The organism is Bacteroides sp. Marseille-P3684, from assembly GCF_900291465.1.
In the GTDB taxonomy this organism is placed as follows: Bacteria; Bacteroidota; Bacteroidia; order Bacteroidales; family Bacteroidaceae; genus Phocaeicola_A.
In genome coordinates, this window is the sequence record NZ_LT985808.1 from 1,025,024 (window position 1) to 1,082,694 (window position 57,671).

Annotated in this window: 42 protein-coding genes, 1 tRNA gene and 4 pseudogenes (2 of these 47 running past the window's edge); 20 read left to right on the forward strand and 27 right to left on the reverse strand. The window is 49.1% G+C overall.

Going from position 1 to position 57,671, the window contains the following annotated elements; translation table 11 throughout:
- From C8275_RS03880 to C8275_RS03940, 13 genes are all read right to left on the reverse strand, one after another.
- Positions 1-1,114: the beginning of a hypothetical protein gene (locus C8275_RS03880; protein ID WP_157948156.1), read on the reverse strand. 2,189 nt of this gene lie to the left of the window's left edge; 1,114 of the gene's 3,303 nt are visible here — the first part of the coding sequence; its start codon is at positions 1,112-1,114; its stop codon lies off the left edge, out of view.
- A gap of 60 nt (positions 1,115-1,174) precedes the next feature.
- Entirely contained in the window at positions 1,175-1,423 is a 249-nt protein-coding gene (locus tag C8275_RS03885; protein ID WP_234395698.1) for an AraC family transcriptional regulator, read from the reverse strand.
- Positions 1,424-2,408: 985 nt separating this feature from the next.
- Positions 2,409-3,551, reverse strand: a complete 1,143-nt coding sequence (locus C8275_RS03890) for a 6-bladed beta-propeller (protein ID WP_157948157.1) — start codon at positions 3,549-3,551, stop codon at positions 2,409-2,411.
- A gap of 29 nt (positions 3,552-3,580) precedes the next feature.
- On the reverse strand, positions 3,581-4,363 hold the full coding sequence (locus C8275_RS03895; RefSeq protein ID WP_106484175.1) for a 4Fe-4S binding protein: 783 nt from the start codon (positions 4,361-4,363) through the stop codon (positions 3,581-3,583).
- 69 nt (positions 4,364-4,432) lie between these two features.
- Complete coding sequence (locus C8275_RS03900) at positions 4,433-4,813, reverse strand: DUF488 domain-containing protein (RefSeq protein WP_106484176.1); 381 nt, start codon at positions 4,811-4,813, stop codon at positions 4,433-4,435.
- A 121-nt stretch (positions 4,814-4,934) separates the two neighbouring features.
- On the reverse strand, positions 4,935-5,855 hold the full coding sequence (gene kduI, locus C8275_RS03905; RefSeq protein WP_106484177.1) for a 5-dehydro-4-deoxy-D-glucuronate isomerase: 921 nt from the start codon (positions 5,853-5,855) through the stop codon (positions 4,935-4,937).
- Between the two features lie 21 nt (positions 5,856-5,876).
- Entirely contained in the window at positions 5,877-7,271 is a 1,395-nt protein-coding gene (locus tag C8275_RS03910; protein ID WP_106484178.1) for a PTS galactitol transporter subunit IIC, read from the reverse strand.
- A gap of 135 nt (positions 7,272-7,406) precedes the next feature.
- Positions 7,407-8,126 (reverse strand): TIGR02757 family protein, encoded by a 720-nt coding sequence (locus C8275_RS03915; protein WP_106484179.1) that lies wholly within the window; start codon positions 8,124-8,126, stop codon positions 7,407-7,409.
- Between the two features lie 4 nt (positions 8,127-8,130).
- Positions 8,131-9,429, reverse strand: coding sequence for a hemolysin family protein (locus C8275_RS03920; protein WP_106484180.1), 1,299 nt, complete (start codon positions 9,427-9,429; stop codon positions 8,131-8,133).
- Between the two features lie 277 nt (positions 9,430-9,706).
- The gene (locus tag C8275_RS03925; protein WP_106484181.1) at positions 9,707-9,883 is read right to left on the reverse strand and encodes a DUF4250 domain-containing protein; all 177 of its coding nucleotides are present in this window, start codon (positions 9,881-9,883) and stop codon (positions 9,707-9,709) included.
- 90 nt (positions 9,884-9,973) lie between these two features.
- Positions 9,974-11,059, reverse strand: coding sequence for a linear amide C-N hydrolase (locus C8275_RS03930; protein ID WP_106484182.1), 1,086 nt, complete (start codon positions 11,057-11,059; stop codon positions 9,974-9,976).
- A gap of 141 nt (positions 11,060-11,200) precedes the next feature.
- The gene (locus C8275_RS03935; RefSeq protein WP_022383874.1) at positions 11,201-12,163 is read right to left on the reverse strand and encodes a YitT family protein; all 963 of its coding nucleotides are present in this window, start codon (positions 12,161-12,163) and stop codon (positions 11,201-11,203) included.
- Positions 12,164-12,423: 260 nt separating this feature from the next.
- Entirely contained in the window at positions 12,424-13,863 is a 1,440-nt protein-coding gene (locus C8275_RS03940) for a CCA tRNA nucleotidyltransferase (protein ID WP_022383873.1), read from the reverse strand.
- A 119-nt stretch (positions 13,864-13,982) separates the two neighbouring features.
- Between C8275_RS03940 and C8275_RS03945 the strand changes: the two genes are divergently transcribed.
- On the forward strand, positions 13,983-14,801 hold the full coding sequence (locus C8275_RS03945; protein WP_022383872.1) for a hypothetical protein: 819 nt from the start codon (positions 13,983-13,985) through the stop codon (positions 14,799-14,801).
- 9 nt (positions 14,802-14,810) lie between these two features.
- Here C8275_RS03945 and C8275_RS03950 read toward each other — a convergent pair whose 3' ends face one another.
- The 4 genes from C8275_RS03950 to C8275_RS03965 form a co-directional block, all read right to left on the reverse strand.
- Complete coding sequence (locus C8275_RS03950) at positions 14,811-15,668, reverse strand: glycine betaine ABC transporter substrate-binding protein (protein ID WP_106484183.1); 858 nt, start codon at positions 15,666-15,668, stop codon at positions 14,811-14,813.
- A 105-nt stretch (positions 15,669-15,773) separates the two neighbouring features.
- A complete protein-coding gene (locus C8275_RS03955; protein WP_022383870.1) occupies positions 15,774-16,589 on the reverse strand; it encodes a proline/glycine betaine ABC transporter permease in 816 nt (271 codons plus the stop codon).
- Positions 16,586-17,818, reverse strand: coding sequence for a glycine betaine/L-proline ABC transporter ATP-binding protein (locus C8275_RS03960; RefSeq protein WP_106484184.1), 1,233 nt, complete (start codon positions 17,816-17,818; stop codon positions 16,586-16,588). The genes C8275_RS03955 and C8275_RS03960 overlap by 4 nt, the downstream gene beginning before the upstream one ends.
- Before the next feature lie 62 nt (positions 17,819-17,880).
- Positions 17,881-19,014, reverse strand: coding sequence for a porin (locus C8275_RS03965; protein ID WP_106484185.1), 1,134 nt, complete (start codon positions 19,012-19,014; stop codon positions 17,881-17,883).
- A gap of 558 nt (positions 19,015-19,572) precedes the next feature.
- Between C8275_RS03965 and C8275_RS03970 the strand changes: the two genes are divergently transcribed.
- From C8275_RS03970 to C8275_RS04005, 9 genes and pseudogenes are all read left to right on the forward strand, one after another.
- The gene (locus tag C8275_RS03970) at positions 19,573-20,781 is read left to right on the forward strand and encodes a site-specific integrase (RefSeq protein WP_106484186.1); all 1,209 of its coding nucleotides are present in this window, start codon (positions 19,573-19,575) and stop codon (positions 20,779-20,781) included.
- A gap of 387 nt (positions 20,782-21,168) precedes the next feature.
- On the forward strand, positions 21,169-25,173 hold the full coding sequence (locus C8275_RS03975; protein WP_106484187.1) for a hybrid sensor histidine kinase/response regulator transcription factor: 4,005 nt from the start codon (positions 21,169-21,171) through the stop codon (positions 25,171-25,173).
- A 136-nt stretch (positions 25,174-25,309) separates the two neighbouring features.
- Positions 25,310-26,416, forward strand: a complete 1,107-nt coding sequence (locus tag C8275_RS03980) for a glycoside hydrolase family 105 protein (protein WP_106484188.1) — start codon at positions 25,310-25,312, stop codon at positions 26,414-26,416.
- A 106-nt stretch (positions 26,417-26,522) separates the two neighbouring features.
- Positions 26,523-29,441: a glycosyl hydrolase 115 family protein gene (locus tag C8275_RS03985; RefSeq protein WP_106625718.1), complete on the forward strand. Its 2,919-nt coding sequence runs from the start codon at positions 26,523-26,525 to the stop codon at positions 29,439-29,441.
- A 209-nt stretch (positions 29,442-29,650) separates the two neighbouring features.
- Positions 29,651-32,773, forward strand: coding sequence for a TonB-dependent receptor (locus C8275_RS03990; RefSeq protein WP_106625719.1), 3,123 nt, complete (start codon positions 29,651-29,653; stop codon positions 32,771-32,773).
- A gap of 38 nt (positions 32,774-32,811) precedes the next feature.
- Positions 32,812-34,641: a RagB/SusD family nutrient uptake outer membrane protein gene (locus C8275_RS03995; protein WP_106484189.1), complete on the forward strand. Its 1,830-nt coding sequence runs from the start codon at positions 32,812-32,814 to the stop codon at positions 34,639-34,641.
- A gap of 9 nt (positions 34,642-34,650) precedes the next feature.
- Complete coding sequence (locus C8275_RS04000) at positions 34,651-35,691, forward strand: family 43 glycosylhydrolase (protein WP_106625720.1); 1,041 nt, start codon at positions 34,651-34,653, stop codon at positions 35,689-35,691.
- Positions 35,692-35,759: 68 nt separating this feature from the next.
- A pseudogene (locus tag C8275_RS14795) lies at positions 35,760-36,623 on the forward strand (family 43 glycosylhydrolase); the annotation flags it as partial.
- Between the two features lie 69 nt (positions 36,624-36,692).
- Positions 36,693-38,648 (forward strand): hypothetical protein, encoded by a 1,956-nt coding sequence (locus C8275_RS04005; RefSeq protein ID WP_234395796.1) that lies wholly within the window; start codon positions 36,693-36,695, stop codon positions 38,646-38,648.
- A gap of 280 nt (positions 38,649-38,928) precedes the next feature.
- Here C8275_RS04005 and C8275_RS14945 read toward each other — a convergent pair.
- Positions 38,929-39,105: pseudogene (locus C8275_RS14945) on the reverse strand (IS1182 family transposase); the annotation flags it as partial.
- Between the two features lie 309 nt (positions 39,106-39,414).
- On the opposite strand from C8275_RS14945, the gene C8275_RS04010 reads away from it, so the two are divergent.
- Positions 39,415-41,109 (forward strand): IS1634 family transposase, encoded by a 1,695-nt coding sequence (locus C8275_RS04010; RefSeq protein WP_369860932.1) that lies wholly within the window; start codon positions 39,415-39,417, stop codon positions 41,107-41,109.
- A gap of 136 nt (positions 41,110-41,245) precedes the next feature.
- On the opposite strand, the pseudogene C8275_RS04015 reads toward C8275_RS04010, so the two are convergent.
- Both C8275_RS04015 and C8275_RS04020 read right to left on the reverse strand, forming a co-directional pair.
- Positions 41,246-41,518: pseudogene (locus C8275_RS04015) on the reverse strand (transcriptional regulator); the annotation flags it as partial.
- A gap of 129 nt (positions 41,519-41,647) precedes the next feature.
- A pseudogene (locus C8275_RS04020) lies at positions 41,648-41,867 on the reverse strand (conjugal transfer protein TraG); the annotation flags it as partial.
- A 922-nt stretch (positions 41,868-42,789) separates the two neighbouring features.
- Here C8275_RS04020 and C8275_RS04025 point away from each other — a divergent pair.
- Positions 42,790-43,548 (forward strand): Fic family protein, encoded by a 759-nt coding sequence (locus tag C8275_RS04025; protein ID WP_106484191.1) that lies wholly within the window; start codon positions 42,790-42,792, stop codon positions 43,546-43,548.
- Positions 43,549-43,670: 122 nt separating this feature from the next.
- Complete coding sequence (locus C8275_RS04030) at positions 43,671-45,416, forward strand: hypothetical protein (RefSeq protein ID WP_157948159.1); 1,746 nt, start codon at positions 43,671-43,673, stop codon at positions 45,414-45,416.
- Positions 45,417-45,446: 30 nt separating this feature from the next.
- Here the strand turns inward: C8275_RS04030 and C8275_RS04035 are convergent, their stop codons facing one another.
- Positions 45,447-45,626 carry a hypothetical protein gene (locus C8275_RS04035; RefSeq protein ID WP_106484193.1) on the reverse strand — a complete coding sequence of 60 codons (180 nt, stop codon included), beginning with the start codon at positions 45,624-45,626 and terminating at the stop codon, positions 45,447-45,449.
- 166 nt (positions 45,627-45,792) lie between these two features.
- Between C8275_RS04035 and C8275_RS04040 the strand changes: the two genes are divergently transcribed.
- The gene (locus C8275_RS04040) at positions 45,793-47,046 is read left to right on the forward strand and encodes an outer membrane beta-barrel protein (protein ID WP_157948160.1); all 1,254 of its coding nucleotides are present in this window, start codon (positions 45,793-45,795) and stop codon (positions 47,044-47,046) included.
- A 458-nt stretch (positions 47,047-47,504) separates the two neighbouring features.
- Here the strand turns inward: C8275_RS04040 and C8275_RS04045 are convergent.
- A tRNA-Lys gene (locus C8275_RS04045) sits at positions 47,505-47,580 on the reverse strand.
- A gap of 253 nt (positions 47,581-47,833) precedes the next feature.
- Here C8275_RS04045 and rsmI point away from each other — a divergent pair.
- The 6 genes from rsmI (at position 47,834) to C8275_RS04075 (ending at position 55,296) form a co-directional block, all read left to right on the forward strand.
- Complete coding sequence (rsmI, locus tag C8275_RS04050) at positions 47,834-48,523, forward strand: 16S rRNA (cytidine(1402)-2'-O)-methyltransferase (protein ID WP_106484195.1); 690 nt, start codon at positions 47,834-47,836, stop codon at positions 48,521-48,523.
- 28 nt (positions 48,524-48,551) lie between these two features.
- Positions 48,552-49,409 carry a hypothetical protein gene (locus C8275_RS04055; protein WP_022385615.1) on the forward strand — a complete coding sequence of 286 codons (858 nt, stop codon included), beginning with the start codon at positions 48,552-48,554 and terminating at the stop codon, positions 49,407-49,409.
- 51 nt (positions 49,410-49,460) lie between these two features.
- Positions 49,461-50,159, forward strand: a complete 699-nt coding sequence (locus C8275_RS04060; protein ID WP_106484196.1) for a YjjG family noncanonical pyrimidine nucleotidase — start codon at positions 49,461-49,463, stop codon at positions 50,157-50,159.
- Between the two features lie 274 nt (positions 50,160-50,433).
- Positions 50,434-51,699: a GTPase HflX gene (gene hflX / locus C8275_RS04065; protein ID WP_022385613.1), complete on the forward strand. Its 1,266-nt coding sequence runs from the start codon at positions 50,434-50,436 to the stop codon at positions 51,697-51,699.
- 10 nt (positions 51,700-51,709) lie between these two features.
- Positions 51,710-53,587: a DUF4954 family protein gene (locus C8275_RS04070; RefSeq protein WP_106484197.1), complete on the forward strand. Its 1,878-nt coding sequence runs from the start codon at positions 51,710-51,712 to the stop codon at positions 53,585-53,587.
- A gap of 62 nt (positions 53,588-53,649) precedes the next feature.
- Positions 53,650-55,296 carry a fumarate hydratase gene (locus C8275_RS04075; RefSeq protein WP_022385611.1) on the forward strand — a complete coding sequence of 549 codons (1,647 nt, stop codon included), beginning with the start codon at positions 53,650-53,652 and terminating at the stop codon, positions 55,294-55,296.
- Positions 55,297-55,595: 299 nt separating this feature from the next.
- Here C8275_RS04075 and C8275_RS04080 read toward each other — a convergent pair whose 3' ends face one another.
- The 5 genes in view from C8275_RS04080 to C8275_RS04100 are tightly spaced (at most 16 nt apart) and all read right to left on the reverse strand, a layout consistent with a single transcriptional unit that may run on beyond the window.
- Positions 55,596-55,823, reverse strand: a complete 228-nt coding sequence (locus C8275_RS04080; RefSeq protein ID WP_106484198.1) for an immunity 17 family protein — start codon at positions 55,821-55,823, stop codon at positions 55,596-55,598.
- A 12-nt stretch (positions 55,824-55,835) separates the two neighbouring features.
- Entirely contained in the window at positions 55,836-56,252 is a 417-nt protein-coding gene (gene tsaE, locus C8275_RS04085) for a tRNA (adenosine(37)-N6)-threonylcarbamoyltransferase complex ATPase subunit type 1 TsaE (RefSeq protein ID WP_022385610.1), read from the reverse strand.
- Between the two features lie 16 nt (positions 56,253-56,268).
- Positions 56,269-57,087: a metal ABC transporter permease gene (locus tag C8275_RS04090; RefSeq protein WP_106484199.1), complete on the reverse strand. Its 819-nt coding sequence runs from the start codon at positions 57,085-57,087 to the stop codon at positions 56,269-56,271.
- Positions 57,088-57,099: 12 nt separating this feature from the next.
- Positions 57,100-57,531, reverse strand: a complete 432-nt coding sequence (locus C8275_RS04095) for a hypothetical protein (RefSeq protein ID WP_022385608.1) — start codon at positions 57,529-57,531, stop codon at positions 57,100-57,102.
- Positions 57,528-57,671, reverse strand: partial view of a 3-phosphoshikimate 1-carboxyvinyltransferase gene (locus C8275_RS04100; RefSeq protein WP_106484200.1) — the end only. It continues 1,089 nt past the right edge of the window; the window shows 144 of its 1,233 coding nt (coding positions 1,090-1,233); its start codon lies beyond the right edge, outside the window; its stop codon occupies positions 57,528-57,530. The genes C8275_RS04095 and C8275_RS04100 overlap by 4 nt, the downstream gene beginning before the upstream one ends.

Consider the following 57,671-nt stretch of genomic DNA (forward strand, 5'->3'; position numbering starts at 1 on the left):
TCGTGTCAACAAGGCTGATTTCTTCTGCGCTCAATGAAGCGTCTGCAGGAGTTACCCGAACCAACAACGTTTCAGACAGTCTGCGTCTTTCACCTTCTACGAAGGATTGAGCATTTTCCATTTCAGCTTTCGGGTTCAGCTCGTTGTGCTTTTCACCCTTTGTACCGAATGTATATGTATACTTGGCTACGTCTGAAAGCAATACAAGGTCTGACTCGGCATATTTCTTTCCGGTTTCACCCTTTTGCAGGCCGTAAACCATTTCAATGTGAGTGATGCCCTTATAGATAGCCGTATAGAGAACTGCGAGATTTTCATTGACAGTAGCAATGCGGCTGTTCAATGTAGCGATGTCTTGTTGTGCTTGTTCGATTTCGCCACCCATAGCCTCCAGTTCGGTAGGATCAAGGCCTTTCCACTTGTCAACCTGAGCTGCAAGAGCGCTCAAGTCTGTTTGAATGTCGTCGATAGCTGCATTGTTGGTCTGCTTGTAGGTATTCAAAGCTGTTTCCTGAGCAACGATTGCCGTTTCAGCCTTACCAATGCGGTTCAACAGGTCTTCAACCTTTGCGGAGATACCCTTAACTGTAGTGTTCAACTCTTGGTAAGCCTTGTCCAATTCGGCAAGAGTTTCTTCAGTCTGTCCCTGGAAAGCCAGAAGAGCTTCTACATTACCCTGGCAGATGGTCAACGCAGCTTCCACTGCATCGATGTCTTCCTGCAATGCATTGTCACCTTGCTGGATCAGGCTGGTCAATTCTTCCTTGGCAGCTGTCAGGCTCTTTGCGGCTTCATCGATGGCAGCTTGTTGTCCTTCCAATGCAGCTTGCTTGGCTTCTGCAGCGGCGATGGCAGCTTCGTCAGCTGAAGCCTGAGCCTCCTGGACAGCTTTCTCGGCGGCTTCTATATCGCTCTGCAATCCGGTCTGTGCTGACTGTAAGCTGGAGATGGAGCTATTGACTGCCTCCAGCTGCTGAGTCAGGTCGGCTTTGTTCGCCTCGTCCTGATTGCGGAGCTCATCAATGTCGTCATCGTAATCCTTACATGACGTTACTACTCCTGCTGAGAGCAAGGCTGCACTGAACAGAAGCGCATTCATAAACTTTTTGTTCATAATACTAAAACTTTAAATTTAAAGATTAATAAAACTGGTTTTGTTGTTTTCATTCGGATGTCAATCACAGCTTTCCCTGCAAGTGCTCACGTAGTGGTTGGGCGTGATGCCTTCACAACGCTTGAACGAGGCGTAGAAAGTGCTCTTCGAGGCGAAGCCGCACACGAAGGGAATGTCTTTGAGCCTACAGATGCCCCGGCGCAATACGTCCTTGGCATACTGAACACGGTACCAATTGATTAAGGACTTCAAGTTGCAGCCGAACATCTCGTTGACCGTGTTCGACAGATAGGTAGTATTTGTACCCACTACTACTCTGTTTCCTGCAACCTGCAGCCTGACAGCCAGGAAGATGGAGGAAGGAAACCGACGGGTGACCAGGATGCGACCGGATTTGCCGCAGGATACGCGGACGGGAACAGAGAGGGAGCGAAGGACTTCCCGTCTGTAAAAAATACTGATAAACAGGAACGTTTGAAGGAACGGTTTCAGTTCGTGAACGGGGACTGGAGCGGCGAAAAGCGAGGTGACCAGCGGGTGACCGTCAGTGTGAGGGAAAGGTGCGAGGGAAGCGGGGAACAGGAATTTGGCATACTGACTTTTTGATGGGGAAAAGGGGTTGTCTGCTTTCCTTTTTTCAAAAATCAGGCTTTTCAGCTGACGCGTACTTTGTCGATTCCGAACAATCTGGCATGGAGATGCTAAGGACTGTGAATAGAAATGGTGAAAAAAGCGCCTGATTTTAGAAAACTATACATTTCATTTTCGGAAAACAGGCAAAACGTGCCCGGAACAATATTGTTTCGCGAGCCAAACAATATTGTTTGAGGCGTCAAACAATATAGTTTCACCTGCCAAACACTATTGTTTCGTGCTCGGAAGTCAAATCTTTGGAATGTGGAAGTAAAAAGAAGTGAGTTTCCTTTTCCAGAAGGAGTGCCGTGTCAATAAATCAGAAGGTATTAAAAAGTATGCTTGTCGAGGTGACGGGTGGCTGCATGTTGCGTTTCGTCCGTTGAACCTCTCTCTAGAAAAGCTGTGGAGAGGAAATGGTGTCAAACTGTATTTTGCGAATCGCCTGAGAATGCCACGAAATTCACCGATTCGTATTTTGGTGCGAGAAAATGCGTTGTGGAAGGCTTCGTTTGACACTTTGTCAGATGCCGCAGGTGGTGTGTGCCGGTTGGAAACAGAAAGGCACAGGGGAGACATCCTTTAAAAAGAAGCCCGCCATTGACGTTTGTTTTGTCAAAGACGGGCAACTTACCATGTTCTAATTTATATCGAACTCACGTTAATTTAAATCATAAAATACCAGCACCGGATTTCCTTCTTCATCCGCCTGATTCAAACAAGCCTTCAACTCAGGAGAGATAATCTCCTCTTCCATATCAAGCAACGAAAGGCTGCCTACCAGCAAATCCCCATCCGTGCCGACTGGCATTGGAAACAAACCGCCCAACCCCAAATCGTCCTGCACGTCAGCGGCTTTCACGTTGGCAACCCGACCCGAAGACTTGTTATAAACCGACAGATACAAGTCTTTTTGAACATAATACTTCACGGCTAAGGCAGCCCGGTTTTCATATACATACAGAAAACGGATATAATCGTCCGACAAGATCTCACGCATTACATCTCCCGAATCTTCCGCTTTTTCAAAGACAGCAGCTTCGGGGAAGGTTCGATCTCCCCACTTCATCTCCAGGCATACCTTCAATGAATCATTCGTCCATTCATAAATCCGGTTCGAAAAATAGGGGTAAACACGTATCTTTCCTTCATAACCATAAAACGGAGCCGTATGCCCATGCAATATCCTGCCGGAAGCCGGTGCATCATATGCAGTGGACAACACATTACCCTCCTTATCTGCCTCTACATATTGCTTTCCGCGGAAAGAATCATTCTGCCGTAAAGGGAAATAATATAGATAATCGCCCTCCGCAGGAACGCAGAAAGCTAACGGAGCCTGCCCGGGAAGTTTAATATCTTCTTCATATTCAAAGGTTGTCAGATCATACTTCAACAGTTTCGACATCATACGGTCCATCACATACAGTGAGCTGTCGGAGCGGTCAATCCAAAACGAATGCGGACTGAGGAATTCTCCCGGTCCGTTCCCCGTTCCCTCTATCTTATGAATAAACTTTCCGTCCGTTGCCGAAAATACCAGCACTGCATTGGTTTTATACGTATCAAGCAGATAAATCCTGTCTTTCCATACTTCAAGCTGATCTATAGTTCCAAACAACGAGCTATCGGATGTCTCCAAAGGAAGAAAGCGTTCAATCCTTATCAGATCCGAACTTTTGCAAGTTTGCACATTACCGAAATCTACAAGCTCCGCTACCGGCTGGCTTGCGCCTTTCCGGGAGGTGCAACCGACAAATAGAATCAATAAAGTTGTAATAAATAGAACGAATACTTTATGCATACCTGTCATATTACAAGTTTAACGTTAATTTAAAGGAACAGTTCCGGCTCGCGGCGTGCACTGCATTTGGCGTGGAGCATGGCGGTATAGGGCGTGTCGAACGTCAGTGCTCCGGTGGGGCAGGATTTCACGCAGGCGCAACACTTGATGCAGGTCGACGGTTCGGTCAGCACTTCGCCATCGTCGGTCATGCGGATGGACATGGTGGGGCAGGAATTGATGCAGGTGCCGCAGCCGGTGCAGTCGTCTTCCTGCCAGACAGGTGCCTGGGGAGTGGGTGTGCCGACGGTGCGGTAGGGGACATTGCCCTTGATAAAAAAAGGTGTCAGTGTTCCGACTGATTCACCTTTGCGGCGTGCCTCGCGTCCGAAAGCTTCCGCCTTTGCACAGTCTTCCGCGTCGGGACGTCCCTCGGCGATGGGCATGCCGGGACGACTGTAGGAATGTTCGCCGATGAAGGCTCCTGCTGCCAGAGGAAGGAAGCCCTGTGTTGTGAGCACGTCCCGCAGTTCGACGAGGGCGTCCTCATAGTCTCGGTTGCCGTAGGTGGCAATCAGGATGGCAGGCGTGGCATCGCCCAGCACGTTTTTCAGGCGTGTCAGTGCCAGGGGTGCGACACGTCCGGCATAGACAGGCACGGACACGATGGCGAGGCAGTCGTTTGCCAGGCGGATGGGAGATTTCAGCTGTCGACAGGTCAGGTCGAGTATGTCGTTCGGCAGGTCCTGCCAGGCACGTGCCACGGCAGTTGCCACCCGCAACGACGTATGGGTGGGGGAGAAGGTGATGACCCGGGTGTGTGTGATGTTCATAAATGGAAGATAAGTTCGTTGGTTAGTCGTTGCAAAGGTAAGAAATGCTTTTGAATTTCTACGACAAAGTCAGTCTCCGGATTGTGCTTCCGTCTGTCCCAGTATCCATTCGCGGAGGACCCGGGCATGGTTGCAGGTGGTGCTGCGTGCGCCGTAGATGAGGCTGACGTTGCCTTGTTGCAGGAGTTCGTGGCAGTGGCGTGCGAAGTCGGTGGCGGCAGGATTCTCGTCCAGCTCTTCCCGGTAGCGGTGTGCAAACTCCTCAAAATTTTCTTCTTTGTGTCCGAACCATTGGCGCAGGGCGGTCGAGGGGGTTACCTCTTTAGCCCATTCGTCGATGGCGGCAGCCTCTTTGGACAGTCCGCGGGGCCAGAGACGGTCGATCAGGATGCGGTGTCCGTCGGTTGGTTCGGCAGGCAGATAAGCCCGCTTGATGCGTAATTCGTACATGGTGGTTATTCTCCTTTCTTTTTTCGTTGACTTGAATGCAGCTTGCTCTGAAACAAAAACACTCCAACTGTCAACAGGGGTCGGCAGTTGGAGTGTGTATGTGCGGACGGGTTGTCCCGTCTTATCTCATTTCAAGATATTGAATCTTGTCCTGGTCTCCGTAGTCGAGGTTCTCTCCAGCCATACCCCAGATGAACATGTAGTTGCTCGTTCCGGCAGCGGCGTGGATGGACCATTCGGGCGACATGATAGCCTGTTCGTTGTGCAGCCATACGAGACGCTCCTCCTGCGGTTCGCCCATGAGGTGGCAGATGGCGTTGCCTTCCGGTACGTTGAAGTAGAAGTAGGCCTCAATGCGGCGGCTGTGTACGTGAGGCGGCATGGTGTTCCATACGCTGCCCGGCTTCAGTTCGGTCAGACCCATCTGGAGCTGGCAGGGACCTTCCTCGAGGACGTTGTTCACGATGAGCTGGTTGATGACACGGTCGTTGCTCTCCTCCAGCTTGCCGGCAGCCATGCTGTTTGCCTTGAGGGAGCCCTTGCGTCCGTCGATGGTAATCCACTGCGTCTTGTACTCCTTGTGTGCCGTGGCGGAGTTCAGGTAGAACTTGGCAGGGTTGGCAGCATCCTTGCTCTTGAAGGTCACCTGCTTGTTGCCGCGGCCCACGTAGAGAGCCTCCTTGAATTTCAGTTCATATTCCTTCCCGTCAACCGTCACGATGCCGTCTCCACCGACGTTGATGACGCCCAGTTCACGGTTGTAGAGGAAGTAGGGAGCCTTCAGCGGGTCGATGGTGTCCAGCGAAAGTTCTTTGGTGGCAGGTACGGCACCGCCGAAGATGAAGCGGTCGTACATGGAGTAAGTCACGTTAATCTGGTCGGGGACCATAACTTTTTCCATCGTGAAGGCGCTGCGCAGACGTTGCGTGTCGTAGTTCTTCACGTCCTGCGGGTTGCAGGCAGTCTGGATGGTGTAGTTCACTTGGGCAGAGGCGCTCAGTGCAGCCACGCCCATCATGATGGCAAGTGTCAATCGTTTCATAGTCATATAATTATGTGTTTCTTACTTGTTCTTGTTTCCGGATGCTTTGATGATGCGTACGCGGTTGAGGTACATCATGCCCATGGTGAAGAGCACGAGGATGCCGGCACCGATGTACTTGAAGCTGTATGTCAGGTGGAAGATGACCCACGAGAAGATGCTCGAAGCGAAGTCAAGCGCACCACCGCCTTGGAAGCCTTCGGGGATGCGTACGGCGGCATCCTGGGTCTTCACATAGACGTCGGTGGCTGCCTCGGTGAAGAAGGGGGCCAGGTTGGTCACGAAGTAGAGTCCAACGATGAGTGCTATCAGTCCGACGATGAAGGTCTTCAGCACGTTACCCTTGGTGATGGGGAGTACGGCAGGGAAGAGGTAGAACATGCCGGCGAGTGAGGCCAGCGGAAGGAACTGGTTGCCCGGCAGGATGACCGAGAGGAACAGCACGACGGGGATGAGCAGCAGCGAAACGACCAGGGTCGTGGGGTGACCGATGACCAATGCCGGGCTCATGCCGATGTTCAGACCGGCACTGTTCTTGAATTTGCGGGCGATGAGTTCGCGGGTGGCGTCGGAGATGGGTTTCAGTCCTTCGATGAAGAGGCTGGTGATGCGCGGAATCAGCTCCATGACGGCTCCCATCTGGATGCCCAGTTTGAGGATACCGGGGATGCCGGCAACGAGTTCCTGGCTGTCCTTGCAGGCAAGTGCGCCGATGGCACATCCCACGATGACACCGAGGAAGAGCGGTTCGCCCATGATGCCGAATTTCTTCTTCATGCCTTCGGCGTCGATGTTGAGCTTGTCGAAGCCGGGAATCTTGTCGAGCACCTTGTTGATGACTACGGCAAACGGCACGAATCCCTGGCAGAACGGTTGCGGGATGGAGATGCCGTCCATGCCGTCGTAGTATTTCTGGAACTTGTCGGCGGTCAGGTCTGCCATGATGAGGGTGATGATGTAGCAGATGATGGCGGCGAAGAAGCCCCACCAGATGTTGCCGCAGGCAAAGTAGACCACTGCCCCGATGAAGGCAAAGTGCCAGTAGTTCCACAGGTCGATGTTGACAGTCTTGGTTGTCTTGGTGAGGAGCATCACGATGTTCACCGCCAGGCAGACGGGAATGATGAATGCACCCACCGAGGTGTTGTATGCCACGGAAGCCGCGGCGGGCCATCCCATGTCGAAGATGTCCAGGCTCAGGCCATAGATTTCAGTGACCTTCTTGAGCGGTTCGCCCAGGCTGTCGGTGAGCAGTCTCGTGATGACCGAGAGTCCCACAAAACCCACGCCGACGAGCAATCCGCTCTTGAGCGCTTTTCCGAATTTGATACCGATACACACGCCGAGTATCGTAAAGATGATAGGCATCATGACGGGTGCCCCCAGACCGATAATGTAGCTGAATACTGCTTCCATGCTTTTGTTAGTAATTTTAGGGTATTAGTTTTTCAAGTATTTCGTTTGGCGCAAAATTAGTGTTTTTTTGTTAGATACGGTTCCTCTATTATGTAGATTATGTCGCACGGAGGTACCGGATTATATGTTTTTTTCTTAAACGGCTCCCTTTCCGGTGTGGCTCACTCCGTAGCCGAACAGGGCGAAGTCACCCAGGCAGGGGTCTCCGGGGAACACTTCCGCCAATGCCTCCGTGATGAGGCGGGCATTGCGCAGGGAGAAGGTGGGCTTCGGAATCAGACCCAGGTCGCAGGCGATGCGGCAGACATGGGTGTCGAGGGGGATGAGCAGTTCGGAGGGGGAGAAGGACTGCCAGATGCCGAAGTCGACGGGACCTTGCGGGCGGATCATCCAGCGCAGGAACATGTTGAGCTTCTTCTGCGGACTGGCGGACGACACGCCGAGGAAGGCGCAGAGGCGTTCCATCGGTGTCCCCGGACAGGCGAGGAGGGCTTCCTCCAGGCAGTTGTAGCGGGTATAGGCTGCATGCAGTCGTTCGAAATAAGTGCGGAAAGCGGCGTAGGACAGCATGCGGTAGAAGCTGTCGCGACGGGTCGACGGTAAGTCCGTGTCCCAACGTCGGGAGAGCACGTACTGCCACGGACTGTCGCCCATCAGACGGTCCAGCTCGTCCGCCTTCTTCAGAATCTGCGTCCGTGAACCGAAGCTGAGGATGGCCGTGAGCAGTCCGCTCACCTCGATGTCCTGCTTGCGCCGGTAGCGGTGGGGGAACTGCACGGGGTCGCCCGTGATGAAGCGTTCGTTGTGGTATTCCTCCGCCCATTGGCGGAGTCGGTCCCGGGTCAGTGCGTCCATGACGTCAGCCGATGTTGCCTTGCAGGATGTTCGGCTCCACGGTGACGAGCACCTTGTCGATGCGGGCGCCGTCCATGTCGACAATCTCGAAGTGGAATCCCTTCCAGTCGACTTTCTCACCCGACTGCGGGATGTGCTCCAACAGTTCGAGGATGAGTCCGCCCACGGTGTTGTAGGTGCTGTTGCTCTCGTAGAGGTCTTCCTGGTCGAAGTAGGAGAGGAAGTTGTAGAAGGTGCACTGTCCGTCGACCAGCCAGCTGTCGGAGTCGCTGCGCTTGATGATTTCCGGTTCGTTGTTGCTGCCTTCGATGGTGCCCACCAGTCCGCCGAGGATGTCCTTCAGCGTGATGATGCCCTGGAAACTTCCGAACTCGTCGCAGATGAAGGCCTGGCTCAACCGGTGTTCCTTCATCTGTTCCAGTGCCTTGTAGACACTCATGTTATCGTGGAAATAGGTGGCGGGGCGCACGGCGTCGGCGAGGGTGAACTCATCCTGGTCGAAGAGGAAGATGAGGTCCTTCAGGCCGATGATGCCCAGCATGTTGTCAAACGTACGGTCGACCACCGGATAGGTCTCGAAGAGGTTCTTCTCGAGGATGGCCTTAATCTCGTCCTTCGTGTAGTGGATGTCGAGCGCCACCGTGTCGGTGCGGTGGGTCATGAGCGAGCTGACCTTGAGGTCGCCCAGGAGGAACACCCGCTCCACGATGTCCTGCTCCACCTCCTGCACTTCGCCGTCTTCCTTTCCTTCCTGCACAATCGACTTGATTTCCTCTTCCGTCACTTTGCTCTCGGCTTCCTTGATGCCGAGCAGGTTGAACATCACCTCGGTGCTCTTCGCCAGAATCCACACGAAGGGTGCGGCGATGAGGGAGAGGAAATACATCGGACGTGCGACGGCCTTCGAGGCTTTCTCCGCGAGGCTCAGTCCGATGCGCTTCGGTACAAGTTCACCGAAGATGATGGTCAGGTAGGTCACGAGGATGATGATGATGGTCTGTGCCGTCAGTCGGGCATAGGCGGCAGGGAAGCCGGCATCCGTCAGCAACTCGGAGAAGTCGTCGGCAAGTGTGGCACCGGAGTAGATACCGGTCAGGATGCCGATGAGGGTGATGCCGATTTGTACGGTGGAGAGGAAGCGGTCGGGGTCGTTGGCAAGTTTCAGCGCCATCTTGGCAGACTTGCTTCCCTTCTTGAGGTCGGTCGAAAGACTCGACTTACGCGCGGAGATGACCGCTATTTCAGACATGGCAAAGACGCCGTTGAGGAGAATGAGGAGTATGATTATGACTATTTCGTCCATAAAGTTTGGGTATGTTGATAGATGTGGTTCTGCTGCTTGGCTCCCGCTGCGGGGAGACGTCGGTGGGGAGGGTAAGAAATATTTAGGCACGAAGCGGATAGACAATCACGGCTGCGGCGGTCCGCGTGCCATGAAGAGCTATGCACTTCGTGCCTAAAAGAAGATATGCGAGTGTGTTTCGTTTCATGTCGCGCAAATATAGAAAGGAAACCCATACTTCCGTAGACGGAACGAAAAACTTTTATATATTTTAAGTAAAATCATGGTGGACGGAGGCTTACCAGAACTTGTTGTGCTCGGCACTGTACTCAAATCCTGCCTGTGCAAGTGTGCGGATGAGGACCTGCTTGTCAAGGTGAAGGTCGTCACACAAGGCGTCGAGCGACGGGTAGCTGTCGCGCAGTTTCATGTTGATGAGGCTGTAGAGCATCATCGGGTCTTTGGGAAGTTCCATGTTGTCAGTAATGTTTAGTCGTATACCGTTTTCTTTTCCGGGTGCAAAGTTACGGCTTTCTTCCGCTGGTTGTATCTCCGGCGGGCAGGTTTATTGCACATCCACCGGCACAATGGGTTGTTCCCTCACTTCATCGAGCGGTACGGCACGGTAGGCTGTACGGCTGAAGTCTATCCGGGTGAGGTCGATGCTGCGGATGGCGCTGTTGCGCATCGTGCGGTAGTAGATGACACGGTGGGTCGGGTCGGTGGCAGAGGTCCATTGGGTGGCGCTGGGCAGGTCAGGCGCCTGTTCGCCTCGTGACACTTCGATGCCGATGGGGATGTCGAAGTTGTTCAGTATCTGGAAGCACTGACGGACGGCGCCTTCGGCTGACTTGGCACGGGGCGCAGTCGCCTGGTAGAAGGCGGCACGGACGAAGCGGGAAGGAGGGGTGACGTCACCGGGGATACCCAGGAAGCCGCTGCCGGCACCGAATTGTGACAGACGGATGCCGCCGAGCTGCTGTGCCGGGGCACTGCCGGGGAAGAGGTTGACATAGTTGTTCAGGTTGGTCAGCTGCCACTCGAAGCCGGGGGAGTTGGTGAGCACGCCCAAGGGATTCTCGTAGAAGTGCAGTTTGCCGCCGATGATTTCGAGCACGACCTGCCGTCCCGTGGGGTCGGCAAACCGCCAGTGGACGGTCGAGGCACGCGGGTCGATGGCGACGACGTGTACCCCTTCGAGGGCAGTCTTCACCTCATCGACCGTGGCGCAGCTGCCCAGAATCCAGCTCACCAGTTGCAGGTCGGCGATGCTCGTCTGCCGATGACGGGCGTCATACGTCTCATAAGCTCCGTAGCCCGGGAAGTAGAACAGCCCGGCAGAGAGTCCCTTCTCGTTCAGCCCTTCGGCAACGAACTCCTTTTGCTCCACGGCAAGCCCCACGTAACCGTAACGGGCACGGAAGGACATCCCGTCGGTCGTGCCGCCGGGGACGTAAGACTGCTGTGCATAGCCTCGTGGGACAATGACATACTGGCTGTTCAGGTCGCTTCCGCCCCATTCGATGGTACGTGCCAGGATAGGCAGGCTGTCGGCGGTGTGCAGTGTGATTCCGGTACAGGCGTGTGCCGGACGAGGCAGGAATACTCCGCACAGGAGTCCTGCCAACAGGAGATGGATGAGTCGCTTCATAGACAGAGTTTTCGCAATACTAGCCAACTTCCGTCGAACAAGCAACTTTCCGGCAGAGAATTACGCTATAATCACCTTTGTTAAGTTTAAATGTTGACAAACCCGCGTCCCGTTGTCCCTTGCCGTCGGTCAACGTCCGGGCTATTCCGGTTGCACGTCGTTGGGCGAGGGCAGCTCCTTCCAGCCGGCACCGAACGTGTCGTAGGCATCGGTCACGACTACGAAGGCGTCGGGGTCGACCTCCTTGATCTTCAGTTTGATGCCCGTGACCTCCTTGTAGCTCACCACGAGGAAGAGCATTTCCTTGTCCTCCTGTGTGTAGAGTCCGCTGCTCTTGATGTAGGTAGCCGTGCGGTCGAGGTCCTTGAGGATGTACTGTCGCAAGGCTTCCTGGTGCTTCTGGCTGATGACGAAGATGAGCTTGTCGTTCTTGGCGCCGTTTATCATGTAGGCGATGACGCGTGAGATGATGAAGATGGAGATGAGCGAGTAGAGCGAGAGGTGCCATGAGGGCTGGCTGACATCGTCCGCGCTGCCGATGCCGAAGCCGATGACCACCAGTCCGAAGCAGACCACTGTCCCGTCGACGAGCAGGATGGCATTGGAGAAGCGGATGTGGGCGTATTTCTGCAGGAGCATCCCGACGATGTCACTTCCGCCTGTCGTCGCCTGGTTGCGCACGACGATGCCCGTCCCGATACCGATGACGGCAGCGCCGATGACGGCGGTGAGCATCAGATGGTCGCTCATGTTGAGGCTGCCTCCCAGCAGCTGTGCCGGGTCAAGCTGTTCCAGTGCCTCCTGTGTGGGATAGACGAGGCGCGACATGATGTTCATGAGAAGCGGGGTGATGAGGGCGGCGGCGATGGTACGCGTGCCCAGCTTGGCACCCAGCAGGAGCACCGAGAGGATGAGCAGCGGAATGTCGAACATATAGCCGAAGGTACCCACCTGGATGGAGGGGAATAGGTTGTGGAGCACGATGCTGGCTCCATAGACACCGCCGGGGACGATGTTGTAGGGATTGATAAAGAAGACGAACCCGGCAGCGAGAATGGTACATCCCAACAGGATGTTGACCCATGCACGAACTGTTTTCTTCATATTGCTTATATTTATGCAGCAAATATACGAAAGATTCTTATCCGCGGATGGATTTGGCAGGAATTTATTGCCGATGGAGGGGATTCTTTCAGCCCGGGTTTTCCGTCGTGGCGTACGGATGGGTCGCCACGCTCGTACGGACGCGTCGGTACGACGGTGCGGACACGTCCGCACGACGCTACGGACAGGCCCGTACGAGGGTGCTCAAAAAGAGGTGGTTACAAAAGCTTTTTCCGGAAGTCGGGTTTTCTGCTATCGGCTTACTGTGCCTTCACGGGGGTCAGCCCCATCTTGGCAGCTTTCTCCAGCATGTAGGCATAGGCGGCATCGTGCTCGTTGGGGATGATGCCGTCGAGGATGGCGTCCTTGATGGAGCTTTTCAGCGAGCCGATTTCCCGGCAGGGCTGGAGGTTGAATACCTCCATGATTTCTTCGCCCGTCACGGGGGGCTGGAAGTTGCGGATGCGGTCGCGCTCCTCCAGGTCCTTCAGCTTTTGGCGGACGAGCTTGAAGTTGTCGAGGAAACGTTGCTTGCGTGTCTGGTTCTTCGAGGTGATGTCCGCCTCGCAGAGGGTCATCAGGTCGTCGATGTCGTCGCCCGCTTCGAACAGCAGACGGCGCACGGCAGAGTCGGTCACCTCGTCGTCCGCAATGACGATGGGGCGCATGTGGAGGCTCACGAGCTTCTGGACATACTTCATCTTCTCGTTCATGGGGAGCTTCATGCGGCGGAAGAGGTCGGGAATCATCCGTTCGCCGATATAATTATGGTTGTGGAACGTCCAGCCGATGCGGGGTTCCCAGCGTTTGGTGCGTGGCTTGGCGATGTCGTGGAGCAGTGCCGCCCAGCGCAGCCACAGGTTGTCCGTGACGCGGGAGATGTTGTCGAGTACCTCCAGCGTGTGGTAGAAGTTGTCCTTATGGGCGCGTCCGTTGACCGTCTCCACTCCCTGCAGGGCGACGAACTCGGGGAAGATGAGTTCCAGCAGTCCGCAGCGGTCCAGGTCGACGAAGCCTTTCGACGGGACGGGAGAGAGGATGATTTTGTTCAGCTCGTCGGCGATGCGCTCCCGGGAGATGATGTTGATGCGTTCGCGGTTGCGCGACAACGCCTCGAAGGTCTCGTCGTCGATGTGGAAGTTCAGCTGGGTGGCAAAGCGGACGCAGCGCATCATCCGCAGCGGGTCATCGCTGAAGGTGATGTCGGGGTCGAGCGGCGTCCGGATGAGCTTGTCGCGCAGGTCTTCCAGTCCGCCGAAGGGGTCCACCAGTTCGCCGTACCGCTGCCTGTTGAGACAGACTGCCAGGGCGTTGATGGTGAAGTCGCGGCGGTTCTGGTCGTCCTCCAGTGTCCCGTCCTCGACGACGGGTTTGCGGGAATCATGGGTGTAGGATTCGCGGCGTGCACCGACGAACTCCACTTCCGTACCGTGGTATTTCACCTGTGCCGTACCGAAGTTGCGGAACACGGACACGTGTGCCCCCTTGCCCAATTTCCGTCCCAGCGCTTCCGCCATGGCAATGCCGCTGCCCACGACCACCACGTCGATGTCCTTGGATGGACGCTCCAGAAAGAGGTCGCGCACGTAGCCGCCCACGGCATAACATTCTAGTCCCAGTTCGTCGGCTGTCTCTGATATTGTATGGAAGATAGGGGCCTTGAAGCGGTCTTTCAGGTCCTCTTGTGTCAGTTCAATCATCGTCTTTGCTTCTAGTGGTTTGGGTTTGGTGGCGCAAAAATACATCTTTTTGCCTGTATCGTAGGTAAGTGCCCTGAAGATTTTCTATTTTTGCCGCCGGAACCAATCAATCACAGCAGATGAAACATACCTTATTAATAAGCTGCATCGCCGTCCTCCTGATGGCATGCGGCAGCGACGACAAGAAGGCGCAGGTGTACCTGGAGCGCGCCGGGCAACTGTTCTCCCAGGGGGCATACAGCGAGGCAAAGTCACAAATCGACAGCATCCGCACGCTCTATCCCAAGGCGTTCGACACGCGCAAGGAGGCCATCAAGCTCATGCGTCAGATTGAGCTGGAGGAGCAGGGGCGGACACTTGCCTACCTGGACAGTGCCTACCGTGCCAAGCAGGCGGAGCTGGACTCCATCAAGGGCGCTTATGTGCTGGAAAAGGACACCGCCTATCAGGAAGTGGGCAACTATTTCAGCCCTTCCCAGACGGTGGAGCGGAACCTCAACCGCACCTTCCTCCGTGCACAGGTGAGCGAGCAGGGAGTCATGAGCCTGACGTCCATCTATTGCGGCAGGACGAACATCCATCACACCGCCATCAAGGTCAGTGCCGGCGACACCTTTGCACAGACTCCCCCGTCGAAGGACATCTATGAGACGACCGACCTGGGTTGGAAGATTGAGAAGGCGGACTACGTGCTGGGGCAGGACAGCAGCGTGATAGACTTCATCGTGATGCACGCCGACGCTCCCGTCCGTGTGGAGTTCCTCGGCGACCGCAACTACAAGATGGCGCTTCCCGCCTCCGACCGCAAGGCCATAGCCGACGTCTACCGGCTGGCACAGGTGCTCTCCGCCATGGAAGAAATACGGAAGGAGCAGAAGGAAGCCAACCTGAAGAAAGAGTTCATCCGTCGGAAGATGGAAGAGGACGCGGCTGAATAGTCCGTCCGTCTAGCGCCTTCCGTCCTTGGGTATCCAGCTGTCGACCAGCTCCCGGTGGGTCTTCATCCATTCACGGACGGCGTCTTTCTCCGTCCGTTTCGTGTCGTTGATGGCACGCATCAGGGAGCTGATGTCCTTGTCCTCCAAGTGGATGTTGCGGATGATGGCTGCGGCGTAGGGATGGTCGTGGCTGAAGCCCCGCCGCGCTATGCTGTGTATCTGTTCCGCTTCACCATAGACGTTCTTGGGGTCCTTGAGGAACTTCAGGTCAAAGCGGTCGAACTTCCAGTGCGGTGTCCAGCCCGTCACGACAATCCACTTCTGCTGGTCGATGGCCTTCTTCAGCAGGGCAGTCATGGCTGGTCCGCTGGAGTAGAGCAGCTTGTAGTCCAGTCCGTAGTCGGTGAGTGCTGTCTCGCTGCAGCGCATCAGTCCCGTCCCTGCATCAATGCCGACAATTTCCCCTCCGAAGCGTTCCTTGTGTGCATTCAGCTCTTCCAGGGAGTTGATGGTGACGTACGTCGGTACGACCAGTCCGATGCGTGCACTGTCGTACACCTGTCCGAGCATCTCCAGCCGGTCGCCGTATTTCTCGAAGTAGTCGGCATGCGTGACGGGAAGCCAGCTGTCCATGAACACGTCCGCCTTCCCCCTTGCCAGTGCGGTGAAGACGGGTGCGATGTCGGCGTTGAGTATTTCCACCTGGAATCCCTGTTCCGTGAGTATTTCCTTGGTCAGATGGGTGATGGCGATGCCTTCCGCCCAGTTGCCGTAAGCGATGCGTATCTTGTTTTGGGTCAGTCTGCCGCAGGCTGCCAGCAACAGGCAGGCGCACAGCACGACAGTCCCGATGAGTCGTTTTTCCATAATAGCTTTTGTCTTTTAGAAGTTTTGCAAGTACTCGCCTTGCCGTTTGACAAGGCGTCGGTAAAGAAGCCGACAGGGAGAAAGCCCTCCCGGTCGGGACCCTTGTCAACGGTTCCGCCCGATGCCCTGCGTGATGCGGTCGAGCACGATGGCAAGGATGACGACGGCAATGCCGCCCTCAAAGCCCAGTCCGATTTTCATCTGCGTGATCCCCTTCAGCACGATTTCGCCCAGTCCGCCTGCAGAAATCATGGCGGAGATGACGACCATCGACAGGGACATCATGATGGTCTGGTTCACCCCCGTGAGAATGGTCGGGAGTGCCAGCGGCAACTGTACCTTGAAGAGCATCTGCGTCCGTGTCGCCCCGAACGACCGGGCAGCCTCCATCACGTTCTTGGGAACCTGACGGATACCCAGCCCCGTCAGCCGTGCCACAGGAGGCATGGCGAAGATGATGGTCGCGAAGGCTCCCGGTACCGTTCCCAGTCCGAAGAAGAGGACGGCAGGGATGAGGTAGACGAAGGCGGGCATGGTCTGCATGCAGTCGAGCAGCGGCTGCACGAGTCGGTTGAGTCGGTTACTGTTGCCGATGCAGATGCCCAGGGGGATGCCGAAGAGCAGGGCGAGGCAGGTAGCGGAGAGCACCAGTGCCAGCGTCTGCATGGTCTCTTCCCAGAAGCCCATGTAGCAGATGAGCCCGAGTCCGAGCAGGGTGAACAGTCCCGTCCCCTTGCCAGCCTTACGCCATGCCAGCGCACCCAGCAGGGGGATGGACACGTAGAAGGGAATCCATGTGAGGATGTATTGAAAGCCGCCGATGAAGCCTTCGACGGCGTGGCTCAGTGTGTCGAAGAACACGGTCCCGTGTTCGGTCAGCCAGTTGACGGCTGTTTCCATATAGTCTCCTATTCTTATCATAAGTCTATTGCGTTTTGGATGATTTCATTGATTTCTTTCTTGTCCTTGCCTGTCACCTCGACGATGAGCGATGCCAAGGGGACGACACCTTCAAACTCACGGCGTTCGTTGACCACCCAGATGGGCGAGTTGGTCTTCGTCATCAGCGGAAGGATGTCGTCGACCACGGTGTCGCCCAGCACCGAGTGCACCTGTTCCCGGACTGCCGGGGTGATGTCCTTCACCTGCTTCTGACGCAGCTCCACGAGGTCGCCCAAACGGACTTCGCCCACGAGGATGCCGTCGGCATTGACCACGGGAAGGACCGTCAGCTTGCGCTCCTTCATCTTCCGTATCAGTGCTTCGGGACCCTCTTTGCCCTGTCGTGCCACGACCGGCTTGTCGACCATGATGGAGGCAGCGGTGATGACGCGCCGGCGTTCCACCTTCTCCACGAAGTTGCGGATGTAGGCGTTGGCAGGTTCGGTGAGGATTTCCTCCGACGTGCCCACCTGCTCCACGTTGCCGTCGCGCATGATGGCGATGCGGTCGCCCAGCTTGATGGCTTCCTCGAGGTCGTGGGTGATGAAGACGATGGTCTTCTTCATCTTCGATTGCAGGGCAAGCAGCTCGTCCTGCATCTCGATGCGGATGAGCGGGTCGAGTGCCGAGAAGGCTTCGTCCATGAGCAGCACCTCCGGGTCATTAGCCAATGCCCGGGCGAGTCCCACCCGTTGCTGCATGCCGCCTGACAGTTCGCTGATGAGCATGTCGGCGTATCCGTCGAGCTTCACGAGGCTCATGCACTCCCGTGCCTTCTGTTTGCGTTCGGTCTTGTCCACCCCTTGCAGCTCCAGTCCGAAGGCGATGTTCTCCAGGACCGTCCGGTGAGGCAGCAGTCCGAAGTGCTGGAACACCATGGCAAGTTCGCGTCGGCGTACGTGCCGCAGCTCCTCCTTGCCCATGTGTGCGATGTCCTTCCCGTTGACGATGACTTTGCCGGAAGTGGGGCGGTTGAGCAGGTTGAGGCAGCGCAACAGGCTGGACTTGCCGCTGCCCGACAGTCCCATGATGACGAATATCTCACCTTGGCGGATGGTGAAGTTGGCGTTGTTGACCGCGATGGTGCATCCGGTCTCTTTCAGTATTTCCTGTTTGGTCTTTCCCTTGCGGAGCATCTTCAGGGCCTTCTGTTTGTCGTGCCCGAAGACGAGGTACAGGTCTTTGATTTCAATCTTGTCTGTGTTCATAGGTTCTCATGTTTTTGGTAGGGTTGAAGGATGTTTTTGTAGTGCCGGGCCGTCGTCGGTCGTCAGAAGTAGTAGCCGACGTTGATGTTGAAGCGTGCGTGCCATCCGTTGTCGGGACCGGCAGCAAAGGCATTGTCCCACTCCGGTCCCAGCCAGGCGTGGTTCTTGCCGACGGCATAGTCGATGTATGCCAGGATGGGACCTGCCGAGAGCGAGCATCCCGTCACATTCTGGTAGCTGTCACGGAAGCCTTTCGTGCGCTTGTGCAGCAGGCTGAAGTCGTTGTAGAAGCTGATGCGGTCGAGGAACGCTTTCCCGACAGGCAGGGTGTAGGAGAGTGCCGCCGTGTAGATGTCCGCCCGGGAAGCCACGCGGTAGGGAGCACCGAAGGCTGCCATTTCCACGGTGGCGGGCGATGTGCTCTCCGGTTCCTTGGCGCGGATGTCGTACGTGGTGTATTGTGCCTTCAGGTTCCATGCCCGGTAATCGGCGACGTAGTGCAGGGCGAAAGCCGTGCGGAGTCCGGTGTGCCGGGTGTCGAGGTTGTAGACTCCCCCGGCGAGTGCCGAGACTCCCACCTCCTGACGGACGCTGTTGCCGAAACGGTAGATTACCTGAAGGTTGCCCTGATGGGTCTCCTTGTTGCGCCCTCCCAGGTCGTAGGCATAGCGGTCGGGCGAAGTCGGACGGTTGCTGCCGAAGTCGGTGATGTCGGCATTCTTGAAGTAGGCAAGCGTCGCTTCCCACCGTCCGTGCCGGTAGCGGTACTTGATGCCCATGTCCGCGTCGTCCTCCAGTCCCACGTAGTAGTTGAGGTTGAAGAAGTAGTTGTTGGCGGTGTAGGGCTGAATGCCGAAGGGCACCTGTGTGAGTCCCACCTCGACCGCCTGCCGGTCGTCGAACGTGTAGCCTATCCAGCCGTGCTTCAGCATGCCGCCACCCGAAGCTGACGGATAGAAGCGGTATTCCGCGTCAAGTGTGAAACGCCGGAAGGCGGACGAGACGTTCAGCCGGAACACGTCGAAGCCGAAGTCTCCTCCGCGCTTGCGGTTGTCGGGCTTCCAGTCCGAAAAGTTATAATTGAAACGTACGGCACCGCCCAGCCTGAGCGAGCTTTTCTCTTGGGCAATGACAGGCGTGGCAATGCTCGTTGCCAACCACAACAAGGGGAATAAAAATCTTTCTTTATGTCTCATAAAGCGTCAATTCTTACAACGAAACCTTCCGTCCGGTCAGGGGCGGTGGTTCGCGGGTTCATAAAACTGATTATTTCGGCAGGACGGGTGCTCCCTCGTGGAGCGAATGACAGACTGCGCGTGTGGCGGAACTGTGGATGAGGTGTCAGAATGTAAGCATAAAATGATTCTCTCTAACCTGCCGTCTGATGCAAAGATAAGAAAAACAGCCTTGTGTTCCAAACTCTGTCGGACTGGAAACTCTTTGTCCGACAGGTCATACGTAGTATGGTTTGTGCTTCCGTCGGTCAAAAAAAGGGGAACGGTACAGCTCCCGTCGGTGAAAAACCGCTCCCGATGGAGAGGAAAGCAGTGGAAAAAGGGACTGCCTCATTCAGTACTTTTTACCATGTAGTCGTTACCTTTCGCAGACCGTGCCCGTATCTGTCGGTCCGTAACCGGAGACCTGCTTCCGCTGACCCTTGTCCTGCCTGTCGGCAGAGGGCGTGAGTCGGTCTGTCTCTCCGGACGGAACAGGACCGGAACGAAGTAATAAATGTTTAACTAAAAGAAGAAACTATGACATCCGTAAAAGTGAAATTCAGGCCATCCACGGTAGACGGGAAGGAAGGCCGCCTGTACTATCAGATTATCCACAACAGCACTGTCCGGTTCATCAATACCCCTTGCAAGGTGTTCCCCTCCGAGTGGGACGGCAAGCGTGAGGCGGTCATCCGTCCGTCAGCCTCTGCCGACGACCGGCGCGGCGCGGTGCTGCAACGCGTGCAGGAGCAACTGACGCTGGGACGCATGCGCCTCCGTAAGATTATCATGTCGCTGGATGATTCGGGGCTGGACTATACGGTGGACGATGTGGCTGTCCACTTCCGCGAGTGGGCGCAACAGCCTACCTTCTTTGCCTTCATGCGCGGCGAGATTTCCCGACTGCACACGTTGGGCAGGGTGCGTACCGCGGAGACCTATCTCTCGGCGTTGCACAGCTTCGCCACCTTCCGACGCGGACTGGACGTGGCGCTCGACGAGTGGAATGCCGACCTTGCCGTCTCCTATGAAGCCTGCCTGAAGGCCGAGGGCATCGCCCTCAACACCATCTCGTTCTACATGCGTATCCTCCGTGCCGTCTACAACCGGGCGGTGGACTGCGGGCTGACGGAGCAGCGATACCCCTTCCGTCGTGTCTATACGGGGATTGAGAAGACCCGCAAGCGCGCTGTCCCCCTGACGGTCATCCGGCACCTGAAGCAGCTGGACCTGTCAGCCGAAGCCTCGCTCGACTTTACGCGCGACATGTTCCTCTTCAGTTTCTATACCCGTGGCATGTCGTTCGTCGACATGGCTTACCTGCGCCGCAACGACCTGAAGGGCGGTTTTCTCACCTACCGCCGCCGGAAGACGGGGCAACGCCTCTGCATCCGCTGGGAGGGATGCATGCAGGCACTGCTGGACAAGTATCCAGTGAACGAGTCGCCCTACCTGCTGCCCATCATCCGTCGGAGCGACGATGAGCGCCGTCAGTACCTGAACGCCATCCACCTGGTGAACCGTCAGCTGAAGACCTTGTCCCGGAAGCTCGGTCTGTCCTCCCCGCTGACGATGTATGTGGCACGCCACAGCTGGGCGAGCATAGCCCGCAGCAAGCACATCCCGCTGTCGGTCATCAGCGAGGGCATGGGCCATCACTCCGAGCGTACGACACAAATCTACCTGGCTTCTCTGGGTAACGTGGTGATCGATCGTGCCAATTCGCGCATCCTGAAAGAGCTGTAGCGGGGGCGAAGGAGGGAATACAGCAGTCCACAGGCAGACCTGGCGATGCAGATGGCGCGCTTGTGGATGGCTGTATGATGACTTTCATGCTCCGGCAAATATGCCGATGGAGACTGATGGATGAAGGAATGGTCATGTTGGAGCCATGTATTGCTTTAGACTGTTATGTGTATATCTTTTTGTTGATTAGAATTGTTGGCTCCGGTTTTCTCCGACTTGTAGTTCTAAGACGGATGAAAATAGGACTAATCTGCTGAAATATATCTGATTATCGATTCTCTTATATTCTTCCTATGAGACAGTTGTTTTATTTATTGGGATATCTTTGATATAATATTGGAATCTTGTATGTTATTTTTGCATATCAAAACCTAGAAAACGCATTCCATGAGAAAACGCATCATTCTTTTGCTTATTGTGCTTATTTTAGTTGGGTATACACATGCCATTGATAAGCATTACTATTTTCAAAATTTCAGTGTAAGAGATGGCCTTTCACAAAATACGGTCAATGCAATTTTGCAGGATAAGTTGGGTTTTCTTTGGTTTGGTACCAAGGATGGACTGAACCGTTATGACGGGCTTTCTTTTCGTCAGTATAAGTGCAATCAAATTGATAAAAGGAGTTTAGGAAATAATTTTATAACAGCACTTTACGAGGATGAGACTGGTCAGATATGGGTTGGAACAGATACGGGCGCTTATATTTATCATCCTGATAAAGATTCGTTTGAGCCTTTTTTGCTAAAAAGTATTTCTGGAGAGAAGATTTGGCATTCTATTTCTACGATATTAGGTGATGATACCGGACGAGTTTGGCTGGCAGTTGAAAATCAAGGTATATTTTGTTATGATTTACATACAAGAAAGTTGGTGAATTGCTTGTTGAGTGATATATCCTCTATATCAACTAATGTACAATCGTTGGCTTTTGATAATGGAAAAACGATTTGGATAGGCTTCTATGGTGACGGGCTGTATTATTCAAAAGATAGCCTTCAGACAATTCATCCTTATCGATCTGCTAATGGTAAAAAAATCTTTGATGGGGAAGTAATTACTAAAATGATATTTGGGACATATAATTGTTTATATATAGGTTCTACCCATGGAGTACAGGAATTGAATCTTACTTCAGGAAAGTTACGTACCATTTTGCAGAAGAATGAATTTGGGGAAGACATTTATTGTCGGGATCTGTTAATGGTTTCAGCAGATGAACTATGGATAGGTACAGAGTCTGGAATTTACATATATAACGTGCGGACAGATCAATATACCCATCTGAGCAGTTCTATGTATGATGCTTTTTCCTTGTCTGACAATGCTATATATTCTTTGTGTAAGGATCGGGAAGGGGGAATATGGATAGGGTCATATTTTGGAGGAGTGAATTATTATCCTCGTCCATATACTTACTTTGAGAAATATTATCCCAGGGAGGATAAAAACGGTATGCATGGAATGCGTGTCCGTGAATTTTGTGAGGATTGTCAAGGATTTTTATGGATTGGAACAGAAGATGGAGGATTAAACCGTTTTGATCCTCGGACACAAGAGTTTTCTTTTTGTACGGCGAGTTTGAATTTTAAAAATATACATGGACTTTGTCTTGTGGATGATTACTTATGGGTGGGTACTTTTTCTAAAGGATTGAAAATAATAGATACTCGGTCAGGACAGGTCGTTAAGAGTTATGCAAAGAGTGATTCTCCTCATGCGTTGACTGATAATAGTGTTTTTTCTATTTGTAAAACAACTACGGGAGATATTTATTTGGGAACCATGTTTGGGCTGTTGAGATATAATCGTTCAATGGATGGTTTTGATGAAATAGCCGCGTTGAAAGGTTGTTTTGTTTATGATATGAAGGAAGACTATAATGGGAATTTATGGCTAGCGACTTATGCGAATGGTGCATGGCGATATAATGTAAATTCTAAGAAGTGGGAAAATTATGTACATAGGGAGAATGATAAAAATAGTTTGCCCTATGACAAGGTATTAAGTATATATGAAGATTCTCATCATGATATTTGGTTGACAACACAGGGTGGAGGCTTCTGCCGATTTGATTCTCAAACAAGTGGTTTTATTTCTTATGATTCTCGTAACGGATTACCAAGTGATGTAGTGTATCAGATAGCTGAAGATAGTGATGGCTACTTTTGGTTGACGACTAATAGTGGATTGGTTAATTTTGATCCATTGGATGCTAAGGTTAGAAAAACATATATGACAGCTAATGGTTTATTAAGTGATCAATTTAACTATCGTTCTAGTTATGTGGCAGCAGATGGTACTATTTATTTAGGAAGTATAGACGGTTTTGTAGCTTTTAATCCCAAAGATTTCTCAGTAAATAATTATTTTCCACCTGTTGTGTTAACTGATTTTATGTTGTTAGGACAGGAAGTGCATGCCGGTGAGGATGGCTCGCCTTTGGAAAAGAGTATAGTATCGACAGATAGAATCATATTGAATGCTCATCAAAATTCATTTTCGTTGCGAGTTGCTGCTTTGAGTTATCAGGCTTCAACGATGAATAAATTAATGTATAAATTAGAAGGATTCGATGACAATTGGATGATGGTGAGGGAGGATCCCGTGATCAGTTATTCTAATATTCCTTATGGAAGTTATTGTTTTCGAGTCAGAGCTTCCAATAGTGATGGGGTATGGAATCCTGAAGAAAGGACATTGCTTATCGAAATACGCCCTCCCTTTTATCTGTCAGGATGGGCTTATGGGTTATATAGTATCTTTTTTATCGGATGTTCATTTTTTATTACTCGTTTTGTGAAACTACGCAATCAAGAGAAACGCCGTCGACAGATAGAACTTTTGGAGCAGGAAAAGGAGCGGGAAATCTATCGGGCAAAATTCAGTTTTTTCACGAATGTTGCACATGAGATACGTACACCTTTGACCTTGATAAAGGCTCCTTTGGAAAATATATTGCATAAGAAGGAGCATGTGATGGATGCAGAAATACGGGAGGATTTAAACATTATGCAGCAAAATACAGAACGTTTGTTGAATTTGACGAATCAATTGCTGGACTTTCGTAAAGCTGAGAGTCAAGGGTATAGATTGGACTTTACAGAGTGCAATATTTCAGAAATATTGCGTGAAACATATATTAGGTTCACTTCTGTGGCTCGCCAGAAGGGTTTGGAACTTACATTGGATTTACCACCTGAAGATCTCTATGCCCATATTAACGATGAAGCTTTTACAAAGATTATTAGTAACTTATTAAATAATGCAGTGAAGTATGCTGCAACTTATGTGCATGTATTATTGAAACTTGATGTTGAACAGAAACAGAATTTTTCTGTGAATATACTTAATGATGGTTATTTGATTCCAAAAACAATGCGGAATGAAATATTCAAGCCTTTCATTCGTTTAGAAGAATCAGAAGTAAACGGTTTATCTACGGGAACAGGAATTGGTTTGGCCTTGGCTCGTTCATTGGCTGAATTGCATCAGGGAAGTCTTGTTATGACAGATCGTATGGATGTAAACGAATTCTGCTTGACTTTACCTATAGTGCAGAAAACCACCATAGTTTTATCTTCGGATGTCAATGATGTAAAAATTGACGCAGTGTCACATGAACAATCAGGTATGCAAAAAAAGAAGTTGACCATACTTGTGGTGGAGGATTCTGTAGATATGTCGACATTTCTTTCCAGGCAATTGTCTCGTGACTATGAAGTACTCACGGCTATTAATGGAACAGAGGCTTTAGAAAAGCTGAATGCTAATTTTGTGAATTTGGTTGTCAGTGATGTGATGATGCCTATAATGGATGGTTTTGAATTATGCAAAAGAATTAAAGCTGATTTGAATTATAGTCATATTCCAGTGATTCTGCTGACAGCCAAGACTAGTATGCAGTCTAAAATTCAAGGATTAGAATTGGGGGCAGATGCTTATATCGAGAAACCTTTTTCTTTTGAATATTTGTTAGCTACAATTGGGAACCAGATTACTAACCGTGAAAAGTTACGACAATCATTTGCTAAATCGCCCTTTGTTGCAGTAAATACGATGGCATTGACTAAAGTGGATGAAGAATTTGTGAAGAAGCTGAATGATATAATTCTCGCTAATTTGAGTAATTCTGAGTTTTCTACTGATGATATGGCAGAATCGTTAAACATGAGCCGTTCTAATTTCTACCGGAAGGTTAAGGGGGTTCTGGATCTGACACCTAATGAATATTTGAGGCTTGAACGTCTAAAACGTGCGGCTCAATTATTGAAAGAAGGAAAGTGTAGAGTGAATGAAGTCTGCTATGCAGTTGGTTTTAATTCACCATCCTATTTTGCAAAATGCTTTTTGAAGCAGTTTGGCATTTTGCCTAAAGACTTTGTGGAATAGAGTAAGACTGGAGGTGATGCAGTTGTCTTAAGGTGATAGTTTGGGATATATATTGCATGAGTTTGGATATTTATAATATTCGGAACTGTTACGAAAGCTTATCTTTGTCCAAGTCAAAATTATAGATATAATAGTTATGTTAAAAAGTTTATTATTCTCTGTACTATGTCTGCTTTCATGGCAGAATTTATCAGCCCAAGTTGAGTTATTGACTAATTTTCCTAAGGGTTATGAACCGGAAGTGATAGGTAAAAAGATGGCTTATCATTTTGTTAATGGGAAACATTTACTTCATGTAGGTAAATGGATCAGTTATCCAGAGACCTTTACATGGAATGGTGCTCTTAATTTTGGGTATATTACTGCTGATAAAGAGTTAGTTCTCTTGTTACAGAACCGTTTTGAACCTTTATTTTCTACAGAAAAGGCCTTATTGCCTATTATGAATCATGTTGATGTAAATATGTTTGGTAGCCTGCCTTTAACATTGTATCGTATAACCGGAGAACAGCGTTATTATGATTTAGGTATGCCATATGCAGATACTCAATGGCAAGTGCCGGCAGATGCAAAGCCAAAAGAAAAAGAATGGGCAGAGAAAGGGTATTCTTGGCAGTCACGTTTATGGATTGATGATATGTATATGATACCTATAGTACAAACTTCTGCTTATAAGGTAACAGGTAATCGTAAGTATATTGATCGGGCTGCAAAAGAGATGGTTTTGTATTTGGATGAGTTGCAGAGGTCTAACGGACTTTTTTATCATGCTCCTGATGTTCCGTTTTATTGGGGACGCGGAAATGGTTGGATGGCAGCCGGGATGACTGAGGTCCTGCGTTGTCTTCCAAAAGATAGTGAATATCGCTCTCGTATTTTGGAGGGGTATCATAAAATGATGGATAGTTTATTGAAGTATCAGACAGAAAACGGGTTGTGGCGTCAGTTACTTGACCAACCGGATTGTTGGATAGAGACTTCTGGTTCGGCCATGTTTACTTATGCTTTTATTGAAGGGGTGAAGAATGGTTGGCTGGATGCAAAAGTTTACGCCCCGGCAGCCCGTAAGGCTTGGATGGGTATGGTTGATTATTTGAATGAGAATGGTGATGTCCGTAATGTATGCACTGGAACTAATAAAAAGAATGATAAACAGTACTATTATGATAGGAAACGTAATGTGGGTGATTATCACGGACAGGCACCCTATTTATGGTGTGCTGTAGCATTACTTGAAAAGTAGGAGTTTGTGTAAGGGGAAAAGATGTTGGAAGGATAACATTTTAAAAAGTAGAATATTGATGATACAGTATAATAATTGGTTTAGACGTTGTGTGTTTGGAGCGATAATGGTAATTGTATCAGTTACAGTCGTTGCTCAGGTGTCTCTTTCTTCTGAAATGAAGGGCAATCAGATTTTTTCTTTGCAGGGTAGAGGTAAAAGTGCAGTGCTTTATTATGATCATGCAGATTTTGTGGTAGTAAAGAAAGTGTCGGAGCTATTTGTAGAAGACGTTCAGAAGGTTACGGGGAAGAGGCTGGTGTATGGTTCAGATAAGGGATTATTGACGGGAGATTGTCTGATTGTGGGAACATTAGGACATAATCAGATTATAGATCAATTGATTGCAGACGGACGGATGGATGTCTCTTCTTTGAAGGGACGCTGGGAATCCTATCAGATTGCGTTGGTGAAGAATCCCGTGCATGGAGTGGGACAGGCATTGGTAATAGTTGGTAGTGATCGTCGAGGAACTGCTTATGGATTACTTTCGATTTCACGCGCCATAGGGGTTTCTCCTTGGTATTGGTGGGCTGATGCTCCTATTGTAAAGCATGACTACCTTTATTTGAGTGTTCGTCCGACGATATCAGAAGAACCTTCTGTGAAATATCGAGGATTGTTTATTAATGATGAGGATTGGGGGCTTTTTCGCTGGGCAAGAGATAATTTTGAAAAAGAACGAGGTAATTTTGGTCCTAGGACTTATGCCAAGGTTTGTGAGCTTTTGCTTCGGCTGCAAGCTAATTATTTATGTCCTGCGATGCATGATGCTTCAACAGCTTTTCACGCTGTTCCTGAGAATCGTTTGGTTGCTGATAGTTTTGCTATTGTAATGGGTTCATCACATTGTGAACCTTTGTTATTTAATACTGCGAGCGAATGGAAGAGGGAGACAATGGGCGAATGGGACTATCAAGATAATAAAGCAGGCGTAGATAGGGTCTTGAAAGAACGAGTGGAAGCGGCTGCTCCTTTTGAGAATGTTTGGACATTGGCATTGCGTGGGCTGCATGATAAAGCAATGAAGGCTGGCAATGATATGTCTGCGCGGAAAGACATGTTACAAGAAGCATTAATGAATCAAAGACAGATATTGGCTGATGTGATCAGAAAACCGGCTGCAGAGATTCCACAGGCTTTCACTCCTTACAAAGAGGTGCTGGATGTATATGACGAGGGATTGAATTTGCCTGATGATGTAACCATCATTTGGCCGGATGATAATTATGGTTATATGAAGCGTTTAAGTAGTCCGAAAGAGCAACAGCGTTCAGGACGCTCTGGTGTTTATTATCATGCATCCTATTTAGGCAAGCCACATGATCATTTGTGGATGAATACGACTTCACCTACACTAATGTATGAAGAATTACGCAAAGCTTATGATATGACGGCTGATCGTATTTGGTTGTTGAATGCGGGAGATATTAAATCATGTGAGTTTGCTGTTGATTTCTTCTTGAATATGGCGTTTAATATAGATTCATTCAATTTTGAACGGGCAGCTCATTATCGTACGGAGTGGATGTGTGGGCTGATGGGAGATGACTTTAAGGACGAGTATCAGGATATCTGGGATGCATTCTATCATTTGGCTTTCGCTCGTCGGCCTGAATTTATGGGATGGGGGTATCAATGGGCTACAGATAAACATGGTCGTGAGCGGAATACGGATACGGATTTCTCTTTGACTAACTATCGGGAAGTGGAAACTCGTTTGACCGAATACTGCAGGATAGGAGCCATGACAGAGAATATTTATCATCGTTTGCCTGCAGAAAAACAAGCTTGTTTTTATCAATTGATGTATTACCCAGTTAAAGGTTGTGAGTTATTAAATCGAATGATTCTAGATGGACAACGGAATCGGTGGTATGCTATTCAACAACGTGCTGCGACTGATAGCTTCGCAAAGAGTGCTAAAATTTGTTATGATAGCTTGGCTGTAATAACCAAGGGCTATAATGAGTTACTCGGAGGAAAGTGGAATCATGTAATGATGATGAATCAAGGATTTGCTGCCTCTTATTTTGAATTGCCTGAATTGCGCACTGTTAAACTGAAAACATCAGCATCACTTGGAGTCTGGGCTGAGCAGGAAGATGTGTTGAAAGGGCAGAAGAGCTTTCATTCTTTACCTTGTTTCAGCTGTTATTTGCCGAAAGAATCATACTATATAGAAGTCTTTAATAAGGGTGTTTCTCCATTGGCATGGAAGGCTGTTGTTTCTGATGATTGGATTCGGTTGAGTCGGATTTCCGGCTATACACAAACTGAGGAACGTATTGAAGTCTCTATTAATTGGGAGAAGGTCCCCAAAAATGAGAGTGTTTTGGGATATCTGGATATAATGTCAGATATGGGAGAACATGAACGTGTTTTGGTTTCAGTATTTAATCCGTCTGATTCGATTAATAAGGAATTGGATAGTCTTTATGTGGAAACAAATGGATATGTTTCGATAGATGCGGCCGGTTTTCACCGAAAGGTTGAGAATGAAGCAATCCAAATGTATTTGATTCCTAATTTGGGAATAGAAAATGAAGCTGTACAGTTAGGAAATCCTATTGCACCTATGCAGAGGACAGGAGGGAGAAATACCCCTCGTTTGGAGTACGATTTCTATACGTTTGAACAAGGTTCGGTTGATGTCTATACGTATGTCCTTCCAACATTTGTGACGAGTTCTGATAGAGGATATGCGGGTCATGAAGCTACGAATATCGAAACGAAGTATGGTGTATGTATAGATGAAGGACCGGTAATGAATCCCTCCACTTCTTCTTTTGAATATGCTCAAATATGGTATGAAAGTGTATTGAAGAATTGCCGGGTAAATAAAACAACCTTACATATAGATAAGCCCGGGAAGCATACAGTGAAAATAATTTGTGGCGATGCTGGTACTGTTCTGCAGAAAATAGTTCTAGACTTTGGAGGCCTGAAAAGATCCTATTACGGTCCGAAACCGACAAGGCGATAATTATTGAACATGAAGCATAGAAGCTACGGGAAATTCGAAATTCTGCGTAGCTTCTATTTAAAGGAGCTTAGTCTTAAGATGTTGAGAGCAAGTTGGGACAGAATTTTCCTTTTCTTGGAAAGTTGTGTCATGGTCGCTTCACTATGACTTTTAATTTTGCCTCATCAAAGAAATTATTCAAGTCGATAAACTATCTTAATTTTAATATCATGAGTAAGAAGATTATGAAGTATTGTTTGAATGGGAAGATGTGGTTGATATTTTTCTTCCTGATATCAAACGTGTTTGTTTTAGCTCAATCATTTCGAGATGTATCGGGCGTCATTAAAGATGTGGCAGGAGAACCTGTCATAGGCGTGAATGTTACGGTTCGAGGAGATAAGCCGATAGGGACGGTCTCAGATATTGATGGCCGATATCACCTTCGTCTTCCCCAAAAACGTGTTACATTAGTTTTTTCATTCATAGGCTATCAGACTTTGGAAAAAGTGCTGGATGCCCATGCAACGCATTTGGACGTAGTTTTGAGAGAAGACAACGAATTATTGGATGAAGTTGTGGTCGTGGGTTACGGAACAATGAAGAAGAGCGATGTGACCGGTTCGGTGTCTCATATTGGTAGCGATGTGATACAAAATCGCGTTGCAACTAATGTGACAGATTACCTTTCCGGTAGTATAGCTGGTGTGAATATGACCCCTTCTACGGATGCAGCTGGTGGAGGCAGTCTGTTGATTAGAGGCAAACAATCATTAAAAGCTAGTACTTCTCCTTTAATTGTACTTGATGGAGTAATCTTTTATGGTAATATAGCTGATATCAATCCGAATGATATTGAAAGTATGGATGTTTTGAAGGATGCTAGTTCTACAGCTATTTATGGAGCAAAAGGTTCTGCTGGAGTGATTATGATTAATACTAAACGTGGAAAAACAGATAAGCCAATTATTAATCTGAGTGCTAAAGTCGGTGTTGCTCAGGCAACGTTTGTACCGCAAATGCCAACCCCAGAGCAATATATTCAACGTAGAATGGATTATTGGAAAACACAAGACTATTTTAAACCCAGCAGTTCACAAATGGGTGCTGGATATTATGATAATCCAGATCATTTGCCTGCAGGGGTGACACAAGAGCAATGGACGAGTTATGATGCTTCCTTCTCTGGAGACTATGTAGGTACTTGGTTGACTCGTTTAGGATTTGATCCGTTGGAAATAGAAAATTATAAGACTGGAAAAATAACAGATTGGATGGATCTCGTATTGCAGGACGGCTTTCGTCAGGATTACAATGCTTCTGTTTCCGGTAAAACGAATCGTACTAATTATTATTTTTCCTTGGGATATACAGATAATGACGGAATTAAGGTGGGTGATTATTTCCAAGCAGTGCGTGCTCGCATCAATCTGGATGTAGAAATTACAAAATGGTTGAATGTAGGACTGAATGCTCAATTTGCCAATAAGGATTTGAGTGGCATCTCTGCAGATTTGACAGCAGCTAAAGCTATGAGTCCTTATGGCAATATGTGGGAGGCAGATGGAATAATTAAAGTACGTCCAGCAAATGATAATCGTACTGCTAATCCTTTACTTGCTTATACGGTAGATAATAAGATGGATAAACGGCAGACTCTTGTAGCCAGTGTTTATGGAAAATTGAATCTACCATGGGGGTTCTCTTGGCAGACTACTTTTAATGCACGTTATGGTTGGCAGAAAGATTATTATTTTGATTCGGATATTAAACCAGGTATCGTATCCGGAGGACAGGCCAAGCGTCATGAGTTCTCAGATTATGAATGGAGTGTGGATAATATGTTGAAGTGGAAACGTACGTTTGCATCAGTTCATAATATAGACTTTACGTTTGTGTATACGGTGGAGAAATATCAATCGTGGTCTTCCACGGGGTACAACGAAGGTTTTCAACCTAATGGTAATTTGATTTATCATGCGATTCAATCAGGTATAGTTCCCGAGGTATCCTCAGATGACCAATTACAAACAGGAAATGGCTTATTAGGACGTGTAAATTACTCCTTAATGGATAGGTATCTGCTGACAGCAGCCTTACGGCGTGATGGATTTTCTGCTTTTGGGCAGAATGACCCATTTGGTTTGTTCCCTTCGGCAGCATTAGCATGGCGATTGAGTGAGGAAAAATTTTTGAAGAATGTCAAATGGTTGGATAATTTGAAATTGCGTCTTTCATGGGGGCAAACCGGTAATCGCGACATTGGTCGTTATGCTGCATTTTCGAGACTCACTATAACAAATGCGATTATGGATGGCGTGAACTATAAGGCCGTTTATCCGTCAAGCTTAGCCAATCGGGATTTGAAGTGGGAAACAACAACCGGACGGAATGTTGGACTGGATTTTAGCTTCCTGAATAATCGCATTTCCGGTTCTGTTGATGCCTATTGGAATAAAACGACTGATTTGCTGATGGACCGTGCCATGCCGGAAATCTCTGGCTATGGAAAAATAGCTTCCAATTTGGGACGGATTGATAATCGAGGGATAGAGGTGACGATAACAACAACCAATATTAATGTTCCGAATAAGGTGCGGTGGAATACTACTTTTATTTATTCAACGAACAAGAATGAGATCAAGCATTTGTATGGTAAGATGATTGATGTGTTGGATGCCGAGGGTAATGTCATCGGTCAAAGAGAAGATGATGACGTTCAGAACGGTTGGTATATCGGTCATGGTATTGATGATATTTATGATTATAAATATATTGGTATCTGGCAATTAGGTGATGAACTAGAGGCCAATAAGTATGGTAAACAGCCAGGAGATCCTCGCTTGGAGGATGTAGATCATAATGGTGTTATTAATGATGAGGATAAGCAATGGCTGGGTTCGCGAACCCCGAAACACCGTTTGAGTGTTACCAGTGATTTAAACTTATGGAACTGCTTGGATTTTTCATTTGTTTTGAGAGGTGAGTTCGACTGGATTGATGTTGATAATTTAGCTCGCAATGAAGATAATCGTTTCTTCTATTCTTCCAATTCAGAATGGACAGATTATTGGACTCCTTGGACTCCTAGTACAAAGTATGCACGTTTGGGGGCTGATAGTAACAATCCTACGGTTAATCTCTATAAAAAACGCAATTATCTGAAGATGCAGAACATGTCACTGGCATATACTTTCCCGAAGGCGTGGTTGAAAAAGATTGAAGTGGACAATTTGCGTGTCAGCTTTAATTTGGATAATGCATTCACTATTTCGGGCTGGAGACGTTCAGATCCAGTCATGAAGCTGATTTCTCCGCGCATCTGGACTTTTGGAGTCAATATGACTTTATAACATTGATTTTATTATAACCTCTCAATAAGTAGAAAGAAATGAAGACTAAAAAATATATAGTAAGAGGCCTGATGGCTTGTTTGCTGCTTGCCAGTTTGGAAGGGTGTGTCGATCTGACCCCTCAACCCATGTCTTTTTTGACTCCAGAAAATACGTTCGTAGATCGTGACGGCTTGGAAACAATGTTGCGCTCATGCCGTAAACAGATTAACTTTGAATGGTTTGGCGATGCTTTTAATTCAGGGAATTGTGAAACTTTTGCAGTGTATGAATATGCATGGTCTGACTTGGGAGTGATAGGGGGACCTGAAACAAAAGAAATCCATAATTTAGTGACGCAGCTGACACCGACCACAAACATGTATTTACACTTGCGTTATTGGGTGTTTGGATGGAATGGTATTAAATATGCCAATACTGTAATAACGCGTGCTCCGGAAGCATCTGATATGGCTTCCGAGGAAGATCGTAATGCGGTGCTGGCGGAAGGTTATTTCCATCGTGCCTATTGGTATTACCTGTTGACGCATCAATTTGGGGATGTCCCTTGGATTGCAGAAGAAATTACGGGGCCAAAAGTAGATTTTAATACGACATCCCGCTGGACTATCTTGGAGAACATAAAGAAAGATATGGAATATGCTGTTCAATGGTTGCCAGAGACAACTGTACCCGGTGCTGTTAACCGGGCGGCTGGAGAGCATTTACTTTCCAAGATTTATTTGGCTTTGGGTGAATTTGAAAAAGCTGAAGACATGGCTTCAAATGTAATCCATAATCATGGTTTACACTTGATGACGGAACGATTTGGAGTAAATGCTGGCGATAAGTCGCTTGATGTATTTAATGATTTATTTGAACCGGACAATATCAGTAGTACGGAAAATAGAGAATGGATTATGGTTGGTCAAGAACGTTACGGGTTGGAAGGGTGTTCTTCTCCCAAGGGCTCTGCGCGTAAACGTAATTTTGTGCCTCAGTGGCATGCCGGCAGTAAAGTTAAGACTCCGGATGGCAAGCAAGGAACAACAGACGCTTCGGGAATTTATGATGGATATGAAGAATTGGAGTATCTAGGACGAGGATTGGCCAAACTGCGTCCGACTAATTATGCACAATATGAATTGTGGAGTAAGTGCGGGAATGATTTGCGTCACAATGAGAATAACTGGTTTGATAAGTCCCGTATTGTGTATAATCGTCCAGCAAAATCCGGAGGAAGTGATAAATGGTTTGGTAAACCAGTAGATCCACGTTATTGTACAGATACCATGCGGTGTTATTTCTCTTTTCCCATAGTAAAGGTCTTAATTAGTAAAGATGATCCTAAGTCGGGTGGTAAGGTCCCCGTAGGAGGTTTTACTGATCAGTATATATATCGATTGGCTGAGACTTATTTGAATAGGGCTGAGGCTCGTTGGTGGTTGGGAGATTTGAAAGGGGCAACCGAAGATGTAAATATAATTCGTCGTCGCGCTCATGCACCTGAATTACCTGTTGGAACAGTAACCTTAGAACAGATATTGGATGAGCGTGCGCGCGAGTTGTTTTTGGAAGATCATCGCAAGACAGAATTGACACGTATTGCGTATTTAAAGGCGAAGTTGGGAAAGGATGGCTATTCGCTTAAGAATTTCTCCGAGAAAAATTGGTATTATGACCGGATGATGGAAAAGAATAATTTCTTCAGTGAACAATATTTTTATAGTACCAATGCATTTATTATGGAGCCTTATCATGTTTTGTGGCCCATACCGCAAAACGCGATCAAGTCTAATACACAGGGGCGCATTAACCAGAATTATGGTTATGATGGTTGTGAAGATAATATTCCGGTAGAGGAATTGGATGCAAGACAAGCAAAGTAAACGATGAGTATGAATAAATTGTATATAGTATGTTTGGCTCTCTGTATGGGAGGCTTAACATCGTGCTCTGATGAGGATGAGGGCATGAAAGTAACGTATGAACATCCTTATGTAAATCCGTTGACGGATTATAGTGCAGCTGATCCAACGGTATGGAAAGAAAATAATCAGTCTTTTTATGTTTATTGTACCAATACGTGGAAAGCTCTGCACTCTACAGATTTAGTACATTGGACAAAAAGTAACCAAGAACTTTTCGAAAAGCGTCCTTCATTTGTTTCTGGTTCAGGAGTGTCGGTTTGGGCTCCTGATATTGAAAAGATAGGTAACAAATATGTATTATATTATGCGATGTCTGCAATGGGTTCGCCTGCTAAGGCTGCTATTGGTACCGCTTATGCAGATTCTCCGGAAGGGCCTTTCAAATTGGACAAATCACGCGATGGTAAAGGATTGCTTTTTACTTCGTCTGAAATTGGGGTAAGGAATTCTATAGATCCGTGCTTTTTTGAAGAAAATGGTAAGAAGTGGTTGTTTTGGGGGAGTTTTAACGGGATTTATGCGCTGCAACTGTCAGATGATGGTATGAATGTGCCCAATGGTGATTTAGCAGCAGCTAAAAAGAATAAAGTTCAGGTTGCCGGTACAGCGTTTGAAGCTCCCTATATATGTAAGCGAGGCGACTATTACTATCTATTTGCTTCTGTGGGTGCTTGTTGTAATGCTATGTTAAGTACTTACACGACTGTTGTCGGACGTTCTATTTCTTTGTTGGGTCCTTATGTATCTAAGTCGGGTACATCTATGCTTGATAATGGTTATGAAGTGTTGATTAAGGCAAATGAACATTTTGTCGGTCCCGGTCATAATTCAGAGATTGTGACGGATAGTGAAGGACATGAGTTCCTGTTATATCATAGCTATTCTCGGAAAACGCCAGACAAGGGACGTTTTTTGATGCTGGATCAGATTACATGGACTGATGACGGATGGCCTCAGGTGAAAGGAAATAGTCCTTCCGTTGAGGCTGAATCACCTGTATGTAAATAGTTAACAATGGAATTGGTATGTTTAAGGTACTTGTTTTATGTATTGCCCTGGTCATGAGCCCATGTCTCATGGCTGGGGATTTGATTGGTAAATATCAGAATCCTGTTGTGGATTATAGTTTACCTGATCCTTCTGTTGTCTTGGCTGATGATGGCTTCTTTTATCTGTATGCAACAGAAGATATTCATAATATTCCGATTCATCGCTCTAAGGATTTGGTCCATTGGGAATTCGTGGGTACGGCATTCACCGATGAGACCCGTCCGAATTTTGAGCCTAAAGGAGGCTTGTGGGCTCCGGATATCAATAAAATTGGTAATAAGTATGTGCTCTATTATTCAATGTCACATTGGGGCGGTGAATGGACTTGTGGTATCGGAGTGGCGGTAGCTGATAGTCCGATGGGGCCTTTTCATGACAGAGGAATGATGTTCCGTAGCAATGAAATTGGCATTCAAAATTGTATAGACCCTTTTTACATCGAAGATGAAGGCAAAAAATATTTGTTTTGGGGTAGCTTTCATGGTATTTACGGGGCAGAGTTGACCAATGACGGTCTGGCTTTGAAACCGGGATGTGAAAAGAAGCACATAGCTGGAAATGCTTATGAGGGTACTTATATTTATAAAAAAGATAATCATTACTATTTGTTTGCATCTACTGGGACTTGTTGTGAAGGGGTGAATAGCTCTTATCAAACTGTTGTTGGGCGTTCTGACTCTTTATTGGGACCTTATGTGGATAAGTCTGGTCAGGGAATGCTAGAGAATCATCATGAATTGCTGATTGGGAAAAATAAACATTTTGTAGGTACTGGTCATAATGCAGAACTGATTACGGATGATAGAGGTACAGATTGGATTTTATATCATGGCGTAGATGTAACAAATCCTCATGGGCGTGTCCTTTTACTTGATCGGGTAGATTGGCAGGATGAATGGCCGGTGGTGGATGGGAAGTCAGCTTCTAGAGAGAGTAAGTCTCCCTACTTTTTATCAACGGTGTTGAAGACTGTCCTATCGTTAAAGAAACCGGGAAATGATGCTGTAGATTATCATTTATACAGTCATAAGTTGTCTGATGATTACTTTGATTATGAGTGGATGTCTGACGTAGCTTTACCTGTAAGGGTTATGCAGAAAATTGAGAATAGATCCGGACGAACGCAGTTGATAACCCAGCTCACAGCTATGAAGGATATTTATTTTCATTTCAGGCAATGGTTGGATTCCGGATTCCCACACGATTCCTGCTTGTTTTATATGCCGGGGTTTTGGTATCGTCGTAATTTGCGTTCCCCTAGAGAAGCACCTTCTTTTTATACATCCGATAGTTGGACCGTGCGAGAGGATCGTCTGAGCACTCCTTTAACAGGAGTGTTTAATCCTGTAGATGGACGTTTTTTGACAGTCAGCCGACTTGGAGTATGGAAACAGGATGCCTTGTCTGTTCATCAGGAGGGTGAAGTCATTCTTTCTGGAAGGACTTCTGTTGGGTTTACCGGATTTGAAAATCAGGCGGGGATAGCTGGGCTGGTTTTTGGATTTCCTTATCAGGAAACCCCGAAAAGCTATATAAGGAAATTGACTTTAGCGCCAGAGGTTACAACTTTCCAATTGTTAAAGAAAGGAGAGACAATATCATTGACATGGGAACTCAATGAAAATAGTGCAAAAGATTTCTCTGATTTTGTACGTCAGACTTGGGAATACAGTTTTGATACTTATCATCCTTCTCCGGTAGATACGATATATACTGTGGCAGAGGTAAAGAGGACATTGAGCCGGTATTTTACAGATAGCTTTGTCGACAAGTATCCATTAGCGTACAATTCAGGAGCACATATCCATACGGATGACTGTATGCCCGGGGGAGTAGCTGAAGTAGGATTTATAGGCAGAACGCTTCTTAATGCGTTCAATGCTTGGGAATATGGATGGATGATGTCACGGGAAGATTTAAAGTTAAAAAGTTCACAGATTTTTGATTCTTATTTGCATCATGGTTTTACTCCAAGTGGTTTTTTTCGGGAATATGTTGATTTTGACCGTTTACAGGAGGAGAAGAGCCTAAGTATACGACGTCAGTCGGAAGGGATATATGCCATGCTTCATTATTTGCATTACGAGCGGATGAATGGTCGACGACATATGGATTGGGAGAAGCGCATACGTCGTCTGTTGAACAATTTGTTGATGTTACAGTCTGAGGATGGAAGTTTTCCACGTAAATTCCGAGAGGACAGGTCTATCATAGATGAGAGTGGAGGAAGTACACCGTCAGCTACATTGCCGCTGGTAATGGGGTATAAATACTTTAATGATAAGCGTTATCTGAATGCAGCCAAACGAACAGTTGCTTATTTGGAGCAGGAACTGATAGCTAAGGCTGATTATTTTTCTTCTACATTAGATGCTAATTGTGAAGATAAGGAAGCATCGCTTTATGCTGCTACTGCAACTTATTATTTGGCATTGGTAACAAAAGGGAATGAACATGCTCATTATGCTGGATTAAGTCGGAAGGCTGCTTATTTTGCCTTGTCATGGTATTATGTTTGGGATGTTCCCTTTGCTCCGGGGCAGATGCTGGGGGATTTGGGTTTGCATACCCGTGGTTGGGGTAATGTTTCGGTAGAAAATAATCACATTGATGTGTTTGTTTTTGAATTTGCTGATGTACTTCGGTGGCTTTCTTTGAAATATGGGGAGTCTCGCTTTGCATCTATGGCTGAAGTGATTTCAACATCAATGCGTCAATTATTGCCTGTTGAAGGACGTTTATGTGGTATTGCGAAGCCGGGATATTATCCGGAAGTTGTACAGCATACTACTTGGGATTATGGGCATAATGGTAAAGGATTTTATAACAATATATTCGCTCCCGGATGGACTGTGGCTTCTTTATGGGAACTTTATACTCCTGGACGTGCTGAGCGTTTTTTGCTTGAAGAGTGAAAGAAAGGAGTGATTGGCTTAAAATAAATTGGACATGTGCAAGAAACAGCATCCATAAAGAATGCAAAATGTGAATTCCCTTAAAGCCGGATGTATATCCATCATCATATTATTATATGATTCATATGGATATATAATCCGGCTTCTTTTTCAGACTTCGTCCTTCAAAAATGTTTTGATTTATAATTGCTTATACTGTAATTGTTTGTAGATTTGAGAGCGTGTCATGATGAGCAATACGTCCCCTTTTTCGTTAACTAAAAAGAGCAGTTCGTTTTCTTCAAGCAGCGATATTTTGAAGATTTCTTTGATTGATGTGTCTCAAATGCCTGAAAAGAGAGCCAGTGGGGGCATAAAATAGTTTAATAAGCCAATCCATACCTTCTTTTCTCATCTTTACACACATCTTTTTTATATTGAAGGTAATGGCAAGGAAGGAGAAGTCCATAAACGTTTCTGTCCACCTGCATGAATTCGCCGCCCTGTGTTGGCGCACGGTCTGCAAATAGCCCCCTTTTGTCGAATCCTTTAACGGCACTCGTTGATTTGTACAGACTGGTAAATTCCCAACCATTAGTCGAAAGAACAAAAAAGAGAGTGAGTTTAATCACCCTCTTTCAATGAGCCATTTGTGAAGCGTTTATGAAGCGTTTTTTACTATTTGTCCTGACTTCGTCACTCAAAAAAGTCTAATTTTACAAAGCGTTGATAAATAGAATTTTGTAATTTTGCATCACCCATTTTAGGGTGACACGGTTCAAAAAATATGTTTATACGAAGGAAAAAATATCCCTCAGGCAATGTTGGCATAATTGTCACAGAGAAGATTAATGGCAAAATGAATGAACTTGCCACAATCGGCATAGCCAAGGAACCCGAAGATCTTGACTCACTCATATCTAAAGCCCATGAGTGGATTGACAGGGAGCAAGAACGCCGGCATCCCCGTCTGGATCTTTTCGGCGAGGATCGTAAGGGGTGTGAAACGGAACTTCTGAATGCCGAGCAAATGCTTTCATGTATTACCAACATATCGATTAACGGGGCAGACCTGATACTTGACCGTGTGTTTGACAGTGTGGGCTTCAACCGGATCGAGGATCCGGTGTTCCGACAGCTGGTAAAGGCGCGGTTGGCCTATCCGGCAAGCAAGGCGGCTACTGCCGAGTACCTGAAAAACCATTTCGATGAGGATGTCAGTCTGTCGAAGATATACCGTTATTTGGACAAGCTCAGCGACAGTCAGCATGAAATTGTCCAGGATATAAGCGTACTGCATACAAGGCAGGTGTTGAACGGCCGCATCGGTGTTTTGTTCTATGATGTGACCACTCTTTATTTTGAGGCGGATTATGAAGATGAATTGCGAAAGACAGGATTTTCCAAAGAAGGACGGCACAGGAATCCACAGATCATCCTCGGACTGCTCGTCAGCGTCGGAGGCTATCCGCTGGCTTATTGCATACATGAAGGGAACAAGTATGAAGGTCACACGATGCTGCCGGTAGTGACGGAATTTGTACGGAAATATAAATTGGAAGACTTTATTGTCGTAGCCGACTCCGGACTGATGAACAGCGACAATATAGCAGACTTGGAAGCAAACGGTTACAAATATATTATCGGTGCGAAAATCAAGAACGAAAGCAAAAGGATACAGGAATGGATACTCAATCAGCCCAAAGTTGACAAGCAGATGGTGGAATACGACAAGGGAGGCAGCAGACGTCTGCTTGTGGGATATACAGACGACCGTGCCCGCAAGGATGCCCACAACAGGGAAAAGGGGATACAACGTCTGGAAAAGGCATACCAACGTGGCACCCTGACGAAAGACAACATAAACAAGCGAGGTTATAACAAGTTCTTGAAGATGAAGGGCGACATTAAGGTGACCATCAATTACGACAAACTTGAGGCTGACGCGAAATGGGACGGGCTGAAAGGATATCTTACCAATACAAATATCCCGACCGGTGAAGTATATGCCGCATATCATAACCTATGGCATGTCGAAAGGGCTTTCCGCATCTCAAAATCGAAGATAGAGATACGACCNGACGCGAAATGGGACGGGCTGAAAGGATATCTTACCAATACAAATATCCCGACCGGTGAAGTATATGCCGCATATCATAACCTATGGCATGTCGAAAGGGCTTTCCGCATCTCAAAATCGAAGATAGAGATACGACCTATGTTCCACTTCACCCACCGCAGGATAAAGGCACACGTATGCATCTGTTTTGTGGCATTGAAAGTTTATAAGGAACTAGAGCGGCTGCTGAAACTATCCAATGTCAATATGAGTGTCGACAAGGTTTTAGCACTTGCACAGACGATTGTAACAATACAGCTGACACTGCCCAAGAACAAACAGGTTATCAATCGAACTATGCTGATGAAACGCCATCAACCTATCGCACCATTATTCTCTGATGAGTTTTGGGTGACACGTTGACGAAGTCAGGAAAAAGAGAGTGAGTTTAATCACCCTCTTTCAATGAGCCATTTGTGAAGCGTTTATGAAGCGTTTTTTACTATTTGTAATTTGTTGGTAACAAGTTGTGTATGCAAACCAAAAGATAAGGAGCTATTTATTTTTGGAGCGTTTGTGAAGCGTTTGGCAAACCTTTTATCGTGTAATAAGTGCTTTTACCCGTAACGCCCTGCATTTCCAGCCATGTTCCCATTTGTTGCAATAAACGATATGCAGTAGTCCGGTTGGTATTCAATATTCTTTGAACGTCCGAATTGGTGACGCTTCCATTTTGGGCTGCATATTCAATGACAGGTATATATCTTTCATCCACCCGTTGTGCCAATAACTGTGAGCGCACGTCCGTGTAATAGGTAATCATTAGCCCGCTTTCAGGTATTCGTCCCGCCAGCTTTCTTTCCATTCAATATTTTGGTTCTCACTCATATACTCATATAATTCTTACATTTATGCAAATGTATGAAAAATAACGGTGCACTTTTTATCAAGCCGACAATCTTTTGCTGGCGGGTATCAGGCTGTCCATCTGGGTGCTTATCGAGGTGGACTTCTCCCGCTGGTTGATGGTCATGCTCTGTTGCTTCTGCAATACCTTTCCAAAACGCTCCGGCAATATCTTTGCTGTCCCGCCAACCACTTGCCCACTGAAAATGTTGCTCACCGTTGACCTTGTTTCCCTTGTTCCCGGAATCACGGGTAAACTGGCTGTAATCCTGAAAGAGCTGTAGCGGGTGCGAAGGAGGGAATACAGCAGTCCACAGGCAGACCTGGCGACGCAGATGGTGCGCTTGTGGATGGCTGTATGATGTCATTTTGCAACCCCATCCCTTCACATCCCTATACAAAATCACCCAAAAGCTCCTTTTCAGCTAACGCGACTTTTTGAAAAATCGCCTAAAGTAGGTTTCTTTAGGAATATTCATGCGGATGAGCGTGCATACTTATTCTAAAACAGGGGCGAATGTGAATAATTATACCGCGAAACAATATTGTTTCACTCGTCAAACAATATTGTTTCACGTACCAAACACAAGTGTTTGACGACTCAAACAATATTGTTTCGTCTTCCGAAGTCAAAAGTTCGGACGGCGAAACGCTTGTTTTATAAAAAGGATACATTATTTCACGGACGTTTACCTCTAGAATGTTCCAACGGATGATGATTTGGAACGTGTTATTTTGAGGGGTGAATTGTCGTTTGCGAAATCAGTTAGCTCCTGCTATATGGTTGCTCTGTTTCTTTCTTCTGTGAAATATGTATTTATTCCGCCAAAGTGTATTTTGCGAAACGCCCGAGAAGGCCTGTTTTACGCACGAACTCCTCCTTCGGGGCGAACGAGAGCATTCTGGAGGCCCTTCGTTTGACGTTTTGACAGATTGACAAATTGGGGGAGGGTGTCACCGACGTGTATTTCCCTGCGATTCGGCTGACGGAAGTTGGATTCATAACCGTATGACGGCGTTTTTCGCTGAAAAAGTTGTGGACTTCTGATGGGATTGTTGTATTTTTGCTCATGGCTTTAAGTTCTGAGTGCTTTTTTCTTGTTATATCTAATTGTTTTATTCCCAGCGGTATGCAAAAATACTCAGAGCTTTTTTATGCCATTGTTTCACACTCATTCCTAAATCCGAACTTGAGTTATGATTATATTTACAGACCGGCAGTTACAAAAGGCGGAACAGATACTTCAGTCTCCGTTGGCGAAATTAAGTGATCTGACCTCATCAGAAATACGCGATTTGGCTGTAGTGTGGTGCTATTATTCCGGAAAGATTGAGGGGAATACATATACATACGTCGAAACCGAGGCCTTGCTGAAGGATGGCATTACATCGGAAAAACGGTACGAGGATGCCAAAATGCTAAAGAACCTGCATAATCTTTTTGTTTCTGAAATGGAGTATATCCATAAAGGGAAGAATACCGAAGTAATAGATGAGCGCACTCTGCTCCGGCTGCATTCCGGATTGTCTTCCGGCTTGGTCTCCGATGAGGAAGTCGGTCAGTTCCGCACACGTCCGGTCAGAATATCCGGGACTGATTATGTTCCTCCCCGGGACATCTATGAGATACGTTTCAAACTGAGCGAGGTGCTTTATCGGCAGACGGAACTGGAGAATCCCCTTGAACGTGCTGTGTATCTTCACTGCAACATTGCACGGATACAGCCGTTCATTGATTGCAACAAACGTACGGCACGTCTTGTGGAAAGCATTGTGATGATGAATGCCGGACTGATTCCGGTCTATTCATCGAAGGAGGCGGACATCCTGAATTATCGTAAAGGCTTGATTAGTTTCTATGAAAACGGGACCTATAGTCTGTATGTGGATTATTTTCTGGATAGGCAGATAGCTCGGATAAAGGACTTGACGATGGATGCCGGAATGGATATGTAACCCCAAGCATCCCGTCCGTCGTTTGATTGGTTCTTAACCATGGATGGGCGAAAGGTCCTTGTGATGGCCGTCTCTTTTGGGGAAACGTTCTTAGCCTGAACGCACTTAACATATGAATGATGATGAAGAGAATTAGAAATCTGATACCTGTAATCCTGTGGCTGACAGTCCTGTTGGCTGCTGTAAGTTGTGGACGGCAGGGTGCCGTCAGGGAAAAACTGGATGTGGCAGAGAGCCTGATGAATGCCAGGCCGGACTCAGCCCTTGCCGTCCTGCAAGGCATACCTGCGTCAGCAGTCAAAGGGAAAAAAGCGTCTGCCAGATATGCGCTGCTCAGCTCCATGGCGTTGGACAAGAACTACATCGACACGACCACTTTTGACATCCTCCAACCGGCTATTGACTATTATACTCAGCACGGTACCCCCGACGAACAACTCCGGACCTACTATTATCAAGGCAGGATTTATCAGAATCAGGGCGATGATGACTCTGCCATGCGTTCATTCATGAAGGGGCGTGATTTGGGAAAACGGGTGACGGACTCTCTGCTGTTGGCCCATACCCTGGTGGCACAAGGCACGTTGTATCTCAAACAGTACAAGACAGACGAATTTATTCAAAACAACAGGGCGGCTGCGGTTCTGTATGCTGCCATCGGCAAAGACCTGCTTGCCATCAAGAGCTGGACGAACGCCCTGGACGGTTGTGTGATGAGGAATGACAGACCGGCGGCAGACAGTCTCCTGTCCGTTTGTATGGCTTTGGTACAGAAGTATCCCGACGGCGGAACGTACCTGTTCCCGTCCCTGCTGGCTTATACCGTAGCGTTTTGTTCCGCTGATGAGATCCGGACTTTTCTGGATAGATACCAAGGTCTGGAGCTGACTCGGGACGAGCGTCTGAATTTCGCCCAAGGTTATACGAAGATTGGCGAATATGACAAGGCGATGAAGTGCCTTTCGGAAGCCAGTACCGCCGGGTCCATCCTGGATTCGATGAAGTATGCTTCGGTAAAAATCCGTATCCTGGAAAAGCAAGGCAGGTATGAACAGGCGCTGGATTTATACAGGAACTACTCTGCTCTGCTCGAACGGTATCAGAAAGGCCTGCTTTCGCAAGACCTGCTGTTCTCTGACAAAAGGCATCAGCTTGAGATGGAAAACCTGATGGAGATTCAGGAACGTGACCGACTCATCTGGGGAACGCTGTGCAGCCTGTTTGCGTTGGTCATACTTGCGGGCTGGCTGTACTATCAGGGACACCTCAGCCGGACAAAACGCATCCTGACAGAGAAAGAAAATGAAAACCTGCGACTTGCGCAGGATAACCTCTGCAAGGAGAAAGAAAAGGTGGAGCTTGAACGGAACAGGAAAATCCTGGAGACAGAGAACCTGAAGCTGGAAATTGTCCGGCTGGAAAGCGAACGTGACAATCTGAAGGCATTGCAGCGGAAGCAGTCGGAACTGGCAAGCCCCGTGAAGAGTGTCATCAAGAACAGGCTTGACATGCTCAACGGTCTGTTGGCAAAAGAGATTACCCGGAATGACAGCTATGCAGAGCAGTATAATCAGTGGATTGAGATGGCCCGCAATGACAAAAAGCAGTTCATGAACTCGACCCGCTTGGCTTTTGCAGCCTCGCATCCCAGGTTCATAGAGTTTCTCGAACAGCACGGGCTGACCACTGATGAAATCAATTATCTGTGTCTGTATGCCATCGGGTTGCGCGGCAAGGAAGTGGGAGAATATATTCAGGTGAAACGTCATTACATCATGAGCCATGAAATCCGAATGAAACTGGGACTTGACGAGCATGAAACCAATATCGGACTCTATATACGCCGACTGATGAAGAGTCTCGAATGATACAGGTGCGGCTTCCTTCCCGGGGTCCTCTCATCGTTTCACCCATACTTTCCATCCCTTTTCGGACGTCCCTTTGCCCTCAAGGCGAACAATCTCGTCGGGGGCAGACGATACTCCAATTGTCTTAAGCTCCTTGAACTTGCCACTGCTCTTGTCTGCGATAACCACGCTCACAGTGCCGCTACGGTTCTTTTTCTTGCGTACAAACATGCCATAAAGGTACTCATTTTAGGTTTGCGTCACCCGCGTCACCGTGAAGATTTTCTGGAACGGCTGATTTTAAAAATGTTACAATTGTTGAAATATCAAGCTGTCAAAGTCAGGAAAATGGGTGGAAGTGGGAGCGTCGCCTATTCGTGTTACCTTGGAGCCCCTCATGTTGAATGAAGTTGTTACGATTGCCCGGCGGGCACTTTATGAACAAAAGAACGGTGAAATGATTGCTCGTGTGAAAGGGACTATACTGGAGACATTTCCCAAGACGACCGATATCATTGCACAGCTGCCATTTGTCAGTGCTCAGGATGGTGTCTTTAAGGTCTTTGGCAAAGGCACTCCCGTCATTTATATTAACAACAGGCGGGTGCAGGACCTGAAGGAACTGGATCGGTTGATGCCGTCCGAAATAAAAAGTATAAAGGTCAATACCATGCCGGGTGCAAAATATGATGCCACCGTCAGTGCTGTTATCCAAATCATTACAGCAAGAGCACAAGGAGAAGGTTTGGGTGGAACTTTATATGTTGGCTCCAAACGTTCCGAGCGTTGGTCTACGGAAGAATTTGCGTCACTTAACTACCGACACAAAGTCTGGGATTTGTTTGGTTCCGTCTATTGGATACAAAAGCGCCAGCAAATTGACATGAAATCCGGTCAGCAGTTGAGTGTGGTAGACACTGTACACGGAGTGGGCTACCGGGAAGAAGAAGAGCTGAAGTCCAACCGGATAACAGCTGTTGGAGGAATAAACTACAATCCGAATGAGAAGATTTCGGCAGGTGTGCAGTATGTATCCAATCATGCGAGCTGGAAAAACAACATGTTCAACGATATCAGCCATATCGTCAATGATAACATGAGTATGACGCAGCAGTTGGCATCATCTGACAGTCCTGACTATGATCACAATATCAATACCTATTTTAGTGGTAACCTGGGAGGCAATCTTTCTTTGGACGTTAATCTGGATTGGGTGAAAGGACATGAGACGGACAAGATGTATTCATGGTTTCCGAATGATGTATCTGAAGATGTCAGTACGGTCAGCAATCGCCGTTACGGTTATTATGCTTCGAAAGGTGTGCTGACTTACGCCAGTAAGTATGTGAACCTGGAAGGTGGAGCAGAATATGCGTATACTGACATGACTCAAACTTATGATATTGACAACACCACACTCGGTATCAACAACTCCAACGACGTTACCAGGCAGAATCGTTGGGCATTGTTCGTTTCTGCCAAATCCCAGTTCGGTCATTGGGGATTCGGAGCCGGGATACGTTACGAAGATATTGATTTCAACTATTATAAAAATGAAGCCTGGAACAAGGAACAATCAAAAAAATTATATGACGGCCAGATATATTGGCTTCAACATATCTTATACCTTCCAACAGGGGCAAAGGTCTAAGCTGAAGCGTGATTCTTCGCTGATTAATGCGGATCAAAATTCAGGTGTCCAATGATTGTTGTTGGGCCTCTGTCGGCAGGAAATAGGATTATAGAATATAGGTTTTATTAGTTGAATGAATTTGTTCATCTTTGCAACTAGAATACTGGTGGCGAAGAATAAAAAAAACCGTCCTTGATGGACGGGTATCTCCTTTAACTTGGTTACGTGTTTTGATAACAGAGGCTTTACCAAGCATTACAATGCAAAGGTCAGATTTTAAATTGAATGTGCAACATGAAATATAAAGAAATTGTTCGGTTGTACTCGTATCCGAGGATTCCCAAATATTATAAAGCAGTCAATGGCGATAAGAACAAGGCTCAGATGCTGTATTTGCCAATATGAAGATAGCCCGGGCATTCCATCCCAGCTAAAAGAAAAAGGTCTCCAACTGTTTCAGCTGAAGACCTTTCTTCTGGTGATCCGCCTGGGGTTCGAACCCAGGACCCCAACATTAAAAGTGTTGTGCTCTACCTGCTGAGCTAGCGAATCAAACCTTCTTTTGCACTCATTTCTGAATTGCGGTGCAAAGGTACGTACTTTTTTGAATGTGACAAGTGTTTGAGATGATTTTTTGTCCGGCAATTGTATTTTATACGAAAAGGAGCGTCCGGTGATACCAGAATGTAGGAAAAACAACGGGGAAAAGTACATAAAATAAGCTGAAATGCTAAAATATAACGAATTTTAATTCCGAGTAAAGCACGAATGTACTACTTTTGCTTCTTTAAGAATGCAAACAAAAATGGGAAAACTCTATGTTGTACCTACTCCCGTGGGAAACTTGGAAGACATGACATTCCGGGCGATACGGATACTGAAAGAGGTGGACTTGATTCTGGCGGAAGACACGCGGACGTCAGGAGTGTTGCTGAAGCATTTTGACATAAAGAATGCCATGCTCTCGCATCACAAGTTCAATGAACACCAGACGGTGGAACGTATCGTGGAGCGAATCAAGGGAGGCGAACAGGTGGCACTGATTTCTGATGCCGGCACACCGGGAATCTCCGACCCCGGATTCCTGATTGTGCGCGAATGCGTCCGTAACGGAATTGAGGTCCAGTGCCTGCCGGGAGCTACCGCCTTTGTCCCGGCACTTGTTGCTTCAGGATTGCCCGACGAACGTTTCTGCTTCGAAGGCTTCCTTCCGCAGAAAAAGGGACGTGCCACACGCCTGGCGCAATTGCAGGACGAGGCGCGGACGATGGTGTTCTATGAGTCACCCTATCGGCTGGTGAAGACCCTGACGCAGTTTGCCGAGGTGTTTGGTGCCGAACGCAAGGTCGCGGTCTGCCGTGAAATCTCGAAGGTGCACGAAGAAAGTGTCAGGGGAACCTTGGCGGAAGTCATTGCCCATTTCCAGCAGAGTGAACCGAAAGGGGAAATCGTCATCGTGCTCGCCGGAAAGGACAAGGATGAAAAGGAAAAATAAACACGTTACACTATAAAACAACAAAATTATGAAAAAGTTACTTTGGCTGTCATTCTGTGCAGTTGCACTGATGACTTCTTGTGAACAAATGGGAGGCGGAAGCAAAGCCTTGCAAGCAGAGAACGATTCGTTGAAGGTGGCGCTTTCAGACAGAGAGAACGAGCTCGACCAGATAATGGGTACGTTTAACGAAATCCAGGAAGGATTCCGGCAAATCAATGAGGCTGAGGGCCGTGTGGATTTGCAACGCGACCAGAATGGGGAGAACCTGTCGGCTTCGCAGAAAGTGAAAGATGACTTGAAGCTGATCACCCAGACCATGGCGGACAACCGCGAAAAGCTGGCGAAACTGCAACAACAGTTGAAGAACAGCCGCTACCAGTCGACCGAGCTGAAGAAGGCCATCGCCTCACTGGAAAGAGACCTGGCTGAGAAAGCCGAGCAAATCAAGGCGCTCCAGGCTGAACTGGCTGCCAAGGACATCCGCATCGCCGAACTGGATGATGCCGTTGCCGGACTGACGACCGATGTGGAAAACCTGTCGGCTGAAAACGAAATCAAGACCAAGACCGTCGAAGCACAGGACAAGGCCCTGAACACCGCTTGGTTCGTGTTCGGTACAAAATCGGAACTTAAAGAACAGAAAATTTTGCAAAAAGGAGATGTTTTGCAAAGCGATGACTTCAACAAAGATTACTTTACCCAAATCGACATCCGCACCGACAAGGAAATCAAGCTATACTCTAAGAGTGCTAAGCTGTTGACCAACCATCCGGAAGGCTCCTACTCATTGGTGAAAGATGCAAAAGGACAATATATTTTGAAAATCACCAATCCGAACAAGTTCTGGAGCGTGTCGCGCTATTTGGTAATTCAAGTAAGATAATCTATCTTTGCACCAGTCGTTTCTGTGCAAAGGAAGCGACTGCGTGCATTTATGACAGCAAAGTACAGGAACCTGTTTATCGATTTGGACGATACACTGTGGGCGTTCTCCGAGAATGCCCGGGATTCATTTGCTGAAGTGTATGTGGAGTTTGACTTCGGGCGCTATTTCGATTCGTTCGAACAGTTTTATTCCATTTATACCGAGAGGAACAATGCGCTGTGGGTCGATTATGACCACGGACGCATCACCAAGGAAGAGTTGAACCGCGAACGTTTCAGCTATCCCTTGCTCAAGGTGGGAGTCGGTGACCCGGAGTTGGTCCACGCATACATGAAGGCTTTCTTTCGTATCATTCCAACTAAACAGAAACTGATGCCGCATGCCCGGGATGTGCTGGAATACCTGAATGGGAAGTACCGCCTTTACATCCTGTCAAACGGTTTCCGGGAATTGCAGTCGCGGAAGCTGGCTTCAGCAGGCATTGAAGGCTATTTCCGTAAAGTCATCCTTTCGGAAGACCTGAAGGTGAACAAGCCGCGTGCCGAGATTTTCTACTTTGCCTTGTCGGCTACCCAGTCGGAACTCAGGGAGTCGCTGATGATTGGTGACAGCTTTGATACCGACATCGCCGGTGCCCGGGGAGTGGGGATGGACCAGGTGTTCTACAACCACCGCCACCGTACGGAGCTCCCCTTCCGTCCGACGTACGAGGTAGCATCCTTGACGGAATTATTCGACCTGTTGTGAAACAGGGGATAACTAAATAACAATAAGATACTCTTTAATGACTTCTATGAGGACGTTGTGAAACGTGGATGAATAGAAAATTATCTCTAAAATGTGAATGGACAGCCTCCTTCGGGAGGCTGTTTCCGTTTCCGGACATCTCCGGCGTGTGTAAAAACCGGGAAGGAATATCCTTAAATAGAAACGAATCCATTATCTTTGTGAACTTCAATCCCGCCAAGGTTCAGACAGGGTTGAGGCTAGAATCAAGACACAGTAAATTAGCTGATACAGAATGAAAGAATTTGTTATCTCTCAAGCTCAGACCGAAAAAGCCGTACTGGTCGGTCTGGTCACCCGATTGCAAGACGAACGTAAGACCAACGAATACCTTGACGAACTGGAGTTCCTGGCGGACACAGCCGGGGCGGAAGTGGTCAAACGTTTTACTCAAAAACTCGATATGCCCAACTCGGTGACTTACATAGGGAAAGGTAAGCTGGAGGAGATTCGTGCCTACCTGGAATCCTGCGAGGAAGACCCCGAGACGGAAATCGGTATGGTGATATTCGACGACGAATTGTCGGCAAAGCAAATCCGAAACATAGAGAAGGAGCTGAAGGTGAAGATTCTCGACCGCACTTCACTCATTCTGGACATCTTCGCAATGCGTGCCCAGACGGCGAGTGCCAAGACGCAGGTGGAGCTGGCGCAATATAAATACATGCTTCCCCGCCTGCAACGTCTGTGGACTCACTTGGAACGTCAGGGAGGTGGCTCGGGCAGTGGCAAAGGCGGTTCGGTGGGACTGCGTGGTCCGGGTGAGACCCAGCTCGAAATGGACCGCCGTATCATCCTCAACCGCATGTCGCTCCTGAAGCAGCAGCTGGCGGAGATTGACCGGCAGAAGTCCACCCAGCGCAAGAATCGCGGACGACTCATCCGCGTGGCTCTCGTGGGCTACACCAATGTAGGCAAGTCTACCCTGATGAACCTACTGGCAAAGAGCGAGGTGTTCGCTGAAAATAAGCTGTTCGCCACGCTCGACACCACGGTGCGCAAGGTCATCATCGACAATCTCCCCTTCCTCCTGTCCGACACGGTCGGGTTCATCCGCAAGTTGCCTACTGACCTGGTCGATTCGTTCAAGTCGACGCTTGACGAGGTGCGCGAGGCAGACCTGCTCATTCACGTGGTCGACATCTCCCATCCCGACTTTGAGGAACAGATTACGGTGGTCGACAAGACACTAGCCGACCTGGGTTGTGCCGACAAGCCGACCATCCTGGTGTTCAACAAGATTGACGCATACACCTACGTGGAGAAGGATGCCGACGACCTGACGCCGCGCACCAAGGAGAACATTACGCTGGAAGAGCTCATGCAGACGTGGATGGCAAAGATGCACGACAACTGCATCTTCATCTCCGCCCGTCAGAAGACCAACATCGACGAGCTGAAGGCGATGTTCTACAAGAAGGTCAAGGAGCTGCACGTACAGAAGTATCCCTACAACGACTTTCTCTACCAGACGTACGAGGAAGACGGGAACCCCGAATAATCCCCCGGCTATGATGATGAATGCTTACCGTCCGTTGTCGGTCCGCGAGATAGCGGTCTTGCAGCAGCAAGGCTGCCGGGCAGACGACTGGAGTCACATACAGGTGAAGGACGGCTTCACACCCGAAGCCGTCGAGCAGGTGCGTTTCTACGGTCCGGTCCGTCTGGGTGTCTTTCACCGGACGTTGGAGCCGGAGCCGGGCATACACCGTCCGTCGGGTATCCGTCAGGCAGAGCTGCATGATGTCACCGTGGGCGATGACTGTCTCATCGAGCAGGTGGGCTGCCTGTCCCGTTACGACATTGCGCCGGGTGCATACATCTCCCGGGTGGGGACGATGAGCGTGGAGCCTTCCGCCACGTGTGGCCTGGGCACACCGGTCAATGTGTTGAGCGAGGCGGACGCCACCTTCCGTGTGTGGCTCCACCGACGGCTGGGCGCGCAGGAGTTTTACCTTCGTTCGCGGTTGTCTTCGTCGGGGTGTCGTGCCCTCGATGCCTGGGTGAAGGCGGAAGTGGAGGCATCCATCCCGTCGCGGGGCGTTGTGGGGGCGGATGCCTGCATCGTCGGTGTCTCCAGGCTCCGGAATGTCTATGTCGGCGCTTCAGCCGTCATCGACGGAGCATCGTGTGTGGAGGACTGCTACCTGGACAGTTGCCGCGAAGCCCCCGTCCGTCTGGGGACCGACGTCATCTGCCGGCGTACGGTGCTGCAAGGCGGTGCGGAAGTGCTGGACGGTGCGAAGGTGAGCGAGTGCCTCGTCGGGCAGGCTGTTCATGTCGGCAAGGGATTCTCGGCGGAAGCCTCCCTCTTCTTTGCCAACTCCTACCTGGACAACGGGGAGGCGTGTGCCGTCTGTGCCGGACCGTTCACGGTGAGCCATCACAAGTCGACCTTGCTGATAGGCAGCATGAGCTCGTTCTTCAACGCCGGCTCGGGTACGAACATGAGCAACCACATGTACAAGCTCGGTCCGCTGCATCACGGGGAGCTGGAGCGTGGGTGCAAGACGGCGTCGGGAGCCCACCTCGTGTGGGGCGGACGCGTCGGGGCTTTCTCCATGGTCATGGGCAAGTTCGACTGTCACGCCGACCTGTCTGCCTTCCCCTTCTCTTACCTCTTTCACACTGACGGACGTACCGTGCTCGTCCCTGCCATCAACTTCTTCACGGTCGGCACCTGTCGTGACGTGCACAAATGGCCCGTCCGTGACAAACGTCCGGAGGGTGTCCCTCCCTGTGACTTCATTTCCACCTGCGAGGCGCTGACTCCCTACACGGTCTCCCGCATCCGAGAAGGACGGATGAGGCTGGAACAACTCTTGCACGCACAGGCAGGCAACGCCCCGGAATGGTATGAGCCGGTACGCGGAGTGTTCGTGAAGGCAGGCGCACTGGAGCGCGGCATCGGTCTCTACCGACTGATGGAGCAGCTCTACATCGCCCGCTACCTGCCCGAGGAAACGTCCGCAGAACTGTGCATCCCCCTGCGGTCCGATGAGGAGTGGCACGACATGCTGGGGCTGGTGGTACCCGGAAGTGCCTTCCGTGCCCTGTGCGACGAGGCGTCAGACGGACGCGGGGCATCCCTGCAGGAGTTCCTGGACAAACTCGGATGCCTGTGTCTCGCCTATCCCGTCTGGGTGCAGGCACACATCCGTGCCCTTTATTCTGCGGAAGAGAGGGAGGAAGCACGCGTCCGCCGGACAGCCAACGAAGAACGCTTTTATGCCCTGCTGGAAGCTGACGTCAGCAAGGAGGAATGCCTGGGTGGAGCTACGTTTGCCCCTCTTGCAGCCGCATTCAGAGAACAGCTGCACCGCGAAAAGGAAGAACAACTAAAGAAAGCTAAAGAACGGGCATCTTCCCCGAAGCCCGGGCACGACTAACTGAAGATATTCGTACATTTGCATACGTACTAATCTAATTATAAAACGTAATACTTTATATTATGGCAACACCTCCGTTTAAGTATGAAGCTCCTTTCCAGCTCGGAGAGGATACGACTGAGTATTATCTGTTGACAAAAGACTATGTGTCGGTGAGCGAGTTTGAAGGCAAGCCGATTCTGAAAATCGAGAAAGAAGGTCTGACCGCCATGGCGAACGCCGCCTTCCGCGATGTCTCGTTCATGCTGCGCCGCTCACACAACGAGCAGGTCGCCAAGATCCTGAGTGACCCCGAAGCCAGTGAAAACGACAAATATGTGGCACTGACCTTCCTGCGCAATGCCGAGGTAGCCAGCAAAGGGGTGCTCCCGTTCTGCCAGGATACCGGTACTGCCATCATCCACGGCGAGAAAGGACAGCAGGTGTGGACAGGCTACTGCGACGAGGAAGCACTGTCCCACGGTGTCTATAAGACTTACACGGAAGAGAACCTCCGCTACTCACAGAACGCTCCGTTGAGCATGTACGAGGAGGTGAACACCAAGTGCAATCTCCCTGCACAAATCGATATCGAGGCCACCGAAGGCATGGAGTACAAGTTCCTCTGTGTGACCAAGGGAGGTGGCTCTGCCAACAAGACCTATCTGTACCAGGAGACGAAGGCCATCCTGAATCCCGGCACGCTCGTTCCCTTCCTGGTGGAGAAGATGAAGACGTTGGGTACGGCTGCCTGCCCGCCCTACCACATCGCGTTCGTCATCGGAGGAACGTCGGCTGAGAAGAACCTCCTCACGGTGAAGCTGGCTTCGACCCACTACTATGACAACCTGCCGACGACCGGTAGCGAAGGCGGACGTGCCTTCCGTGACATCGAACTGGAGAAGCAGGTGCTCGAGGAGGCTCACCGCATCGGGCTGGGTGCCCAGTTCGGCGGCAAATACTATGCACACGATGTCCGCATCATCCGCCTGCCGCGCCACGGCGCTTCCTGCCCCGTCGGTCTGGGCGTTTCCTGCTCTGCCGACCGCAACATCAAGTGCAAAATCAACAAGGACGGTATCTGGATTGAGAAGCTCGACAGCAATCCGGGCGAACTGATTCCGGCAGAACTCCGTCAGGCTGGCGAAGGCGATGCCGTGAAGATTGACCTGAACCGTCCGATGGCAGAGATTCTCAAGGAACTGACGAAGTATCCGGTTGCCACCCGCCTTTCGCTCAACGGAACCATCATCGTGGGCCGTGACATCGCCCATGCCAAGCTGAAAGAGCGTCTCGACCGTGGCGAAGACCTGCCGCAATACATCAAGGACCATCCCATCTACTACGCCGGTCCGGCAAAGACCCCGAAGGGCATGGCGTGCGGTTCCATGGGACCGACGACAGCCGGACGTATGGACCCCTACGTGGACCTCTTCCAGAGCCACGGCGGCAGCATGATCATGCTCGCCAAGGGTAACCGCAGCCAGGCTGTGACCGATGCCTGCAAGAAGCATGGCGGCTTCTACCTCGGCTCCATCGGTGGTCCGGCAGCCATCCTCGCACAGAACAACATCAAGAGCATCGAGTGTGTGGAATATCCCGAACTCGGCATGGAAGCCATCTGGAAGATTGAAGTGGAGAACTTCCCGGCCTTCATCCTCGTGGATGACAAGGGCAATGATTTCTTCAAGCAAATCAAGCCCCAGCCGCTCTGCTCGGTGAAGAAGTAATCAGCTGACACGACTGTAAACTGTAAACGGCACAAGCCATCCCGTCGCATGACGGAGGCTTGTGCCGTTTATCGTTAGGGACAGACCGGTTCAAACGCCGGGAAGAGCGCGGTGAAAGTACGCCTTATACGGACCTAAGTATTATACTTTGGCAGCCTAAGTATTATACTTAGGGGGTCTAAGTATGATACTTTGCTTCATTAAGGTGGCGTTCGTACTGTGTCAATGCCCCGCCTTCCGTTGATTGATGACGGACTGTGACGGGGAAGGGCGCAGGTGTGTGCGCGGCGACGACCTTGTCAGGATGTCGACGCCTGTTCCGTCTGAAAAAAGAAAAACACCGCCATGACCATCAGCACGACGCCCAGCACGCCGTAGAACCAGCGGGCACGGCGACGCCCCAGACTGCGCACGATGAACTGTGTGTTTTGGGCAGTGAAGAACCAGTCCCAGTCGAGTACGGCAGCCAGTAGCGACAGGATGCCGGCGAGAGCGAACAGGGACTGGACGAAGTATTGCGGTCCCATGTGGATGGCAGCTTATGCGTCGAAGCGTACCACACGGCAGCCCTGTTCGTCTTCTTCTATCGTCACCTTGACGGCATCGGACGGTAACAGCTCTTCCACCAGCTCCGGCCATTCGATGAAGCACAGGGCGCCGCTGTAGAAGTAGTCCTCATACCCCATGTCATACACCTCCTCGAGCTTCTTGATGCGGTAGAAGTCGAAGTGGTAAATCAGCTCTTCGGTGGCTGAGCGGTACTCGTTGACGATGGCGAAGGTGGGTGAATTGATGACGTCGGTCACTCCCAGGCATTCGCAGATGGCCTTGATGAAGGTGGTCTTGCCGGCACCCATTTTGCCGTAGAAGGCAAAGACCGTGTTGTCGCCCATGGCAGCGATGAACTCGCGGGCGGCATCGTGGATGTTTTCCAGTGAAGTAATCTTGATTTCCATATGGTTGTTCGTTTGTTTAGTTCCGGTTCCGTAGAAGAAGCTTCCCCACCTTGCATCCGGCATAGATGAGGATGGAGAAGAAGATGATGGACGCTCCCGAAGGCACGTTGTAACGATAGGACAGCAGCAGTCCGCCCAGGCAGCTGAGGCAGGCGATGAGGATGGACAGCCCGATGATGCGGCGGAAGCTGTTGGTGAAGAGGTTGGCAGTCATCTGCGGAATGGTGAGGAGCGAGATGGCGAGCACGATGCCCACCATGCGCAGACAGGCAACGATGGTGAGGGCGATGAACATCATCAGTCCGTATTCAATGACCGTGACGGGGAGCCCTTGCGAACGGGCAAACTCACGGTCGAACGCCGTATAGACAATCGGGCGTAGGAAGAGGGTGAAGAGGAGTCCCAGCAATGCCGACAGGACGGCAAGCACCCAGATGTCCGAACGGGTGATGGTGAGGATGTTCCCGAAGAGATAGGACGAGAGGTCGGGGGCAAAGCCCGGGGCGAGGAAGCTGAAGATGATGCCGATGGCCATGCCGAATGTCCAGAACACGGCAATGGCGGAATCCTCGCGCATGTCGCGCCGCTTGCTCAGCCACTCCACGCCGAATGCCGAGAGGACGGAGAAGACGGCTGCCGAGAGGATGGGGGAGATGCCCAGGTAGACTCCCAGCCCGATGCCTCCGAACGAGGCGTGCGTGATGCCTCCGCTGATGAACACCAGCCGCCGCGTGACGATGTACGTGCCGATGATGCCGCAGGCGATACTGGCAAAGAGACTGCCCAGCAACGCATGCTGGAAGAACGTGTATTGCAGGATGTCGAGAAGTTCCATAGTGTGGGGTAATCAGGATTTGGGGACGGGATGTGCGCGCAGGTCGTCCACGATGAGGATGATTTCATCTTTCACGCCGTCGGGCAAGGAGACGCCTCGCAGTTGCAGGCTGCGCACCCAGCCGGGCACGTCGTCCGGCCGCATCGTGTAGAGTACCTCGCGGAAGGCGTCGGCGTCCTCGTCGTTGTAGCCGTCAGAGGGAGTACCGCGGAAGCGGTCCAACTCTTCGTCGTCGTAGTATTCAATCTTCCGGCTGACTCCTGCCAGCAGGCTGTCGCGTTCACAGACGGCATGCTGGCCGCAGCATTCCATGTCCGTGCGTGGGGCGGGCGCATCTTCTTCCGTCGGTGTGTCGCCCTGTTTCTTCCGGTTCAGGTTTCCCAAAGCATAGGCTGCGATGCCGAGCACCAGCAGCGCTCCGATAAAAATAGCTATCAGTGTCATAGTTCCTCCAGATGAAATCCCGCACGGCGCAGGTCGTCCCAGTAGTGAGGGTACGACTTCGACACCACTTGCGGGTGGTTGATGCGAATCTCCGGCAGGCAGAGGGCTGCCGGTGCGAAAGCCATCGCCATGCGGTGGTC

Bases quoted from the DNA above. Each gene is read 5' to 3' on its own strand.
- C8275_RS03890 (WP_157948157.1), bottom strand. From the start codon at position 3,551: ATGCATAAAGTATTCGTTCTATTTATTACAACTTTATTGATTCTATTT.
- C8275_RS03895 (WP_106484175.1), bottom strand. From the start codon at position 4,363: ATGAACATCACACACACCCGGGTCATCACCTTCTCCCCCACCCATACG.
- C8275_RS03900 (WP_106484176.1), bottom strand. From the start codon at position 4,813: ATGTACGAATTACGCATCAAGCGGGCTTATCTGCCTGCCGAACCAACC.
- kduI (WP_106484177.1), bottom strand. From the start codon at position 5,855: ATGAAACGATTGACACTTGCCATCATGATGGGCGTGGCTGCACTGAGC.
- C8275_RS03910 (WP_106484178.1), bottom strand. From the start codon at position 7,271: ATGGAAGCAGTATTCAGCTACATTATCGGTCTGGGGGCACCCGTCATG.
- C8275_RS03915 (WP_106484179.1), bottom strand. From the start codon at position 8,126: ATGGACGCACTGACCCGGGACCGACTCCGCCAATGGGCGGAGGAATAC.
- C8275_RS03920 (WP_106484180.1), bottom strand. From the start codon at position 9,429: ATGGACGAAATAGTCATAATCATACTCCTCATTCTCCTCAACGGCGTC.
- C8275_RS03925 (WP_106484181.1), bottom strand. From the start codon at position 9,883: ATGGAACTTCCCAAAGACCCGATGATGCTCTACAGCCTCATCAACATG.
- C8275_RS03930 (WP_106484182.1), bottom strand. From the start codon at position 11,059: ATGAAGCGACTCATCCATCTCCTGTTGGCAGGACTCCTGTGCGGAGTA.
- C8275_RS03935 (WP_022383874.1), bottom strand. From the start codon at position 12,163: ATGAAGAAAACAGTTCGTGCATGGGTCAACATCCTGTTGGGATGTACC.
- C8275_RS03940 (WP_022383873.1), bottom strand. From the start codon at position 13,863: ATGATTGAACTGACACAAGAGGACCTGAAAGACCGCTTCAAGGCCCCT.
- C8275_RS03945 (WP_022383872.1), top strand. From the start codon at position 13,983: ATGAAACATACCTTATTAATAAGCTGCATCGCCGTCCTCCTGATGGCA.
- C8275_RS03950 (WP_106484183.1), bottom strand. From the start codon at position 15,668: ATGGAAAAACGACTCATCGGGACTGTCGTGCTGTGCGCCTGCCTGTTG.
- C8275_RS03955 (WP_022383870.1), bottom strand. From the start codon at position 16,589: ATGATAAGAATAGGAGACTATATGGAAACAGCCGTCAACTGGCTGACC.
- C8275_RS03960 (WP_106484184.1), bottom strand. From the start codon at position 17,818: ATGAACACAGACAAGATTGAAATCAAAGACCTGTACCTCGTCTTCGGG.
- C8275_RS03965 (WP_106484185.1), bottom strand. From the start codon at position 19,014: ATGAGACATAAAGAAAGATTTTTATTCCCCTTGTTGTGGTTGGCAACG.
- C8275_RS03970 (WP_106484186.1), top strand. From the start codon at position 19,573: ATGACATCCGTAAAAGTGAAATTCAGGCCATCCACGGTAGACGGGAAG.
- C8275_RS03975 (WP_106484187.1), top strand. From the start codon at position 21,169: ATGAGAAAACGCATCATTCTTTTGCTTATTGTGCTTATTTTAGTTGGG.
- C8275_RS03980 (WP_106484188.1), top strand. From the start codon at position 25,310: ATGTTAAAAAGTTTATTATTCTCTGTACTATGTCTGCTTTCATGGCAG.
- C8275_RS03985 (WP_106625718.1), top strand. From the start codon at position 26,523: ATGGTAATTGTATCAGTTACAGTCGTTGCTCAGGTGTCTCTTTCTTCT.
- C8275_RS03990 (WP_106625719.1), top strand. From the start codon at position 29,651: ATGAGTAAGAAGATTATGAAGTATTGTTTGAATGGGAAGATGTGGTTG.
- C8275_RS03995 (WP_106484189.1), top strand. From the start codon at position 32,812: ATGAAGACTAAAAAATATATAGTAAGAGGCCTGATGGCTTGTTTGCTG.
- C8275_RS04000 (WP_106625720.1), top strand. From the start codon at position 34,651: ATGAATAAATTGTATATAGTATGTTTGGCTCTCTGTATGGGAGGCTTA.
- C8275_RS04025 (WP_106484191.1), top strand. From the start codon at position 42,790: ATGATTATATTTACAGACCGGCAGTTACAAAAGGCGGAACAGATACTT.
- C8275_RS04030 (WP_157948159.1), top strand. From the start codon at position 43,671: ATGAAGAGAATTAGAAATCTGATACCTGTAATCCTGTGGCTGACAGTC.
- C8275_RS04035 (WP_106484193.1), bottom strand. From the start codon at position 45,626: ATGTTTGTACGCAAGAAAAAGAACCGTAGCGGCACTGTGAGCGTGGTT.
- C8275_RS04040 (WP_157948160.1), top strand. From the start codon at position 45,793: ATGTTGAATGAAGTTGTTACGATTGCCCGGCGGGCACTTTATGAACAA.
- rsmI (WP_106484195.1), top strand. From the start codon at position 47,834: ATGGGAAAACTCTATGTTGTACCTACTCCCGTGGGAAACTTGGAAGAC.
- C8275_RS04055 (WP_022385615.1), top strand. From the start codon at position 48,552: ATGAAAAAGTTACTTTGGCTGTCATTCTGTGCAGTTGCACTGATGACT.
- C8275_RS04060 (WP_106484196.1), top strand. From the start codon at position 49,461: ATGACAGCAAAGTACAGGAACCTGTTTATCGATTTGGACGATACACTG.
- hflX (WP_022385613.1), top strand. From the start codon at position 50,434: ATGAAAGAATTTGTTATCTCTCAAGCTCAGACCGAAAAAGCCGTACTG.
- C8275_RS04070 (WP_106484197.1), top strand. From the start codon at position 51,710: ATGATGATGAATGCTTACCGTCCGTTGTCGGTCCGCGAGATAGCGGTC.
- C8275_RS04075 (WP_022385611.1), top strand. From the start codon at position 53,650: ATGGCAACACCTCCGTTTAAGTATGAAGCTCCTTTCCAGCTCGGAGAG.
- C8275_RS04080 (WP_106484198.1), bottom strand. From the start codon at position 55,823: ATGGGACCGCAATACTTCGTCCAGTCCCTGTTCGCTCTCGCCGGCATC.
- tsaE (WP_022385610.1), bottom strand. From the start codon at position 56,252: ATGGAAATCAAGATTACTTCACTGGAAAACATCCACGATGCCGCCCGC.
- C8275_RS04090 (WP_106484199.1), bottom strand. From the start codon at position 57,087: ATGGAACTTCTCGACATCCTGCAATACACGTTCTTCCAGCATGCGTTG.
- C8275_RS04095 (WP_022385608.1), bottom strand. From the start codon at position 57,531: ATGACACTGATAGCTATTTTTATCGGAGCGCTGCTGGTGCTCGGCATC.